Source organism: Bacteroides sp. OF03-11BH, from assembly GCF_003604005.1.
Taxonomy (GTDB): Bacteria; Bacteroidota; Bacteroidia; order Bacteroidales; family Bacteroidaceae; genus Bacteroides; species Bacteroides ovatus.
The window spans coordinates 56,458-114,128 of record NZ_QTMW01000006.1; the positions used below are offsets into that span (position 1 = coordinate 56,458).

Below are 57,671 nucleotides of genomic sequence, written 5' to 3' on the forward strand. Positions count from 1 at the left end.
TAGAACCAACTACCATCGGGATTGATTAAAGAATTATGTTGCCCCAAAAGGTGTTATGGCTCATCAATGCAAGGTTTTGCCGTCAAATACTACCTCTGCCACAATCAGAGCGTGGAGATTTCACGGACAAACCACAGGCACCGACCTTGCAGGATGAACGCCATGACAGGTACCTTTGCAACACAATTCTTATCAAAGCCCGATGGGGTGGTACATGGCAGACTGCATGGTACAGCAGTGTGAAGTGACGTTATAGGTGGAGATAAGGCTATAAGAGGTTTTTGCAGTCAAAGGAGAAAAGAGTCCACAAAGTGCAGTATCTACAGGACAAAAACACTTTAGTTTACCTTGGTTAGCTCTTATATATATGCTAACCTAAAGTAAACTGTATATATGTCCGTCTAAAACCCGAAAACCGTACGGGTCAGCTTACGTCAGAAACAGAAGTATAGAACCATAGAAGTGGTTCAAGAAGTCTTTCTTCCTTTGACTGCAAAATATTATCTTTGCACGAATCATAATTGCCCTGTAGGATTTAATATAATTTAACACTCTTTGTTGAATGCAAGGAAGAACAGCTTCAATATGCTGAATATCAGTAGTATAACATTGTGTTAACCCTTAATCTGTAGAAAAGGATGTTATCATACAAAGTAATGTCCATTTGTACTTTTTCTATATGGTTTTATACTTACATTTGCATATCATTTGTATCTTGATAACAGTAACTAACTGATTATCAATATACTTTATATTTGAGGAAGTCAAATGATTCCGATAAGGATACAGATAATAAACAATAAGCAAAAGCGTGCAGCTCAATGAGTTGCACGCTTTTTGCGTTTATGGAGTTCATGGTTGCTATGTGTTTTCTATGGGCTTTTTTATCTCTTATTTGCGACATGTTTGCGACAAGACAAAAAAGTAGATAATGTGGTACTTAATCACACTTATACATACTAATACATACTTAAAAGTAGATCACATGCCAACAATCGGATTTGAAATCAAACGGAAGTGTAAGGTCTGCGGCAAAGTGTTTGTCGCAAAAACACTTGACAGTCACTATTGTTCCCCTAAATGTGGTAAAGTGGCTTGGAAACGCAAAAAGGATGCAAAGGATAGAAACGCGAAGTTAGAAGCCATTGCTAAACAAGTATCAGACATCAGAGAGTACATTTCTGTAAAGGAAGCCGTCGCTATGTTCGGGGTGGAACGTAGCACTCTGTATCGCCTGATTAAATTGGGACGTATTCCAACTATCAATATGGGTACAAGGCTCACACGTATCAAACGCTCTGAAATGGAATGGCTTTTTCTAAACAGACCGGAAAGTATTGCGGAGAAAGAAAAGCCTGCTCCTAAAATATACAGCTTAGAGCCGGAGGATTGCTATACCATTACTGAGATTTGTGAGAAGTACCATATTAATGACAGTTCAGTATGGGCACATGTTAGAAAATACTCTATTCCCTCAAGACAAATAGGAAACTATGTGTATGTACCCAAGCAAGAAATTGATAATCTATATAAGTCAGAAGTAGAATGAAGAAAGCATTACCTAATACCAAAGTGACCGTCAAACTCAGAAGGTCGAATTATAAAGAAGAGTGGTATCTGATTATAGAATCATACCCAGTTTATAAGCGAGGTTCTAAACGGGCAAGCCGTGTGGTGGAATCCATTAACCGGACTATATCCACGCCTGTTTGGGACAAATCGTCCATTGCACGTATTTTGCCAGATGGAACATTCAACTATAAGCCTAAGCGTGATTTGAATGGGATTATCCAATGCCGTTCAACGATAGACCAAGAGGCTTGTATCTATGCTGACAATATCCGTAAGTTACGCCAACACGAATACGATAGTGCCATCCTTTACACTGATAAGGAAAACGAAATCGCTGCACAGAATGAGCGGAGCGAACAGGATTTTATCAAGTATTTCAATGGTATTATAAGCACACGTCATCCCAATAGTTCCGATTCGATTATAGTTAACTGGAGGCGTGTAGGCGAATTATTGAAAATGTATTCGCATGGGCAACCAATTCCATTCAAGGCGATTTCAGTTAAACTGCTTGAAGATATAAAGATGTTCCTTCTTCGTGCTCCAATGGGAGGGAATAAGAAAGGTACTATCTCACAAAATACGGCATCAACCTATTTCTCCATACTCAAAGCCGGACTGAAACAGGCATTTATTGATGAATATCTTACAGTTGATATAAGTGCAAAAGTAAAGGGAATAACAAACATTGAGAAACCCCGTGTTGCACTTACCATGAATGAGGTGCAAATGTTGGTTGATACCCCTTGCAAGGATGATGTTTTGAAACGTGCGTTCTTGTTCTCTATTCTCACAGGATTGCGCCATAGTGATATTCAATCTTTGAAATGGAAACAGATTCAACAAACAAATAAGGGAACATGGCAAGCGGTCGTTGTACAGCAAAAGACAAAAAGACCGGATTACAAGCCTGTCATCCAACAAGCACTTCAATTATGTGGCATACGTCCAAACGATGATGAAGCACTTGTTTTTGAAGGACTGACCGATGCCTCTTGGATTTCTCGTCCTCTGAAAGTCTGGATAGAAGCATCCGGTATCAAGAAGCACATCACCTTCCATTGTGGGCGACATAGCTACGCTTCGCTGTTGCTGGAAAATGGCGTTGACATATACACAATCAAGTCTTTGATGGGACATACAAACGTCAAAACTACGCAGATTTATACGCATCTTGTAAACGAACAAAAGGAGAAAGCCGCCAATACACTGTATATAGAAAATTTGGATTTATAGGTTGTGGTGGTTATATCCACCATTGAGCATCAACGACTTATGTAATACCAATCATATACTTACCACCATTTGCCCCTCATGAAGCATCGGCTTTTTGAGGGGTGTTTTGTAGCATTGAGACTTTCGGTGAGGAATGTGTTAGTCCCAATAATAGTTTATTTCCCTTTTATTATGTTTTCCAATAAATTCTCGTATTAATGAAACTTAAATCTGTCAGTGGTAAATGAGCGGTTGATTGGTGGCTTTCAAGCACCTATTTAGCACTCATAAACATCCCTATACTTTTGCGGCATCAACTTTAATACGAAGAAAATGGCTTATAAAGTAAATTCGTTGGAGGAAATGCCAAATGCGTTGTCCTACCTGATTGAGTCCGTAGAATCACTACAATCCAAAGTAAATGCCTTGCAACATAAGCAGGCAAGTGATTCACCCAAGTGGATGGATATAGATGAGCTATGCGCTTATCTGCCATCGCATCCAGCCAAGCAAACGGTTTATGGATGGGTATCAACTAAACAGATTCCCGTACATAAAATAAATAAGGCATTGGCTTTCTTGCAATCGGAAATAGATGACTGGTTGAAGAACAAATCGCATAAGACACAGAATGACTTGATGGAGGAAGCTAGACGATTTGTCGAATCCAAAAAGATTATCAGATGATGGGAACGACTGATTATTGTTTTTCATTCTTTCGCAAGCCTATCCAGAACATCGAACCGATAAGAGCTGTAGGTATTGTGGATGTGTACCGCTATATCACCGGGCATTATGCACAACCACAAACCGAAGCTCTACGTCTGATGTTAACTTCTCCTGAAGCCAAAAGGTACAAAACCACCCATTTTGACTATTGTACTTTCTCTGGATTATTCGGTAAGCGGAATGAGAAGGAACTGATAATGCACTCCGGATTGATGTGTCTGGACTTTGATCATGTGGAAGATATTATGGAACTAAAGCAAAAGTTACTCAACCATGAATATTTCGATACGGAACTGTTGTTTGTCAGTCCATCCGGTAATGGATTAAAATGGATCATACCTGTAGACTTGAAAGGCTGGGAACATTTCCGGTACTTTAAGGCTGTTGCCAACTGCATCAAAGCAACAGGCTTGCCGTTAGTAGATATGTCCGGAAGTGACGTTGCTCGTTCATGTTTTTTGCCACATGATCCACAAGCATATATTAACCCTAAATATAAAGATGATGTCGAAGAAAATATTTTTCGCCCAAGATTGGGAGAATGTCCCTTCTGAAATAAAGCAAACAGATATACCAAGTATCACTTCATTATATAATAAGGTAGAGGAAGATGTGGAACATGTTGTCTGGGAAATAGAGCAGCGTGCCATTGATATAGCACCCAATTATAAAGATTGGGTAGAATTGGGTTTTGCGCTTGTGGACGGATTGGGAGAAAACGGACGGGAGTATTATCACCGCATTAGTAGGTTTTATCTTCACTATCAAAGGGAAGAGACAGACAAACAATACACGCATTGTCTGCAATCCAAAGGACAAGGTATTACCATTCGTTCTTTCTTCCATCTGGCAAACCAAGCCGGAATCTCGCTGGCTCCATTCAGCAAAGAACATTTATCCATTTTTCCAAATATCCAAAATAGAAAAACGGGTAAATGGATAAAGTCAGAGGAAGAACTTCCAGCATTTCCTGAGTGTGTATTTGCGCATCTTCCCCCTTTCCTAAATGAGGTTGTTAACAATTCTATATCGCTGGATGACCGTGATACGATATTGATTGGAGCTATTGTGTGTTTGTCTGTCTGCTTTCACAATGTTTGCGGAGTTTACGATGAACGAATCGTTTATCCGAATCTTTATCTGTTTGTTGTTGCAGATGCCGGTATGGGGAAAGGTGCGTTGACTTTGTGCCGGGAACTTGTAGCCCCTATCAATCGTAATTTGCATGAACTTTCCAAACGATTGGAGCAGGAGTATAAGGAAGCAATAAACGCTTACATCAAAGGCAAGAAAGATGGTGGAATGACCATGCCAGCTGAACCGCCCATGCGAATGCTTGTCATTCCTGCCAATAGTAGTGCAAGTTCTTTCTTGAAGATATTGGGAGATAATGACGGTATCGGACTACTATTTGAATCGGAAGGTGACACATTAAGCCAGACTTTGAAGTCGGACTATGGTAATTATTCTGATGTATTGCGAAAAGCATTCCACCATGAGTTAGTCAGTTTAAGCCGCCGCAAGGACAGGGAATATTGCGAAGTCAGCAATCCAAGAGTGTCAGTCGCTTTGGCAGGAACTCCCGAACAAGTAAGAAAATTGATACCTGATGCAGAAAACGGTCTGATGAGCCGTTTTTGTTTCTATATCATTCGCTTCAAGAGAGGTATAAGAAACGTGTTTGCCACAAATGATATTTCCCAATCCAAGAATGCCATGTTCAAACTATTGGGGGATAAATTCTGCCATTTACATGAAGAATTTGTTAGGCAAGGTAATTATTCCTTTTCTCTTCCCTCTGATTTGCAGGAACATTTTATAGAATATCTCAGTCGGGTGAATGATGAATGTTGTGACGAAGTAGATAACAAAATGCAGGGTGTAGTCCGTCGGATGGGGCTGATTGCCTATCGTATAATGATGGTGTTGACTGCTGTCCGGCATTTGGAGAATATGCCTCACGAATCATATTCCTCTGACGAGACTATACAATTAATTTGCCATAAATATGACTATTCCATAGCCATGAGTATCTGTGAAACCTTGCTTTGCCATGCAGTGTTCATCTATCGAAACTTGTCAGGAAATCAGCCCAAACGTTTACAATCCCTTTCACAAGAAACGGGCATTTACGCACGAAGGAATACCCTTTATAATATGTTGCCCGAAACATTTACCAAAAAAGATTATGATGCAACTGTTTTAGCTTTAGGTGAGAATGGAAGTACGGCAAACAAATGGATAGAAGCCTTTATCAAAGATGGCAAACTAAGCCGAATAGAACAAGGTAAATATAGGAAGATTTTTTGAGTGGCAAGTTTGTGTTTTAGTGTCACTAAAACCTAGGCGGCAAGCGGATAGAACTGCCACTCTCAAAAAATCAATTTATGCACATCAAAGTTTAGATAAGTATGAAGAAAAAGAAACTTGGTGGTCGCCCAAAGTTAGCGAATTACCAGAAACGCACGAAATGTTTCCGGGTAATGTTTACCGAGAACGACTATATCTATATCCAATCCAAAGCCCAACAGGCTGGACTGTCTGTCAATGAATTTTGCCATCAGGCTGCAATGGGCTGTGAAGTTGGTCAGCGTATCAGTCCGGAAATGGTATCGGCAATCCGTGACCTTTCCGGTATAGCCAATAATGTCAACCAGATTGCCCATCAGATGCACATCTATGGTTTGGAAGCAGTGAAACAACAATGTTTTTCTATTATATCAGAAGTCAGTAGAATTATCACCCAAGTAAAGAATAACAATCATGATAGCGAAGATTAAAACAAGAGCCGATTTTGGAGGGATAGTAAATTACGCCAATGATCAAAAGAACAAGAAAAAGAGTGCCATACTTTTAGCATACGAAGGTGTCTGTGCCATCAGCAATAAGACCATAGCCGATTCTTTTCAGATACAAGCTTCTATGCGTCCGAAAGTAAAAAGTTCGGTGAAACACGTATCACTTGCTTTCTCTCCGCAAGATACCATCCGTTTTTCCGATGATGAAAAAGGAGATACACTTATGGTGGAGATTGCCAAGAAATGGATGGAGCAGATGGGGATTAGCAATACCCAATATATCATAGCCAGGCATCATGATACGGAACATCCACATTGCCATATAGTGTTCAATCGGATAGATAATGACGGTAATCTCATTTCTGATAGCAACGAACGGATACGAAATGCAAAAGTCTGTCGAGCTTTAACCAAAGAATATAAACTTTACTTTGCCCCTAAAAACAGCAAAGCCAGAAATAAGAGCCGTTTACGTCCTCATCAATTACGGAAGTATAATCTACGTTCTGCAGCTCTTGATGCACTGGCTGTATCTCGCTCATGGAATGATTTTCTTGGCATTCTCAAAGGTCAGGGCATAGATATGCGTTTTAATCATGTTGAGAACTCTGATAAAATTCGTGGTATATCCTTTTGTATGGATGAATTTAGCATTGCAGGTTCTAAACTTGACTGTGATTTGAGTTTTAACAGCCTTTGCGTTACGTTGGGCAATGTAACTACAGAATTGATTATTCAACCCCATCAGGCCATAACTTCCAGTGGAGGTGGAGGAACAAGCAATGAACAAGGATGGCGAGACGATAAAAACAAGGATAGCCAAAGAAACGAACCTTTCTATAAACCCTCAAAACGTAGAAGATAATGAAAGAAGATGTAGTAGCTGCGAATCTTGCAAATTTGCGTCAAAGTATCAGTGAGCTAAAAGAATGTATTGAAAAACAGAATGCCACTGTTTCTAAATCGGAACAATCTGTAAAAGTGGACTTTGACGAAAAGACCATTTATAATGGAGTCGCTAAAGGTTTCTGCACTTGTTGGAATGAAGCCTTGTCTGTGGTAAAGAAACATATTTGGAAACAACAGCCGAACACTTTACCATTTTCACTATGGTTCCCGAAACTCATTGAATTATTCAAGCAGAAGTCCAAACTTCTTGAATATCTTTATCGGCACGTTTGCGATTACAATCTCAATCGTATGACTATTGAAGCAAATACGGATTGCATATTAAAACGGCAGGATGAGATACTTGCAAAAATCAATGAATTGAAAAATCCAGTAACCATTATTCCACCCAATATTAATGGGATGTTTATACGTGGGCATCATATAAAACTCCAGTATGTTGTGGTCTTTATTGTCGCTATTGTTACATGGGCTATTACTGCTTCTGTTAGCAGTATGAAGTATAAGGAAGAAAGCTTTGCGTATTATTCGATGTATCGGGCTGTAAAGGAACAATCTGAACTTATATTAAAAAAATGGAGAAACTCAAAATAAAGAAATAGAATTTGTTGCATATAAAAAATACTGCTTATTAAGGATTTATTCTTTTATATTCTTATAGAATATGGCTAAAAGGATTTTTCTTGTTATTATGGGATATTCTATAAAGTATAAATAATAAAAAATAAAATTATGATTTACGGATACATTAGAGTAAGCAGCGATAAGCAGACAGTAGAGAATCAGCGTTTTGAAATTAATAATTTCTGTGAACGTTATAAACTTGTAATTGATGGTTGGATTGAGGAAACCATTAGTGGTATGAAATCATACAATAAACGTGAATTGGGTAGGCTTTTACTACAGATTCAGAAAGATGATCTCATTATCTGTGCAGAATTATCACGATTGGGAAGAAATCTATTCATGATTATGGAGATATTAAATATTTGTATGACCAAAGAATGTCGTGTGTGGACTATAAAAGACAACTATCGTCTTGGTGATGATATCCAAAGTAAGGTTCTTGCCTTTGCTTTTGGACTATCTGCTGAGATTGAACGTAATCTTATTAGCCAGCGCACGAAGGAGGCTTTGGCAAGAAAAAAAGCTGAAGGTGTGACATTGGGACGACCAAAGGGAAGAAAAAGTTCTGTAGAAAAATATAAACTTCATGGAAAAGAAAATCTTATTCATGAACTTTTAAAGGCAAAAGTTTCTAAGCGTAAAATTTCTAAATTATGTAAAGTTGATAGAAATACGCTTGACCGTTTTATAAAACAGTTTTTGACGGAATGAAACAGAGCGTTTTCGTGCAGCAACAAGGCGTGGAGTGCGACTTTACAGGCTCTACCCCGTGGGTGATATTGTCTCCCATTGAACAGAGTATCAAACAGAAGATTGAAGCGGTTGGAACTCCACTTAAAGATTGGGATATAAATATCTATCGAGGTGTGCTTACTGGTTATAATGATGCTTTTATCATTGATACGGAAAAACGTGAAGCGATATTGGCGAATTGCCAGACGGAAGAAGAACGCAAAAGAACGGCTGAACTTATACGACCGATTTTGCGTGGCAGAGATATTAGGAGATACGGGTATAAATGGGCTGAATTATGGATTATCAACATTCATAATGGTATAAAAGGTAAATTACCTCGCATCAAAATCGAAGATTATCCTGCCATAAAAGCTCATTTAGATTTATATTGGGATAAAATATCGAAAAGAACAGACAAAGGAGATACGCCATATAACCTTCGTAACTGTGCTTATATGGAGGATTTTAATAAGCCAAAAATTGTCTATCCCAACATGACAAAATATATGCCGTTCGTATATGATGACAATGCTTATTGTACAAATCAAAAGTGTTTCATTATAACAGGTCAAGCTATAGCATATCTTACAGCATTCTTCAATTCTTCTTTGTTCAAGTTCTGCTTCCGTGATTCATTTCCAGAACTACAAGGTGGAACTCGTGAAATGAGCAAAATTTTTTTTGACAAAATTCCAGTAATGCAGGTGACAGACGAAATGAATGCACGATTCAGGTCTGCTGTTAATGATATTCAGAATGTATATAGCAAGTCGAAAGCCATGGCAATAGATTCCATGATTTTCGACTTATATAATCTATCAGAGAAAGAACGACAAGTTATTGGCTTTGTTGAGATTGAGTAACAAAATCAGTGATGTAGTTGATTTCAGCAGGAGATAAATCGTATAGTTTGAAAGCTAAACGGTTTATTTCCTTTTCTGTTTCTTCCGAGCGATGTTCCAAGACCTCTTCCAGTAAATTTTCAAACAAGCATTCCATATCTTTATTCATCGGTATCAAAATAGGTTCAATGGCTTGTACGCTTACAAGCAAGTCTCCAGTACCAGTCTTGGGAGAATCTTTGAACATATAATGCCCCATAAGAGAATTTAATATGCAGCACAAATAAGCCATGTGTTGCCCTGTGGCAAAGCAGGTACTATCAAGACCCAAATTACCCGTAGTGTCATACGAGAAGCGAAGTATTGACCCTATACGCTTCCATATTATTTTTGGCCGCATAAAATCCTCCCAATAGCTGATGCTGTCTTGTGTTTCAAACCACTTATTGTGAGTCTTCTTGCGAGCCTTGATTTTTTCGCCGTTGATAGAATAGGTCTTGCCTGTCTGCTCCAGTCTTTCTTTGCCAAATGAAAGAAGATGTCGCTTTACGGCAGGGTACAGCTCTATGTCGTAGTGACGTGATGGAAATGTGGCTATGAGGTACTTGTCAGCCCACTCATATTCATACCTCCTAATATCTCTGCCACGCAAAATCGGTCGTATAAGTTCAGCCGTTCTTTTGCGTTCTTCTTCCGTCTGGCAATTCGCCAATATCGCTTCACGTTTTTCCGTATCAATGATAAAAGCTTCATTATAACCTGTCTTTATTCCATAGTTGATTTGAATATCCCAATCCTTCAAAGGTGTTCCTACGGCTTCTATCTTCCGCTTGATGCTTTGCTCGATAGGAGATAGGATAACCCATGAATCGGAAGAAGAAAAATCACACACCGCTCCGCTATGCTGCACGAAAACGCTCAAATTCTTAACGCCATCTTTATTTTGTTTATTGGTGACAGCGCATAAAGTTTTATGCTCGTTATCTTCTTTAGAAAAGAGTAAGATGTTTGTATCAACTGTAGCACTCTCAAATATTTTCACGCCTGCGAAGTCTATAAGCAATTGGGGATTTGTATTCTTAGCAAAGAATCCACGTGTTTTTTCTCCGTATCCGGCACGCATCCATTTGTTGGACGTGATATAACAAAGATGACCTTTGGGTTTCAGTAATTGCCATCCACGTTCGTAGAAAAGGCAATATATGTCTCCCGTTTTTGCGAATGTTTTATAGTCACATGGTTCATAGAGTTTAGCCAATTCACCACCATTATTTTGTAACTGGATGTATGGAGGGTTACCTATTACTATATCGAAGCCATCGCTGACTCCAAACATCCAAGCAGGATCGAAGAACTCTGCTACTGTATTTTGGTCATAAGGATTCCATGCTGCCAATTGTATAGCATCTTCAGGGGCAAAGTCTTTGTCATCCGCCAGTAATCTAGCTAATTTTTCACGTAATACCTTGTCCTTTTCTCGTAAGGTACTTTTGCGGTTAGCAGTTTTTGCAGAAAAATGTTCATGACGGACTTCTATCAATTTCTGTTTTGTTGGCTCAATATCCGGATTCTCAAATAAACAGTGTGAAGCTTGCTTCTTTTTAGCAATCAAAGAATTGGCAGCGACAAACTTTGTTTCGAGGTTTGGTAATGTCGGTATGCCAAAGTTTGGTTTAGAAGCATCTTTTTCACAATCGCAAATCAGTGAGATAAAAAAGCGTAGTTTTGTTATTTGGGCTGCGATACTCTGAATGTCGCTGCCATAGATGCAATTTTCTATGATTGCCAATTTCAAGTCATACACTTTCTCATTTGGAGAAATACGACAGAGCACATCTATCATGCGATTAAGCAATCCCATCGGGAATGCTCCAGAACCACAAGCCGGGTCAAGTATTTTGATAGCCTTTAATCTTTTAGCGACACGCTGATATTCTTCTGGTTTTTCTCTGTCAAGGGTGAAATCTGGATTGAATAAGGAACGTACAAATTGAGTATCTCCTAAATAGGCAATGAGACTTTCGTCTACCATGTAATTGACTATTTCACGGGGCGTATAGAACGAACCACTTTGATTTCGCGCTGTTTCCTTTGTTTCGGGGTTGTATGCGCCTAATAGATTCTCAAATACTTTACCCAACAATTCTGGGTCAAGGGCTACCTGCTGTTCTTCGGGTGAATTTTCCTCTATTGTAAAGTTGTAGCGGCTGAGGATTGAAATCAGTCCTTTCTCTGAATCGAAGAACAGATTGTTAGGGATAATGGCACGATTGCGATAGCGCCCATCAGCAAAACGTTTGTCGTTGCGACTGAAGCCATCATAATTGTAGGCCTGTTCAACACCGTCAATCGTCTTGGTCTTATCAAGGCATTCAAAGAGTCCACCATTAAGGAAGGGGACTTCTGAGAATAAGGTAACGACATCATTCTCGCTGATGTTAAACATTTCGGCATAGCGATAGAGGGTTTTGATATCTTTCTTTATATTGGTAGCGAACTTGCGTTTGTTTCCTTGTTCATCTTCAATAGCACGGTTAAGTGTTGCAAAGAACAAGTTCTGGAGAATTGCATTGTAATAGTTTCCAACAGTCTGACTATATGGGTCAAACTCTTTTAGGATAGTCTGCAAATAATCAATATCGAATATCCGTTGTGGTACCAAGTCCTTCTGCTTGATGAACCATACGAACATAATACGGGTAATAAGTCGAATTACTTTTGTTTCTAAATCCTCACGGTCATCATCTTCAGTTCCCGTATTATTGGGAAAAGAAACATTAGATGATGGTTCTATAGCCCATTGATACCATTCGAATAAATCCTTGTAGAACTGCTTTGTGAGTGTCTCGACAGAAAATGCATTCGTTATGTCACTGAGTGTCTGTTTGCTATTTTTCAATGTGCCAAACTGTTCTATGGCAGTACGGCATCCACGACCTTCGCCAAGCAAATATGTATAGCGTTTTGTATTAGTTGACATCTTTTCATATTCGCCTTGTTTGTTAAACCCCCAAGTTTCACTTACGTATGAGAATCTAAGAATGCTTTCATCCTTACGATAACAGAACATAAATGCTCCAGCATACCCCATATTACGCCAATCTGTAGTGAGCATATCACGAATGCCACGACGGTTACGCTCAATGTCAACTTTGTCACTCAATTCCACTTCGTATATGGCTATAGATTCTCCATCTACAAGAGATATTTTGCCAAGATTCAATGCTTCTTTAGCTAAGCGGCTACTTACGTGGACCGCAGAAGGAGTGTTCCAAAAACTAATTTTGTTTCGGAATATATCATAAAGCAATTTTTGCCAAGCCTCACGATTATATTTAGATTCGATGACTTCTTTGTAGTTCATATTGCTATTTTTAGAGTTTATTGAATGATTCTGATAAAATAATTTCTGCATTAGTCTCTTGCTCATTAAGCAGAGATTCTTGTGCCGTATAATATGGTGCATACTTTTTTGCCATATCAATGATTTCTGCAAGTGCTTCATCATGTGTCATTCTGGCTTTACCTCCTACGCGACGCAAGTTTTTCTGTATGCGTTGTAAGCGTTTAGCTATGTAGGTGATGACACCTCTTTCCGCTAATGTTTTGAGCTGAACTACTTTTATGTATAGTTCATTATCGTCTATTTCACGAATGAAATTATTTAACAAATTTACAGCGGTACTAACTTGCACTCCAACAGAACCTTGTTCCTCATGGGTAGTTTCTTGAGAACGTGCTTCTTCATCCTGCATCATGCGAAATTTTCGTAAAGCCATATTAATATGCTTATGGTGTTGCTCTATACGCTCTGCGGATTGTTCTTCTTTGGGAGCTTTGAAATATTTTAGAGCATCAAGCACAGAAAGTTCTTCTGCTGTTTCTGAGACCAAAAAGAATACCTTACGGAAATTCGTTTTCAGGAATACAAGAGTGTCATTTGCAAGTGTTACTCCATCTACTTTTTTCATTTCACGACCAGTACGGCTACGCAATGAGAGTTTTGCTATGCGATTATATTCTCTACGGTTGTTTTGATAGAGTGCACGGAGTTCCTCGTAATATGGCAATTCTTGATTACATTCTTCCTTTTGTTTCTTCATGCCTTCATCAAAGAGTTTACTTAAGTCGCGGTCAAGAATTTCTTCTTGTGAGTAAATTTGGTTGTCTTCACCGAAGGTGGAATGAAAGGTTTGAATCTTACTTAATGCGATTTGATTTAGATTGATTTCACGGTTTCCTTCACGGGATGGATAGAAAACGTAATTGTATATATGTTTGGATGAAGAACCGATACGATTGACGCGACCAATACGTTGCATCAGTCGGGTGCTATTCCAAGGAGTGTCATAATTTACAATCACATTTGCTCGATGCAAGTTTACACCTTCAGCAAGCACATCTGTGGTGAGGATGATATTGTAGTCATTGAGTTTTGTCTTATAGTTAGCATCAAAATTCTCACGGATAGTTTTGAACTGCTTACTACGATTATCAGCGGAGATTACCAATACGTCTTTACGATTAATACGGCGTGCCAAATACTCTACTGTGTCAACTGATTCTGAAAATACAACTAGTTTCTGTTCAGGATTGCGTTCCGATTTGAACAACTTATGCTTAAGCAGCTCATTGAACTTTGTGAACTTGGAATCATCTTCGTCTTTTATATCTGCCCATTCTGAACATAACATTTCAAGTGTATTCTGATCTCCTCTAAGCATTTCTATAAATTCAGGCTTAAAATCATCAGCTGTGAATACTGCATTTTTGGGATTATCTTCCGCTTTGGCATTTAGTTTCTCCTCAATTTCTTCATCACTCAACCCTGATTCTAATAGCATATTGATATCAAGATCCGGAGCAATGAATACTTTGTTGCGGTCAAACATATCTATCATATTTTGGTTTGCTTGACGGAAATTGTCTAATGAAACTTGGAAAGCATAAAAACTGCTTTCTAGCCGCTTCACCAATCCGTTTTTACGGATTCCAGCTAAGCTGCGGCTTATTAATTCCGCGTTATCATACAGTCCTTGTGCCGCTTCAGGCTTCAAGTAGGCTATAGCTTGATAACGAGCGTACGTCAAGTTCTTTTCAAGAGTAAGCATAGCATGTTCAAACAAATCAGCGAGATGCTCATTAAGCTCATATCGACTTTCTATAGGACGCTCTACTTTTGGAAAGCCATTCACATCCTTATTATATCGAGGCACGTTCTCGATGTCAGTACGTGTACGCCGAACCGTCAATGGCTTGATAACGCGGTCTCGAACTCGTTCTGCTAATTTCTTGAATCGACTTATGTCGAAATTTGGCTCTCTTTTTAGCTGTTTAAATTCTTTAATAAGAGGTGAAAAGAATGCCGTTAAATTTGATACACCATCAATCGTACATCGGCGTGGATCTTGGAATAATTGGATTTCTGTGTATATATCTGCAGGTGTATTATTCATAGGTGTTGCTGAAATAAGCATTACCTTTTTCTTAAAGCCGGGAATATTTCCATTTTCTATACGGGGCATTTTGCATATTTCCTGCAATTGCTCAAAGGCAGAGGTTGTATGCGAGCGGAATTTATGTGCTTCATCAACCAAAATAAGGTCAAATTCATCAGCATTCCAGTAGTTATAATTGTCTTCATCGAGAATCTTAGACAAACTGCCATTGGAAATAAAATTAACAAACTTGTCAATGCCAAAATCTTTAAATGTTGCTTTCCAGTTGTGTTCTACGGCAGGTGGATAGACGACGAGAATTTTTGTTTTGTCACGCCCATTCTCGATTAAGAATTTCTTAGCTATCATTGTAGCAATTACAGTCTTGCCAAGACCTACAACATCAGCAAGAAAAAAGCCATCGTAACGCAGTAGCTTTTGATAACCTTCTTCCACAGCATCCATTTGGTAATCATATTTCTTATACCCTTCCGGCATATCAAATGGATTGTTATCGTCTGTTGCCATGACTCTATCCGAAAAATACTCCATGAGCATTTTAATATAAAGGTCATAAGGTGAAGCATCACCTTTGAGGTATGTATGATCTATTGATGTTTTTACATCATCAGCCGTAATTTCGCATCCTTCGGCTTCTTTCCATAATAATTCAAATTCTTCTTTGGCAAATTTTACATCATCATATCTATCCATTTTTACATTAAACTCATACTGACGTTCCTCCGTGATGCCTAGTCCGTTTCCAGTAAGATTACTGGAACCAGTTATAGCCATTCCTTGGGTGTATTGATTAAAATCGTTTGGATAAAGTACGTATATTTTGGCATGTATTTTTTTTGAAGGATGCGCTCTTAGTTCCAATTTACCATCAATAAGGTCTTTCACCATTTGGAACATTCCATTTTCGACCTCTTTGCTATAATGCGAATGCTCTATATCTCGGCGAATTTCACGTAGACACTCTTCTTTTACTTCTTCTTCTGCTCCAAAAAATATCTTTCCTTGCCTTGTTGCTTGTGCAATGTATTTATCTACATTTATTCCTATTAAGACCCTAACCTTATTTATGTTGTCTAGGAAAGGACGTAAAGAAAAATATCCTGATGCTCTGAGAAAACCGACAACTGCATCAAGATTACAAATATGAGGATTATGGTGTAGTATGCCCTCAAATTCTTTTATGAGGGTATTGTTGTCTCTATTCGTGAAAAAGTTAGAATGAGTATATTTTTTAACATTATCCATGTTTTTGATAATTTAGATATTTATTTCTGAGTGTTTTCTTTTTCCCTTCTTTCTTTTACCTTTTCCAATCCCGGCATCTTTTTAGCCAATGCACTTTCTCCTGCTGGAAAATAGAGAGGAAAAACTTTATATAAGAAACCCACAACTTCACTACGACTTTTATCCATATTGTAAAAAGCAGAGCAGACAAAGTACATTAGTTCTTGCTGACTACATGTTTCTTTGGGCTGTATGCTTATTGAGGGAGCAACTATCAAGTCATGTTCAGCAAATGATAGAGCACTGGCAAGAATAGCTTCCTGTTCTTTTTCGGTAAACATCTTTATTTTCCCAGCTAACCATTCAAGCTCTCTTTGCTGAAGTGCTTGTTGTTTTTCGTTTTGATGCTCCAATAGGATTGCTACATTTTCTTGTTGCTTTTCTGTCAAGGCGTTTTCTAATGCTTGGTTCTTTCGTTTAAGAACATTGAACTTCAGTAAAGCGGCAATATACATACAGAAATATCCTACTGCAATATCGAATATTAGGACAAGCAGATAATTGTTACTTGAGTTTTGTATGCCACCAGCCATATATTCACTAATAGGGATAACAGCTAATAACATGATGATGGCTATTGCATAAAGTACTTTGTATCGCGTTTTATGGTTTACCTGTGGCAAAGAGGCAAACAAAAAGGCGATAATCAAAACGGCAATTATTACACTGAATGGTATGAAAGATGTCTCCATAGTTTTATTGCTCAGTTTGAGGGTTAACAATAATGCGCCAATAGCCACCATGATCTGCTCCTTCACGAGACAAAATTCCCATAGAACGAAGCTTTGAAATATGTTTTTCTACGGCTCGGGAGCTTATTCCTATTTTATAGGCCATTGCTTCTGCAGACATTGATGGGTCGGAAATGACGAAATCAATAATCTTTTGTGTGGTTTTCCCAATGCTTTTAGATTTGTTTTTCGAATCTCCGAACTTTTTCTCCGAACCTTTTGGGATTATCTCCGAACCTTTCTCCGAACTTTCTTGCGTATTACCAAAGGTTTTCACCGAACTTTTGCTGTTTCCACCGAACTTTTCCACCGAACTTTCTTCGTTTTCAGGGTACTTTTCGAGGGTACTGTTTACCCTGTTAGCCACTTCCTCAACAGGTATTCTTCCATTGTCACCCCAGTTCAGATTATAGAATGTGGTGTAGAAAGAAGTCGCTTCCGTTTGATATTGTGGTTCTTTGCCTTGTAGGAAATTGGGTAGCTTCTCTGTAAGCTCTCGCATTTTGCGTAAGCCGGAACCACGTTTCTCCATATAGTCCAATTGTGTGAACATATCTGCAATGACAGGGTTGCGGCGCATGGACGGCACTTTGTATATGTCACGGTCTTGAATCTGTGTGCCGTCAAGCATGGCACCAGGTGATACTAGTTCTACTCGGTCATCGTAAATGTCAATATGTACTTCACCGCCCATCATGGTGTAATCTCGATGGATAAGGTGGTTTACCAATCCTTCGAAGATGGCGCGGTCGGAATAGTCGGGGAGGTTAAGGCGATAGTTTGGCATCTTCACCCAGCCACTCATGGTATAGTTTTTGATGAAATCCATACCATATTTTAAGAGCAGCACAAGGTTAGCCCGATGTTCCACGGAACTGATGGCATCATCCTTATATAGTCCAGTCCAACGGGTGCAGAAAATACGCGATTGAAATACCGTGCAATTATCCACAAACAGCAATCCTGCATTGGTCAGTTTGTCGTCAGGAGTTACTAGTCCGAATGATTCCAGATACTTGTCGTTCCATTCTTGATGGGTTTGCTCACGGAAGGTATTGGCAAGGATGATGAAAGAATGTTTGCTGGCATCCACTTGGGTAGGAAGAGAATCCCATGTCATGTGCGTACCTTTCAATACCAATGAAAGAAGTTGTTGCGAATTACACTCCACACTTTCATTGCCAATTCGTATATATGCGGTACGTGTTCCATCCTGATAGTAATAATAAGGTGTAAGCGTTCCTGTCTTTACTTTCACTTCAAGCAGGGTATGCCCTTCGTGTTCTATCGGAATAAGTTGAACTTCCGGCACAGGGTCAAGTCGTGCCTTTATCATTTCACTGATAAAATCAGCATCGGCTTGTGGATTCTCCAACCCTACAATTACGCCGTCATCATTCACTCCATAAAACAAACTGCCACCGTCCGTATTGGCAAAAGCCGACACGGATTTAAGCCACGACTTCACTTTCTTACGCTCCAGCATTTCCTTGAAATCGTAAGCTGAGCATTCTGTTATCAATGTATTGTTATGTATCTGCATTATTCGTATAATATTTAATTCTTATCACAAAGGTAGTGATAATATGATAAATTCAAGTGTTTTAACTTACAAAGAAAGTCTCAAGTCTGCTAAGAGAACAGCCGTTTCCGTTTCATCTTTCGGTGCATCTTTGGGCTTCCATGCCACAACAAACCGTACAGATGCAGATTGCACCTTATAACCTCTTTGTTCCCATTCAGATAACGTGCCCTGCATTCTTGATGATAATTTTGCTATAGGTTTATCGGTCGATGAACTATACAAGAAGAAATCATTGTAAATTAAAGAATCTCCTCCTCTTAGTGCTAAAACCTCTTGTTTCCGTTCTTTGAAGAATCCCAAATTGACATCTTTGTGAGAGAGTTGCAGTACAATTTCTTCAGGCATGTCATATTGTCGCTGATCCATAAGATAGCGGTCTGCACTCAAATGATTGAAACAATCACTGTTTGTATGTATGAACAGCCTGTTTTTCGCACGGGTTATTCCTACGTAATATCGACGCATCAGATGGGCATCCTTTACATAATTGTCGGATATGAGCATATACACATCGTCAAACTCTCTGCCTTTGGCCTTGTGAATAGTTGATACCACAACGTCGGCTCTTGATGTGTCGCAAAAGTCTTCCACTGACGACTCAAATACAAACTCCTTGAAGTCACTGAAATATTTTGTTTTGTTGGTTTGTTCAAACAGTTCCACACACCGCTTCACATACATCAAGCTTAGACTCCTGTCATAAGTAGAGAAGGTGTTATGCTTGGCTTCTTCCCACAGCTCTTCCGTGATTAACGGTGTTTTTATCCGCTTGTTTATATACCTCAGGAAATATCTCATTTCGGCCATATTCCAAAAACGTAGGCCGTCCATTGATTGTATCAGTTTACTGTTTATGCCATGTTTCCGCAAAAGAGCCATCAGGATAACGGCCTCTTCATTTGTTTGGGTCAGTACACAAGAAGTTCCTTTATCCCTATGTTGAAGCAAGTTTTCGACGAGCGGCTGATACATATATTCCGATTGATAGCGTATCACTTCAACCCAACCCTTTTCTTTTCTCATGGAGATAATTGGTGTACTTTTTATCCTTTTATGTATATTTTTCAAGAATCCGTTGGCAAAATCCACCGGCTGGCGCGCACTGCGGTAATTTTCGGTCATTTCGACAAACGTGCTTCCGCTTTCTTGTGCCAGTCGGTACATATAACCGGAATCGGAACCGCGGAATTCATAGATGTTCTGGTCATCGTCTCCCACTGCTATCACACGCATCTCCTCATAATTAGCTATTAAAGCCTTTACAAGCGCATGCTCTTCAGCTCCCATATCCTGAGCCTCATCTATAACCAATACTGTCTTACCGATTTTGTTTGGTTCTACTTCTCCTTGGCATATCATCTCGGCTGCCTTTGAAACGACATTCTTTGAATCCTCAAGATTTCCTATCCGTCCCAGGAGGTCGAAGCAATAAGAGTGGAAGGTTTTTATTTCGACAAAGTGGGCGGCGTTGCCTATCAACTCCATGAGCCTTTGTTTGAATTCCGTAGCGGCTGCCCTTGAAAAGGTCAGCATCAGGAGCTGTTCGTGTTTCACATCTTCAAGTAGCAGAAGTGAGGCCAGTTTGTGGACCAATACACGTGTCTTTCCACTACCTGGGCCGGCTGCAACCACAATGCAACGTGAAACTTTATCTGAGATAATATCCAATTGCCGTTTGGATAACTGTCCGAATAATTGTTTGTACTTATGTGGTGTCAAGTTACGTTGTATCTCGTTTGCTCTGTCTCCTTTGAAATATTTTATGACAAACTTTCTGTAGTCCATTTGGAAATAGTCCTGAACATATTGCAAGGCCGCATGATAATCTTTTACCATCAGATTGGCATATTCGCCTACAATATGCACTTGCTGGATTTTCAACTTGTAGAATTCGTTGAGCATCCGATAGTCGTCTTGCTTGTATCTCGACTTGTTGTCCTTTATTCTTTGGATATTCATGGCATTATAAAGTACCAAAAATCCGCCTTCAAGTTTTAGTGAACCGATTTTCGACAAATACAGAAGTGCTTCTTCCACGTCTTCTAATTGAATGTCATCAAGTCTGCTGAAAAGGGATTGAGTGCTTGACTTTATTCGGTTCAGAAGTTCTACCACGGAGAACTGGATGGCTTTACCGGGCATGTTTTCCTTTTCTGCATAAGAAGCTGATTGATATAGCCATTCCACGGCAAAACGGCTTATCTCCAATCGCTTCTCAAAGCGTCTCATAGTAGACTCGAAGTCTGCCTGGCGACTTATTTCCATATTGCGGACCGCATCTTCTTTCTTACGGGTGTACCCCTTGATGGTGAGGAAATAGAGCAGCGTCCGGATATCTTTTTCTTTGGATGTGCTGATTCCGTCGTTCACGGCATTTTCATTCAGTTGCTTGCATGATATTCGTAAAGTTCCGTCGGGAATATGATTAAGGATGTATTGTTCAAGTTTTGCAAAGCGTTCGAGGAGGATTTGTGACTTTCGTTCCGAATCACCTGCATCCTGCAAATAGGCAGATATATCTTTACTGTCTGCCAATATACCTTCCTGTCGCATGCGCTCCACTACAGATATAACATCTCTTTTGCTTAGTCCCAAAATGTCTGCCAGATAATCGATTCGTGATTCTGCTTCCGAATCCTGAGCCTTGGCGATATGTTTTTGAGAAATCAATGACTTGATGATACGGACTGCCTTTTCTATTTCATCGCTGCCAAAAAGTAGTGATGCTGCTATGCGTTCTCTTGCTTCGTCCATATTCTTTACCGTTATTCCCGTGGCATATACATGAGGTACATTGTTTCCTCTTACCAAGTATCCGCTTTGTTCCAAAGCTGCTAATGCTGTCCGTACACGGGTCTCAATGTCAGATACCGAATCATCCCATCCTGCTTGCCGGGCAATTTCCAACGCAGAACAGTTGACTTTCATACGGTGTTTGGTAAGGTCTTTGACGGCTTTCCATACCTGTTGTATTTCACTAATGCTAAGTTTCGTTTGGTTTAGCAATATAAAATGCTTGTCCAAATCATTGTCACTGTAAAGCACATAACAACGTGCGCTAAGACCAGGATCACGACCTGCCCTGCCAGCTTCCTGTACATAATTCTCCAGCGAATCGGAAATATCATAATGCACTACAAGACCGACATCTTTCTTATCGACTCCCATACCAAATGCAGACGTGGCCACGATGATGTGTGCCTGATCGTTCATAAAAGCATCTTGGTTGGCAATTTTTTCATCGGCTTCCATTTTCCCATTGAAAGGGAGTGCCTTGTAACCGTCACGAGTCAGTTTTGCAGCCAGTTCCTTTGTCCGTTTGGTGCGTGACACGTAAACAATTGCCGGACAATCGGCTTCTGCTACAAGTTCTCTCAATTTTAAATATTTGTCATTGTCATTCTCTACATGTATGACGGAATAGTGTAGATTTGTTCTTGAGGCTGTTGATGCGAATAATTCCAAGTTCAAATCCAAAGTCTGCTTGAAATAGTCACAGATGTCTTGGATTACTTTCTGTTTTGCCGTGGCCGTGAAACAGGATACAGGTATCGGGGTTTTGCATTTTTTCTTTTGCTGGTATTTCTGGATGAATTTGCCAATGTAGAGGTAGTCAACTCTGAAATCCTGCCCCCATGAAGAAAAGCAGTGCGCTTCGTCTATCACAAACCTTACAACGTGGCGCGCCATCAATATTTTCTCGATTGTTTTTGAACGGAGCATTTCGGGAGAGATATACAACAACGAGGCTTCTCCGTCTTGTACTCTTTGTATTGACAGCGATCTTGTGATGGGGTCTAACATCCCATTTATGGTTACGGCATCCGTGATGCCTCTGTCGGCAAGGTTGTCTACCTGGTCTTTCATCAAAGACTGCAAGGGGGAGATGACAACCGTAAGCCCGTGCACGGAGTGTCCCGCCATGAGTGCAGGCAGTTGGAAGGTAAGTGATTTACCACCGCCGGTAGGAAATATTGCCAGCAGCGATTTCCCTTTTACCGCAGCTTGGGCAGCACGTTCTTGCAGTGGCTCGCCTTCGTATGTCCGGAAGCGCTCATATCCGAAAAATGTTTTTAGGTTATGGAGCACATCCAATTGCGTATGGCAGTAGTCGCAGCCTTCTTTGCAAGTAGTGTGTCGCAGAAGTTTTATGATAAATTCCACTTCCGGATAATTATAAAGTACCCATCCGGGAGTGATGGAGCGGTAATCGGTGGTGTCAATCAGAGCCAATGCGTATGCCAATCCACATGGATATTGGTTGATGAGCATGTCAAGATCGGCATGTTGGCAAATCTTTCCGGCATAAAGTTCTTTAATAAGTTCAGGTATTCCTTTATGGATATACTCCGCACTTACCATACTGAGAAATCCTTCAAATTCCTTCTTGTCCTTCAGCAGCGATGCAAATAGTATACGCTTTTCTTTCGGTAATGAATGCCAGCATGCTATTTCATCCAACAATAAGTCTTTTGCTTTCTTGCAATCGTTCACCGGATTGTTCATTTGTTCGCTCATCAGTTTGTCATCTTTCACAAGCCTGTGGTAAGGGTGTTCAGGGAACAGTAAAGGCGAAACATAAAGTGTATCAACTAAAATCCAGCGGCATATTTTGTCCGTAAACAGGTATTTAGCATCATGGTGAACGATATTGTGTCCGCAGATGTAGTCTACATCGTTTAAGAAAATGAATAGTTCTTCTTTTGAGGTTTTATGAAATGTCGTGTTATCATGCTTGAGGGCTCCTATATCATGGATTCTATGGTCTTTCAAGCCTATTTCAACATCTACTATGGCATAATTGTGGGCACTACATGGTACAGAGGTGGTTTTATTGCCGATGATATTGTTTCTATCCTCGGTTTTCTTGATTCCTATGAGTTTGCTCCATATTGACATATCTCAATATAATAAATAGTTTTACAACTTGAATTTGTTATGTATCTGCATCGTTTTCTTATTGTTGTTTGGGTATAACATCCCAATATCATATACAAAGGTAAGGATAAAACCGAAGAATCTGTTAAAAACATCGCTTTCTTTTGATTTTTATGCGTTTACATCTCTTTATTTATGAATAAAAATCGTACTTTTGCAGTCAAGAGCTGTGGTTGCTTATGGATGCTTATTTTCGGATTTGCGATATAATTGCAACACGTGTACGCAAGTTGCTCATACAGAGATACTGTTGATTTTGAGGAAGTGAAATAAAATCGCTGAATAAGACGATTGAAATAATAGAAAAGGGGTTGAAAGTCTATGACTTTCAACCCCTTTTTATTTTTGAATGACTATTATTCTATATCGGAAAGTTCAAAAAAAAGTCCGTACGTCTTTTTTTTAGGGCGATTTGTCGAATAAATTTTCTGGTAATGAAAATGTAGCTTATCTTTGGTATAACAAAATAACATGTAATGGGTATGAGAACAATTTATCTTCTATTATTTCCCTTGTTTTTGTTTTTTATAGTATCCTGTACTGAAGATGAAGTAGATCCTAACTTTTCGATAGAGAATGTCGGAGATGTCGTGATGGGTTCGGCTAAAGGTTCGCAGGTAACAATCAGTTTTACGAGTACCCGTGAATGGAAGGCGAGTACAGTTGCGGATTGGTTTACAATCGCTCCGGTTTCGGGAGAAGCGGGTACGTGCAATATTACGCTTACTGCTATCAGTGAGAATATAACAGGAAATGTACGTACAGCAACACTTACATTAACTTCTGGGACATTGACGCAAGACATTACCATAGAGCAGGAATCGGCAGAATTTGTGAATCTTGAGCAGAATATATATAATGTATCTGTTGAAGGTGGGGAATTGGATATTAGATTCTCTACGAATATAGCTGAAGATGAATTGTTGATTTATGGTTCTTTGGGTACTGGCACTTGGCTGACACAGGAGACAAAAACTCGTGCATCCTCTTCCTACATGCTTAACCTGACTGTATTGCCTAATACTGATGGTGTTTCCCGTACTGCCTATATCTACTTTGTGAAAGTAACTGATATGGAATCAATCGTAGTAGAGATGGTTACTATCATACAAAGGGGGGAAGTGGCTAGTGAATCTACTGATTATTCGTCAGATAAAAAAGTACGTGTTCTGCAAACAGCAAAGTTGGGAAAAGGGCTTCCTATTGTGCTTATGGGCGATGGATTTATAGATACTGAAATTAACGATGGAACTTATGATGCGGTTATGGACAAAGCTTTTGAGAATCTTTTTACGGAAGAACCCATCAAGTCACTTCGAGATTATTTTAATGTATATGCAGTAACTGCGGTTTCGAAACACAATATTTTTGGTACAGGATATGAAACAGCGCTTGGTTGTGAACTGGCGGGTGGAAACAGTACGGGGATTTCCGGTGAAGATAATGCTGTACAACGTTATGTACAATGCGTGGATAATATAGATATGAGTGAAACATTGGCTGTTGTAATTCTAAATTCTCCTGCGTATGCAGGAACTACTTATTTTGGTTATACTAATCAGACGAAAGTGGTTGAGTTTGCTATTGCTTATTGCCCGGTGATATACGATTTGCAAAGTGAAAGTTTCAGGCAGGTACTTGTACACGAGGCTGTTGGACATGGTTTTGCCAAATTGGAAGATGAGTATGCTTATCAGGAAAATGGAACTATTTCTTCTAAAGAAATAAAAAATGTACAGTATCTGCAGACATTAGGATGGGCGCAGAATGTTGATTTTACATCCGATCCATCTCAGGTACTTTGGTCTGCTTTCTTGAATGATAATCGGTATGTGTCAGAAAAACTGGGAGTATTTGAAGGGGCATGTACTTATATAAAAGGGGCGTATCGTCCTTCAGAAGAGAGTATGATGAATAGTAATACCGAGGGGTTTAATGCTCCTTCCCGTAAAGCGATATATGATAAAATAATGGAAAGAAGTTTGGGTAAACAAATGTCTTATGAGGAGTTTGCCGTATTTGATTTGCAGAATAAATCACAAACGCGCAGTGCTAAACCAACTATAGGACCAAGTAAGCCATTCACGCGTCCTCACTTTGTAAATAGAATGTTAGATAAGTAAAGCAGATGAGGCTGAACTTCAAGTTTAGTTTTGAGTTCAGCCTCATCTGGACTTTATATGTAACGTATTTATTTTGAATCAGAACTTTATTGCAGTATACAGCCTGTACAAAAACATTAAAGCTGTTGTATTGGGTGTACTTTACTTTTGTATTCCATTCTGGCTTAGATACAAATTACGTTAAGTACAGTATTTCTCTAATCTTTTCCCGGTTGCCTACAATCCAGACGAGATCTCCTAATTGGAAAGTTGTGTCTTTATCCAAGGTAATCAGTTCGTCATTTCGTTCAATAGCTACAACAATGCTATCATGCTTCTCTCCTAAATGAGACTGAGCGATGGTCTGATTTAAAAAGCGGAATTCTTCGTCTACCGTGAAAGAGTGGAGAGTTATCTTTTTATCCACTGCATCCATATCTGATGTATTTTTTACATCTTCTATTCTATTTCTGAATTCCTGCAATTGCGTATCTGTACCAACTACTGTCAATTTATCCTGCGGATAGATGTGTTCAGAGCTTTTCGGTATATATATGTTCAGATCGCCACGAGTGATCGCGACGACATTTACTCCAAAATTTTGCCTGAATGAAAGTTCTCCTAAAGACTTGCCGATGTAATCGGAATAAGGCGATACGAGGATAGATGTCAAGTCAAGGTCTTTATCATTGAATTCGCTATTGAAACTTGTTTTTAGCGGGTGCCGTTTTTTAGCTACCTCTTCCCGTCGGTTAAGATTGGCAAGGAATCTTATTTCCAATCGTGAATATTGCGTGAGGTCTTCCCTAAGAATAAGAATCAATGCTACTACGGCTATGGCAATAATCACACTTATTCCCCAGTTTAGTTTAAAGTAGCTGATGACTACACTAGTGATAAAGAAAAGAGCAACAGATACACGTCCCAGAACCAGGGAAACCAGGCGTCCGTGATTGTAATTCTCGTCTCTCCATAGCTTCAGGAATAATTCCGAAGAGTTGTATTTGTTGGAGATGAGCGCCCATAAAAAAGGAGTCATAAGCAGAAGAGTACCCAGACACATCACCAGTTTGATCCATATAGTGATAGGAGTAAACATTTCGCTGATGGCGGGATAAATGATTTGTATCGACAGCAGCCAAATAGCAGTGAGCAGTACGCTATAGATGACAACTCTCCCAATCATGTTTTTTAGTAATTTCTTCCAGTCACTATCGTGGTTCATGGTCTTCTTGCCGGAAGCATAACGATCTAATGTCTCCTGTACTTTAGTAGGCAATATTTTGTAAAGCCATTCGGCAAAAGGATTGGCTAAACGGATAAAGTAAGGAGTCGTGAAAGTGGTAATAACAGATACAGCCACAATGATAGGTGAAATAAACGGATCAAGCACTTTGAGCGAAACACCCAGTCCGGCAATAATGAAAGCAAACTCTCCGATTTGTGCCAGGCTGAATCCGGATTTGATGGAAGTGTTCAGTGGTTCTCCGGATAAGAGTACGCCAAACGAAGAGAAAATGGCTTTGCCGATAATGGTAACCAGTGTAATGATGATGACAGGCCAGGCGTATTCTACCAATACAGCCGGATTCACCAGCATACCGACCGAAACGAAAAAGATAGCTCCGAAGAGATCTTTTACCGGTTGTATGATATGTTCGATATGTTCGGCCTCGATGGTTTCGGCAAGGATAGATCCCATGATAAATGCTCCTAGCGCTGTTGAAAAACCTGTGTAAGTAGCCAATACCACCATTCCCAGACAAAGACCGAGAGAGACAATCAGAAGAGTTTCGTTATTCATCAACTTCTTTGCTTTTTTGAGAAAGGCCGGAATAACGAAGATACCTATGAGAAACCACAGGATTAAAAAGAAAACGACCTTGAGCACACTTATCAGCAAATCTTCACCCACAAAGTCTTGACTCACTGCCATTGTGGAAAGAAGCACCATCATTAAGATAGCAATCAGGTCTTCCACTACCAGAGTACCGAATACGATACCGGTAAAACGTTGGTTACGCAATTCCAGATCATTGAAGGCTTTGATAATGATTGTAGTGGACGACATAGACAACATTCCCCCCAGGAAAATGGAATTCATAGTGCCCCATCCTAATAATTGTCCCACCAAATATCCAATGAGCAACATGCTGATTACTTCGGTGATAGCCGTTATAAAAGCTGTGGAACCTACATTCATGAGCTTCTTAAAACTAAACTCCAGTCCGAGTGCAAAGAGCAGGAATATAACACCTATTTCTGCCCATATATTGATATTCTCAATATCTCCTACTGTAGGGAAAATATTAATATAAGGACCTGCCAGCAATCCGGCAATAATGTAACCTAAGACTAAAGGCTGTTTTAGCCATTTGAACAACAAGGTTATGATACTGGCCGATATTAATATCAGCGCAAGGTCGGCAATCAAAGTTGGCAAGTGTGACATTAGATGTGGGTTTATTTATTATAACATTCCTGATAGATAATATGTTTCCATCTATAAAAAGATGGAAACAATATAATAAATAGCTGCAGCTAAGAGTCCACTGACTGGAATTGTAAGAATCCAGGCAGTCATGAGGCTTTTGGTTACTCCCCAACGAACGGCAGAGAGGCGTTTAGTTGCACCTACTCCAATAATCGCTCCTGTGATAGTATGTGTAGTACTAACGGGGATTTTCAACATTTCCGTAATGTAGAGAGTGAAAGCACCTGCTGTTTCGGCAATCACTCCTTCCAATGGGGTTACCTTGGTAATTTTTGTTCCCATTGTTTTCACTATTTTCCAGCCACCGGACATCGTACCGAGTGAAATTGCTGTGAAGCACGAAAAAGCAACCCAGTCGGGAAGGTCATTGATGCTGTTGATACCCATGCCCAATCCCATTGAATGGCCGGCTATCATGGCAGCGGCAATAATACCCATTACTTTCTGTGAATCGTTCAAGCCATGTCCGACGCTGAAGAGGGCGGAGGATACGAGTTGCAACCTCTTGAACCATTGCTCGGCTGTGTGGGGATGTGCGCGTCGGCAGATGTAGAGGACAAACAGAGTGAAACCGAAAGCAATCACCATTCCGATAAAAGGAGCCAGAAAGATGAAAGCTGCAATTTTAAGAATGATATTAAGTTGAATTGCTTCAAACCCGTTTGCCATAATGGCAGCTCCTGCAAATCCTCCGATAAGCGTATGTGAGGATGAAGACGGGATACCTTTCCACCATGTTACCAGGTTCCAAGTGATGGCTGCTATCACTCCTGCCAATATAATAGGTAAAGTGATATATTGTTCTACCACCGTTTTGGATACTGTGTTGGCAATACCGAATCCGCCTATTATGTATTTGGCAATGAAAAAAGCAACGAAATTGAAGAAAGCAGCCCATAGTACAGCTTGAAAGGGGGTAAGCACCCTGGTAGATACGATTGTAGCTATTGAGTTTGCTGCATCGTGAAAGCCGTTGATATAATCGAATATCAGAGCCAGAATAATGATAGTCACTAATAATTCCATGTGTTCCGGCTTACTTTATGCGTACTTTACAATCAGGTTTTTCAGAATCTTGCCTACGTGCTCTGCGGCATCGGTCGTTTTCTCCAGTTCATGCATGATTTCTTTGATCTTTATCAGTTCAATGCAGTCTTTTTCTTCTTCAAATAGCCTGGTGATAAAGAATTCATATACGTCATCTGCCTGATTCTCGATTTCATGTAATTTTGAGCAATATTCCCGGAGAAGAGTCGGTTTCTTACGGAATGTTTCAAGTTCGTCCATGGCTTTACAGATGTAGGTCGCTTCTTCCTGAATCAAACGGCTCAATTCTTTGCCGTTCTCCGAGATAGGACGGGGATTGTAAATAGATATTCGTTTGGCACAACTATTTATTCCGTCGATGACATCATCCATGCAGGAAGCTAAGTCATGAATATCTTCACGGTCGAAAGGAGTGATGAATGTAGTGCCCAATTCATCAAAAATCCGATGCGTCAGTTTGTCCCCTTCACGTTCCAGCTCTTTGATTTTCTTGTAGTAGTCTGCACGTTCTGTAGGTGAGTCATGTTGCAAGCTTTCTGTTAAAACAACGGATGCTTCACAGAGCACTTCTGAAAGTTGTTTCAGCAATGGGAAAAATTTGGGCTCCTTTGGAGTAAACCGGCTAAAAAAAGAATTTTTCATAAGTGTAAAAACTTTAAATTGTTTTTTCTTCTCTATTTATATTAGTAACAAATGAATACAGATTATAGTTTGGTGTTTTAAGACTTTAGTTTGGCCCGTACTACCTCTATGATTGCAGGTAATATAGAGATGAATATGATGGCAACGATCAGCAGTTTCAAGTTCTCTTGTACAAACGGAAGGTCTCCGAAGAAATAACCGGCGTAGCAGAATATGCCAACCCAAGCCGCACCACCCGCTAAATTATACATCATAAAATAGTAATAGTTCATCTTTCCCATTCCTGCTACGAAGGGAGCAAACGTGCGTACTATCGGGACGAATCTGGCCAGAATAATTGTTTTCCCACCATATTTCTTATAAAACTCGTGTGTCTTCTCCAGATGGCTTTGTTTGAATATCCTGGAATTGGGATTATTAAAAAGCTTTCGACCGAAGAAGTGTCCGATCATGTAATTGCAGGAATCGCCTAATACGGCAGCGGCAAATAAAATGATAACGAGTATATGCACACTGATAGGCATGTCAGGTAAGGCAGAAATAGCTCCTGCAACGAAGAGCAGAGAATCACCTGGAAGAAAAGGAGTGACCACTAATCCGGTTTCACAGAAGATTATAAAAAACAAAATGGCATACGTCCAGGCATGATAATCACGCACAATCATAACCATATATTGATCGATATGAAGGATGAAATCCAATAAAAAGTTCATTTTATATACTTTGGTTGTTATGGTAAAAAAAGAATGTTATTGGCTTCCAGACCATAGTGAATACTCTTTTCACTTAAATGGAGGATGCAAACAGAAAGTGAGACATCAAAGACTGGAATAGTCTTATGCCGGAAAAAATATAAAATGGCTAAATGAGTATGTGACCTAATGAATAGATATGATATCTATCAGAATATTTAAAAAGATTGGTATAATATGAAAAACCTGTCCATTGGTTTTGAGGAAGCTGAATCTTCAGAGAGCTTAGTATACGGATAGTGACAGAAGGAATATTGAATCGTAGTATCTTTAAAGGAGAGAGGTGTCGGAAAGAAAATGGATTTAAAACACCATTATCGTTATTGTAATCTTGCTTTCCGGTGTATTCTTTTGTTTTGACTAGTTTCTGTTCTTTATCCAGCTGTATGATGCTGGTTTTGGAGGTGTATGAATTGGTATAGGTTTGTATGCTGGTACTACCGGCTTCTAACCGGTATGCCTCCTGTGCTTCATCGGAAATCAGATGGAATCCCCAATTCAGAAATACGCCTAATAGTATACAGAATATGTACTTCATCATAACGGTCGCAAAGGTAGAAACTATTTTTATATGAAATACATATTCACAAGCATAATTAACAATTATAATTGTAGCTCTATCGGGAGGGATTCATTATAGTTATGTTAACTTCTGTTGTTTACAGTGAATACAGTAGTCGTAATGCACAGTTCGCAGTTTTCCGCACTTGGGGCAGGTGTATTTATGATTTTGCCATATTAAGAAGTTTTCTTCTCCCTGTTCTTTTATGAATGTAAGATTCATAATCATACTCATTTTGTATTTGTTTTGGTATCTTGCATCTAGTGCTTTTAATCGTTTGCAAGGGAAATTTGTGCATTCAAAACAATAATACTTTTTCTTATCACATGAGAAAATAATACAGTTTTGGCAACTTTCCCGAATTTTTCCTGTTTGGGTTCTACAACCGGGGCAAGGCTTTTTTACATCTTGAAAAGCATAACATAATGCGCAGTCCATTCCACAAGGTGCGATGGAACTGATTCTGACTGTCCTCTTGAATATCATTGGCGTATAAGTTATCCCGTTGGTACATTGTTTCCCGGCAATCTTGTCGAAACCCAGACTTTGATAAAAAGGAATAGCGTACGTGGATGAATTAACAGTCATTTCATCTACCGGACAATCATTGATAGCGAAACAGAATAACTGTTTGCCGATACCTTTGCATTGGTACTTTTTTCGGATAAAGAATAAAGAAAGATGTTTCCCCTCATGCTTTGTCCCCATGATGCCGACCAGATTCTTATCCTCAAAAGCACCATAAATCACTAATTCATTCATCAGTTGCTCGTTGGAGATAAAGCTTTTAAATGAATTCAAACCTTCTTCATCGAAGTCTTCCGCTCCACATTGTATATATACCTCCAATGCTAACGATGTAGCCAGGGCGTATTCGGTCTTGTCTAATTTGCGTATCATAGTGATTGCTTTTATCATTAATTTGCCGGGAAAATTACTATTAATTTCCGGATATGGTATTGAAATCTGATTTCTTTTTCTTTTTTTTTGTAAAAGCTGTAGGGTATTTCCGGTTTGAGCGCTCTTATTAGTAGAAACGCAATTTATTTACCTTTAAAAAGCATCAGTATGAAGAATGTAGAAAAACACTTGGTTGGATGGCTATCAGTTTGGTTACTGCTTTGTAGCTATCCTGTGTGGGCGCAAGGAGATGCCGGAGATTATCTTACGATCGTTGGTATGGTGAAAGACAAGCAAAATAAAAAAGCTCTGGAGAACGTAAATGTATCGGTGCATGGTAGCAATATCGGTACTGTGACGAATGCGGAAGGAGAATTTGCTTTGAAGATAAAAAAAACGGAAACCCCGCGTGAACTGGACATTTCACATATCGGTTATGTAAATACTCATATCTCTTTGGAGAAAGAAACAGCCGCTATGTTGACAGTTTGGTTGACGCCTCATTCCAATCTATTGAATGAAGTGGTGGTATTTGCCGAAAATCCACGTATAATTGTAGAGAAAGCAATCAATAAGATTCCTTTAAATTATAGTGATAAGCGTGATATGCTGACGGGATTTTACCGGGAAACCGTACAGAAAGGGCGTCGATATATCGGTATATCGGAAGCTGTGCTCGATGTGTCCAAAACAGCCTATACCAATAGAAATATAAACTATGACAAAGTGCGAGTGGAGAAGGGACGTCGTCTGCTTAGTCAGAAAGCAAGTGACACATTAGCTGTCAAAGTTGTGGGTGGACCTAATCTGGGCGTCACTTTGGATGTCGTGAAGAACAAGGGAGCGTTACTCGATTTTGAAGAATTGAATAATTACGAATTCTGGATGGCAGAATCCATGCTTATAGATAATCGTATGCAGTATGTTATTAATTTCCGCCCGAAAGTCATTCTTATGTACGCTTTATTATACGGTAAATTGTATATCGATCGTGAACGGTTGTCATTCACCCGTATAGAAATGAGTCTGGATATGCAGAATAAATCGAAGGCGACTACCGCTATTCTGTATAAGAAACCTCTCGGTCTAAGATTCAAACCGCAAGAACTCTCTTACCTGGTCACTTATAAAGATGTAGATGGAAAAACGTATCTGAACTATATTCGTAACACGATCCGTTTTAAATGTGACTGGAAGCGGAAGTTGTTTTCCACAAGCTATACGGTAGCTTCCGAAATGGTAGTGACCGATAGAAAAGAAGGAGTATTGGAGAATATACCCAACAAAGAAGCTTTCAGCCTGAATCAAATATTTTATGATAAGGTAGACGAATACTGGAATCCGGATTTTTGGGGAAACTACAATATCATCGAACCTACGGAATCTTTAGAGCACGCAGTGGATAAATTGAAAAAGCAATCGAATTGAAATAGGGATAGTTTTCTTATATTTGAAGTCAATCATAAAGAAAAGCAAGTATGCTGGATGAACTGCTCATACTAAAAAAGATAAAGGAAGGTGATATAAAAGCGTTTGAGGAGCTCTTTCGCCGTTACTATTTTCCTCTTTGCTGTAATGCGGCAGGCATTACCGGGCAGATGGCGGTAGCGGAAGAGATTGTGGAAGAGCTTTTCTATGTACTTTGGAAAGAAAGGGAGCGCTTACAGATTTTCCAGTCCGTTAAGAGCTATCTGTACAGGGCGACTCGCAATCAATCTTTGCAGTATTGTGAACACGAAGAAGTTAGGAACAGATACCGTGAAGCAGTATTGAACACTTCCAATCCGGAGCAGTCGACAGATCCTCATCAACAGATGGAGTATGAGGAATTACAGAAATTCATAAATAGCACTCTTGAAAAGCTGCCAGTCCGCAGACGACAGATTTTTGAGATGCACCGTTTGGAGGGGCGGAAATATGTGGAGATAGCGACACAGCTTTCTCTTTCAGTAAAAACAGTAGAAGCTGAAATGACAAAAGCCCTCCGGACATTACGAGAAGAAGTTGAAACTTATATTCACATGAAGTGATGAAAACAGATATTTATAAAATAAAGACAGATCAGGCATGGAACCGATTGTATAATCGCCTGGACAATGACCGTTTACTTGCGAAAGTTGATGAAGGCCGTTCTATACGCAAACATTCACAATGGATCAGATACGGAGCAGTTGCCGCCGTTTTGATAGGCGTCGTCTGGGGAGCTTTGTATTGGATGACCGGTTCTGAAAGAGAACCGGCACAGAATTTTCTTACACAGGAAAATCAAGGCATTTCCACTTTGGCAACGACTCTTGAAGACGGTTCTGTGGTACTTTTGGCAAAGGAAACCTCCTTATTATATCCGAAGCATTTTATTGCTGATAAACGGGAAGTGAGTTTGCAGGGAAATGCTTTCTTCGACGTAGCAAAGAAGCAGGGACAACCCTTTTGGATTGATACGGAACAAGCTAAAATTGAAGTTTTGGGAACCGCTTTCAGTGTACAGAGCGATGAACATGCTCCGTTCCGCTTATCTGTACAAAGAGGGATTGTGAAAGTTACTCTAAAAAAAGGAAATCAGGAATGTTATGTAAAAGCGGGAGAGGCAGTAGTGGTGCAATCGCAACGATTAGTCGTTCTCGATGCGGATAAAGAGAATGAAGAGTGGGGGAGTTTCTTTAAACACATACGTTTTAAAGATGAATCTTTGGCGAACATTCTGAAAGTGATGAATTTGAATTCGGATAGTTTGCAGATTCAAGTGGCTTCACCTACATTGGAGGAACGCAGGCTGACGGTTGAATTTTCTGATGAGTCTTCTGAAGTCGTAGCTACTCTGATAGCTAGCGCACTCGGTCTGCAATGTGTCCGGCAAGGGGATATTCTTTTGTTATCAGAATAAAACTCATTTAAACTTGAGAAAATGAAACAGGCTTATCGCTATCTATCCATTCTATTCATACTCTTTTTCGTAGTCGATACGATGAGAGCGGATGGGGGCGATGTATTGGAACGGATAGTTCGGCTTCCCAAGACAAAAGGCACTGTTTATTCATTATTAGGTAATGTCTCCCAACAGTCGGGATATATGTTTATTTATGACAGTAAAGTTATTGATAATGATGTTGTCGTGAAGATAAAGGGAGGAGAACGATCTATTCGCCAAGCAGTGTATGATATAGTAGGAGATACCGGTTTGGAGTTTCAGGTGATTGGTACTCATATTCTGATTACTCTCCCTTCGGAGAAAAAGATTCATATACAACAGGATTCCATTCCGGAGCAGCCTATTAACTTTTCCATTACCGGCACTTTGCTGGATAAGGAGACGGGTGTGCCCATCTCTTCAGCTACTGTTGGAGTGAGGGGGACATCTATCGGCAGCATAACAAATCAGAATGGAGATTTTAAACTGTCCTTACCCGATTCTTTAAAAAACGATTCGATTACCTTTTCTCATATAGGTTATCTTTCACAAGATATAGAGTTTGCTTTGTTGATTGGACGGCACAATATACTTAGTCTCGAACCTAAAGTGGTTCCTTTGCAGGAAGTAGTGATTCGTCGAAGTGAACCAAAGAAACTTTTGAGGGAAATGATTGAACGGAGGGAACAGAACTATTCGCATACTCCCGTGTATCTGACTACCTTTTATCGTGAAGGAGTTCAGTTGAAAAACAAATTTCAAAACTTGTCGGAAGCAGTGTTCAAGGTTTATAAGACATCTTCACATTCAGCAGTGCCAGATCAAGTGAAGCTGTTGAAAATGAGTCGGCTAAGCAATGTGGAAGCGAAAGATAGCTTATTGGTAAAAGTGAAGTCGGGAATTCAGGCTTGTATTCAGATGGATATCATAAAAGATATGCCCGAATTCCTGATTCCCAGTATCGAGAATAGCATTTATACCTATACTTCGGAGGGCGTGACATTTTTAGAAGACCGGTTTGTAAATGTGGTGCATTTTGAACAGAAAAAAGGAATCAGTGAACCTCTTTTTTGCGGAGAACTATTCCTTGATTCTGAAACGAGCGCCTTATTGCAAGCCCGTCTGGAAGTTCATCCTGTATATGTGAAAAATGCGGCGGGTATGTTCGTCGAAAGGCGCGCACGCAACATACGCATGATTCCTCAAAAAGTGGTATATACCATTTCTTATAAACCGTGGCAAGGAACTTATTACATACATCATATCCGGGGCGATCTTCATTTCAAAGTGAAACGTACAAAAATGCTGTTTGGCAGTCGTGATCTTCATATCTGGTTTGAGATGATTACTTGCAAGGTGGAAACCGGACAGGTAGTCGCGTTTCCCCGTACAGAAAGATTGCCTACTCGTACAATCTTCTCCGACACATATTTCAAATATGATGAGAACTTTTGGAAAGACTTCAATGTGATCCCATTGGAAGAAGAAATCAGCAAACTAATAGAAAAAATCTCTTTGAAGATAGAAGAAATAGGAGATTGATTTGTTTTGTCATTCAATGAGATTGCTGTACCTTTGCATCCGGTTTAAAAGATTGTATGTTATGGAATTACCAAAAGATCCGATGATGTTGTTCAGCGTCATCAATATGAAGTTACGTGATTGTTATTCTTCACTTGACGAACTTTGTGAAGATATGAATGTGGATAAGGATGAATTAGTGAATCAGTTGAAAGCCGTGGGCTTTGAATATAGTGTGGAACACAATAAGTTCTGGTAATCATTTTCTTGTTTACAACTTATAGATAAACTACTAAAAGTGCCTTCATCGCCTTTACAAAGGATATGGAGGCACTTTTTATATCTTATGCGCAGCTTCTCTCTTACTCTTTCTTGTTAATAAAAGCAAAATGCGGATTCCCGTATTTAACTTCCCCGCTCTTCTTCGTTCTAACTAATAAAGCTCAGAAAAAGAATTGATGATAAACGAGAATAAAATTCGTGAAGCTTGTGCCTCGAATCGCGAACGGGGATTCAAGATGTTGATGGACTCTTTTCAGGTACCGATATATAATTATATCCGTAGACTGGTCGTATCTCATGAAGATGCGGAGGATGTGCTTCAGGAAGTCTTTATCCGGGTGTTCCGGCATATCGATCAGTTTCGCGAAGAAAGTTCACTGTCAACCTGGATTTACCGGATTGCCACGAATGAGAGTTTACGTTTGCTGAACGGTCGTAAAGATGAGGGAGTTGTTTCTGCAGAAGATGTTCAGGAAGAGTTGATGGGCAAGTTGAAGGCTTCCGATTATATTGATTATGAAAATGAGCTGGCAGTGAAGTTTCAGGAGGCCATTCTAAGTTTGCCTGAAAAGCAACGGCTTGTATTCAACTTACGTTATTACGATGAACTTGAATATGAAGAGATTGCCCGTGTACTGGATAGCAAAGTGGATACACTAAAAGTGAATTACCACTATGCGAAAGAGAAGATTAAGGAATATATATTAAACAGATAGAATGATGAAAAAGGATTTTGATTTTGACGATATTGGTAAACGGACACCTTACCGTACCCCCGATGGATTCTTCGAGGATGTGCAACGAAAGGTGATGGAACGCACCGGAGTGAAGCAACAGCGGAAATCTCACATGAAGCTGATTATTTCTACGGTGATTACCATGGCGGCAGTATTGATCGGATTTTTGTTTGTTCCATCTTTGAGACAGGCAGATGAGGTGAAAACGTCTTCTTCGAAAGTATTAGCTAATGGTACAGAATCTGTAGATAAATGGATTAAAGAACTATCGGATGAGGAGTTGGAAGAGCTCGTCAGCTTCTCTGAAAATGATATATTTTTGAATTAAGTAACTCAATCAATTATTTTAAACGTGAAGATTATGAAGACTAAATTTATTTATGTAATTATGGCCGTCCTCCTGATGGGAAGCCAGATGACTTTGTCTGCACAGAATACGGATAACAAACAAAAAAAACAGCGTCCTACACCAGAACAAATGGTGCAGATGCAGACTAAACAAATAGTAAAAACATTGATGTTGGATGATGCAACGGCAGCTAAGTTTACTCCGGTATACGAGAAGTATCTGAAAGAATTGCGTGAATGTCGTATGATGACTCATAAGGCGAGAACAGAGAAAACTAAAGGACAAGGCACAGACGCTAAGAAAGAACGTCCGTCCATGACTGATGACGAGATTGCGACCATGTTACGGAACCAGTTTACTCAAAGCCGTAAAATGCTGGATGTTCGTGAAAAGTATTACAATGAATTCAGCAAGATACTTTCGCAGAAGCAGATTTTGAAGATTTATCAGCAGGAGAAGATGAATGCTAATAAGTTTAAGAAAGAGTTTGACCGAAGAAAAGGACAGAAACCGGGACAGGGACATCACCAGGGGCAAAGATCTCGCGCTCCACGTCCGGACCAGAAATAAATATTAGGTTTATTTTATTATAGTTTTATTTTACTAAATCAACACAATTTGAACATAGACAGCCATATTTATTCTTTTCAGTACCGTTTGATTACTTGTTATGTCTTGTTACTGATTAGTTTGACTGTTTTTGCTCAGTCCGGCAAAGAGCGTTTTTCCGGTCGTGTGATTGATACTGAAACCTATCAGCCGGTACCGTTTGCTACGGTCCGGCTTTTAGCTTTACCGGATAGTACATTGTTGGGCGGCGGCGCTACGGATGCTATCGGTAAATTTCAACTTTCCGTTTCCATTCCTAATCATGCAATTAAAGCGAAGTCTTTATTATTACAGGTGTCATATGTCGGATATAAGCAGGTTTTTCATCCCATTTCCATTTCCAGCAAAAGCTCTTCTTACGAATTGGGGGATATAAATCTGACTCAGGAAAGTTATGCTTTGGATGAAGCAGTGGTAGTAGGGCAGGCTCCAATGGCGGTGACAGAGGGGGATACAACGGTATTCAACGCTTCTGGCTATCGTACTCCCGAAGGCTCAATGCTTGAAGAATTGGTAAAACAGCTTCCGGGAGGTGAAATAGATGCAGACGGTAAGTTGCTAATACATGGCAAGGAAGTAAAAAAGATTTTGGTGGACGGTAAAGAGTTTTTCTCTGATGATCCGAAAGCTGCTCTTAAAAATCTTCCTGTGGAGATGGTGGAGAAGTTAAAAGCGTATGAACGTCAATCGGATTTGGCACGTCTTACGGGAATAGATGACGGAGAGGAAGAGATGATTCTGGACTTGTCTGTGAAAAAAAATATGAAACGGGGCTGGATGGAGAATTTTATGGGAGGATATGGAAGTAAAGACCGTTATGAATTAGCCAATACCTTGAACCGTTTTCGTGAAAACTCTCAATTAACCATTATCGGGAATCTGAATAATACCAATAACCAGGGATTCTCGGAATTACAGAATGAATCTTCCAGTTCAACAGGCAATATCCGTAGCCGGATGGGACTGACTACCTCCCGCTCATTGGGGCTTAATGCGACTTATGATTGGAAGCGCGTTAAATTACGTTCAAATATTCAATATGTCGGCACCGATCGTTTGGAAGATAGCCGTACCACAGTCGACAACTTTCTCCGGGAAGATAAATCAATCAATCTGGGCACGAGTCATAGCCGACAACAGAATCACGAACTGGTAGCCAATGCTTCTCTTGAATGGAAAATGGATTCTGTTACTACATTGATTTTCCGTCCTCAATATCGTTTCTCAGCCAATGACAGAGAGAATAGTGGCTTTCAGGAAGGGTGGGGGAATGATGTCTTGTTGAATGAAAGAGAGTCCTCCGGCACCAATCATAATTCCCGGTATAATCTGACGATGATGTTGCAACTTAGCCGGAAATTGAGTCGTTTGGGGAGAAATGTTGCTTTGAAGGTAGACTATGGTACTAATGCTTCAGCTACAGACCGAAAGAGCCTTTCCACCACCCGGTACTTCAAAAATAATACGAAGAAGATTCAGAATCAGAAAATAGAGGATGATGTTGACGGCTATAATTACCGGGTGCAACTGGTGTATGTAGAACCATTGCCGTGGCGGCATTTCCTGCAACTTCGTTACAGCTATCAGTATAGAGTGAACAATTCGGATCGTTTTGTCTATGACTGGGATAAGGAACTGGAAGAGTTTGCTCCTGACTTTGATGAAGACTCTAGTAACCGTTTTGAAAATCAATACAGTAATCACTTAGTGAACCTTGCCATACGTACTTCACAAAAGAAGTATAATTATAATATTGGTGTTGATTTTGAACCTCAAAAGTCTGTTAGCCATTCATTGTTGAGTGATGCTCCCGAAGATCAGTTGGAAAGATCGGTCATGAATTTTTCGCCTACTGTCAATTTCCGCTATAAGTTTTCAAAACGCACCCGTTTGCAAATTGTGTATAGGGGAAAAGGGAAACAGCCTAATATACGTGATCTCCAACCTGTGACCGACCGTACCAACCCTTTGAATATCCGTGTCGGAAACCCTTCGTTGAAGCCTTCATATATGAATACTTTTACGCTGAATTTCAATTCTTATAATACCAAATATCAGCGAAATATGGTAGCTACCGCTTTATTCGAGAATACCATTAACAATATAACTAATCAGGTGACTTATGATAGTGAAACCGGTGTACGAACTACATCTCCGGTCAATATGAATGGTAATTGGCGGGGCATGGGTTCTTTTTCTCTCAATACCCCTTTTAAGAATCGTAACTGGATATTTCGTACTTACTCCTATCTGCAATACCGGAATCAGAATGGCTATACAACCTTGAACAAAGAAGAACCGGTGAAAACTTCTGTACAGCATTTAACGGGACGTGAACGTCTACGGATTACTTATCGTACCCGCCAAATGGAACTTACAGGGCTTGTTGGCCTGACTTATAACAATTCTTATAATGACGTACGGGAGAAACGTACTGAAACTTTTGATTATCAGGCAGGAACTGAATTGCAGCTTTATCTTCCCTGGGGGATGGAGTTATATAATGACCTGACTTATTTCCTTCGTACCGGATATGGTTATGAGGGTTATGCCAAAGCAAATTTCATGTGGAACTGTCAGCTGTCAAAAGCCTTTTTGAAGAGGAAACAGTTACTAATCCGCTTCAAAATATATGATATTCTTCATCAGGACATTTCTATGATTCGCACGATAACCGCTACTGCCATTCGTGACACTGATTATAATGCACTGGGTTCTTACTTTATGGTGCATGCTATCTTTCGTTTGAATATGATGGGAAAATAATTAGAAATTAAATCTTCATTAGTTTGAAAACCACAGCAGGGTTTTGATTGTTGTATGTCCTACGTATAAAAACAATGTAAGGCTGGCTGAATGTTTCGACTGATAAAAATGATAAAAGATAAAGGTCGTTGGCGCATTTTTAAACTGAAGTTGATTGATGCCCGACTGTATTTTGTCAGTATCTTCGTAGGATTACTGACAGGACTTGTGGCTGTGCCTTATCATTACCTATTACAGTTTTTCTTTAATCTCCGTCACGATTTCTTTGATTCTCGTCCCAAATGGTATTGGTACATACCTCTTTTTCTTTTGATGTGGGGAATACTTGTATTCGTATCCTGGTTGGTAAAGAAAATGCCGCTTATTACCGGTGGGGGTATTCCGCAAACACGTGGAGTTATCAATGGCAGGGTTGATTATAAACATCCTTTTCTGGAATTGGTGGCAAAGTTTGTAGGTGGAATACTTGCATTAAGTACTGGATTGTCTTTGGGGCGTGAAGGTCCCTCCGTGCAAATAGGTTCGTATGTTGGATATTTGGTATCCAAATGGGGGAGGGTGCTTAGTGGTGAACGGAAACAACTATTGTCTGCCGGCGCCGGTGCCGGGTTAGCTGCTGCTTTTGCTGCCCCATTGGCTTCATCATTGTTGGTGATCGAATCTATCGAGCGGTTCGATGCACCTAAAACAGCTATTACCACTCTTTTGGCAGGAGTAGTGGCAGGTGGAGTTGCCAGTTGGATTTTCCCGATCAATCCTTATTTTCATATTGATGCTATTGTACCGGAGATGACTTTCTGGGGGCAAGTGAAATTGTTTCTTTTGCTGGCAGCAGTGGTTTCTGTCTTTGGAAAGTTCTTTTCTGTCACCACTCTTCAGGTGAAACGTATTTACCCTGCTATTAAGCATCCGGAATACGTGAAGATGTTGTATTTGCTTTTTATCGCTTTTCTGATTTCTATGGCTGAGTTTAATCTGACCGGAGGAGGGGAACAGTTCTTGTTATCACAAGCTATGCATCCGGACACGCATATTCTCTGGATTGTCGGCATGATGTTGTTGCATTTTGTTTTTAGCACTTTTTCTTTTTCTTCGGGTTTACCGGGAGGAAGTTTTATCCCGACGCTGGTGACGGGAGGACTTCTTGGACAAATAGTGGGATTAATTATGGTTCAACAGGGGGTTATTGCTTATGAGAATATTAGTTATATCATGTTGATTTGTATGTCTGCATTCCTTGTTGCAGTAATCCGTACCCCTTTGACAGCTATTGTACTAATAACCGAGATTACGGGGCATTTGGAAGTCTTTTATCCTTCTATTGTTGTAGGAGGATTAACTTATTATTTTACGGAAATGCTTCAAATCAAACCGTTCAATGTTATTTTGTATGACGATATGATTCATTCGCCTGCATTTAAGGAAGAACCGCGTTACACATTGTCTGTAGAAATAATGAGCGGCTCTTATTTAGACGGGAAAATAGTAGATGAACTTCGTTTACCGGAGCGTTGTGTGATAATTAATGTTCATCGTGACCGGAAGAATTTGCCTTCTAAAGGGCAGACATTAATGCCCGGCGATCAGGTGCAAATAGAGATGGATTCGCAGGATATAGAGAAACTGTATGAACCTTTAGTCAGTATGGCGAATATTTATTAAGTGTCTGGCTCTTATCCTTTGATATATACAAAAATAGCTGAAAGAGAGATTCTTCCAGCTATTCTTGTTTCAGTATATTAAGTACTTATTTTTTCTTATACCAATCGGCGTTTGTACCATATTTAGCCCAGTCTATAAATTTAGGATAGATTTCGCTGATAGACTTCTTCTCGTTTTTATCGAAGTTCTTTAGTTCTGCAATATCATTAGCATTGGCATTTGACAAATAGAATGCAAAAGGATAAATATTCTCTTGATTCGATACATAGTAAATGCCTTCATTAGGTTTAGAACAGTCTTCATATTGTCCGAAGAGAGAAGTATCGACTTTAGAAGTTGGTTTCTTCATAGGACAATGAACTTCCAAGCGATTACCTTCTTTGCTAGGACGGTATATGAATGCATCGATTGATGTTTCCTGCTTTTTATTCGAGTTTTTATCTCCGTATTTGAATGTTACTTTATATTCGGCATTTGGGCTTGTTTTAACATTATCTGTCAATATGATTGCATTGCTTTCACGAGTAAATTTGTCAGCTCCCGAAGCTACAGTAAAGTCCTTTTCATTTTCTTTTCTAATAAAGTATTCAGTTGACTGTGCATTTCCCTCATTTGAAAGAATGAAACCTAATCCGTTAGTGAATACAGTCGATTTATTATATAAAGTTTTAAATGTAAATGACTCGCTTAAGATTTCATTGAATATATTGAATACTTTTTGATAAGTATACTGAACCAATACGTCATTCATATCGTAATCACCAGCTTTAGGCCATTCATCTTCAAATGCGTATACACCTGTCTTTTCAATAGTTGTATTTAAGTCTTCATCTACAGGAGGAACATTAGTGATTTCAGGATTGGCTTTTAATGAGAATACAACATCTGTAAAATTCTGATCATCCATGAAATCTTCAAAGGCGATAGCAATGTTACTGTTTTTATCTTTAAACATAGCTGTACGTACATCTATACCGCTATTAACTTTAGTACTAAATCCTTTTGTGGAACTAGCATAAAATCCTTTGGTTAGAGTATAACTGTTGAAACCTGTAAAATAGGTGTTCCATGCGTTGCAAGCGAGAATAAAACCAATGTAGTATCCTTTGGGGAAGTTCTTGCCTTTTGGATATTCCGGATCATCAAAATATTTTAGTTGTACAGCTGTACCTTCTTTTATACCTTGGGGAGAGGCTTGAAGGCTTCCATTATTCCAGGTCATTTGAGTATTGGGGAATACAGCATATACTTTTACGTCTTTCAGACTGGCAGGAGCTTGATCGTATCTGTAATAGTAGTAGCCTAATGAACTGTTCCAACAGGTCCATCCTCTTAATGCAGTTAGTACTACGGCTGTTTCATCTTCCTCTACATATAAGTCGGCTTGAGTACGATATTCCTCTGGACAACTTCCTAATGTATTCAACACCTTGCTTACAGTAGTACGTAATTCGTTCATTTCAGATTTACTTAAAGTGAGCTTAGGATCATTACCTTTATAAGCATAATCAATAACTCCACTGCGATCGTCGAATGAACCGAGATTAGTATTCCAACCTAGATTATTAAACCGATTTCTATCAAACCGGGTTGACTCTCTGTAGGATGCTCTGGTAGTAAGTTGTTCATCTGTGTCTGATACTTTCAAAACACCGTTAACTATTTTTCCAGGGATTGCCTGTCTGGCAAAAGGTGATGTAGAAACGATATACACATTAGATACATAAGCCGGCAATTCAACCGTTGCGGTGAATTTACCTTGTTCATCTGTCCATGCACCATCTAATGCCTGAACGTTTTCTTTTAGAATGGTGGTGTTTTCACCTTCAATCAATGGATTTCCATCATAAATGGAAAAAGGAACTCTTGATTCGGAATTGGAATAATCAATTTCTACTTGTACTTTTTGTATAGTAGAAAAATTAGAGGTGTTAATTTCTGCCCCTGGAGCTTCTTGGTATAAGTCTTTATCACTATCCACACAACTGCTTATACCCACTACAATTACCATTGTGCATGCTAACCAAAATCTTCTCATATCTAATAGTTTTTGTTTATGCGATACTTTAGTTCGTTTTGTTTTTAAAAGAAACCCGTAAGTTCTTTGAAGTTCAAAGGCTTACGGGTACAAAGATATATATAATATTCAACACAACCATAAAATAGTTGAATATTTTTTCAAAATATGTTCTATAACTTGTATTTTCTAATCTTTTATTCCATACTTCTTAACCATGCAATTTCTTCTTTCCATTTACTTTCATCCGGAGTTTCGAGTATTAACGGTATATTATCAAATCTGGAATCTTGCATTAATCTTTCAAAAAAAGCTTTGCCAATCAATCCTTTACCAATGCTGTCGTGGCGGTCAACATGGGTGCCTAATGCTTTTTTAGAATCATTCAAGTGCATACCACGGAGGTAGTTGAATCCGACTTCTTTATCAAATTCATCAAATACTTTATCATATTCATTGACAATATCGTAACCAGCGGTATAGGTATGGCAGGTATCGAGACAAACACCTACCCGGTTCTTATCGTTTACCCGATCAATGATATATTTCAATTGCCAGAATTCGCTTCCTAAATTACTGCCTTGCCCGGCTGTGTTTTCAATAACAGCTGTTACTCCTTTTGTTTTTTCTAAAGCGAGATTAATGCTTTCTGCAATAAGCGACAGGCAATCTTCTGTTGATATTTTATTGAGAGAGCTACCGGGGTGGAAATTTAAAAGCTTCAATCCAAGTTGCTCACAACGTTGCATTTCATCCAGAAAAGCGGCACGACTTTTTTGAAGTCCCTCTTCCTCCGGATGCCCCAGATTGATAAGGTAACTGTCATGTGGAAGGATATATTCCGGTTGGAAAACATATTTCTCACAATTCTCTTTGAAGAGACTGATACTTTCTTCTGTTAGAGGTTTACTTACCCATTGACGTTGATTCTTGGTGAATAATGCAAAAGCATTTGCTCCTATTTCGTGCGCATTAATGGGTGCGAACTCTACGCCACCAGAGGCGCTAACATGTGCTCCGATATATTTCATTGTTCTTTCTTAATTTATTTTACTCTGCAAATATAACGTTTTTAAAGGAGTATATGTTTGTAGAGAGAACTCTTCTTGGTTACAATTCATAGGATCATGTACTTTATACTCTGTTCTTTATCTTTTATTCTCTATAAAAAATATCCCGTTATTCAATTTTCTATAAATTGAATAACGGGATATTTTTTGGGGGGAGAGATTAAATCTCAAAATCCGGTAAATAGTCTGTCAGGACTTTATTAACCTGTTTCCCTTTTACCTGATCTGTTACCGTCGTTGCACCTTCCTTTTTACCGGCATCGTAGTTTAAGGAAACTTTCTCCACTTTATTACTAACGTGAATAGCGGCTTTTCCTTTTTCCGTAAGGTTGCAAGTGATAGTCCAGTCACCTACTTGAATGATATTGCCTTTGCGAACTACCTGCATATCCGGACGGTTGTCTCCATGTGTATCCATCACAGTCAGGAAACGGGCGGTTTTGCAAGGAACAGTTGTAGAAGAGAAATGCCAGTGATTAGGATATTTCACTGCTTTTCCTTGTGCATTCGTCACATTTTTCCAGTTGGTCGGAGCACAGAAGAAAGTATCTACCATTGCCTGTTCCGTTTTTGCCGAACTGAAAAGATGGGCAACAGAGATACCGCCAGCTTTATTCCTTCCGGTTACTTTCACCTCATCGGTCAGTTCCTGTATTTCCATCGGTAATTCTACAGTATGTAAAAGGTAACTCCATGTAACAGCCTCCTTTCCTTCCAGTTCATCATAAATCACGAAAACTCCGGTACTTCCCAGTTGGATGATATGACGGCGGAACATATTCAGTTTGTTCTCATCCCATCCTTTTTCAGGCGTATATTGCGTACCGGATAGTTCTCCACGTTTCAGCCATAGGGGAGAAGTCACTTTACCATAAGCATTGGAAGCATCTCCTACCATATAAGCGATTTTTTCTCCTTCATACCAACGCGGAATCCAGCCATATCCTTCCGTTCCAATCTTTTGAGTCATTCCATTTACCAAAATGCTGTTGTGTGCACGGGTGTTACGGTAAGAATACATACAATGATCGTCCGTAAAACCTGTACGATGTCCGCTGCTGTAAAAAATGGCTTTACCTCCATAGAATGTATTAAAAGCATTCTGATTGGCCAGTGCATGGGAAGTGGAACCATAAGAACTGGAGCGGAACGATAACATGGCATTCTTATCTATATCTCCCAAAGAGGTATTCATCGTACCGATTCCCGTTTCATTGAATACTTTTGCCATGGGTAGTTCGGCAAGAGTATGTCCTTCTTTGGGGAGAGCTTTTTTGGTTGTACAACGATACCAGGTCAAGTCTCCAGATTTTCCGAGGAAAGTTTTTTCCATGATATCCGGTTCCTTTTGCAGAATGGTACGTACATAAGCAGCCGCCCACGGATTATTACATTCACGTGCCAAGGCATCCGCATAACCTACTCGTGTACCGTTCGGCTTCATTTTGCTTTCATGTGAATTGCCTTGTCCGGCTGATTTTGAGAATGGAGGCTGCTGGTAGATGACGTAAAATGCATTGTTGTTATACCACGGATCAGCGAAGAAATCGAATCCGCTGATACGGGAGTAGAAAGCGGGAACTTCAATCAATGTGCGGAGATTGACCTGGAAATAAGAATCACCATTGTGCCATCCTCCATCCGCGTTGAGGCCCGGCAGACGGGATACCCATTCATTGTAGCAATAATCCACCCAGGTGGAAGCCATCGGGAGTTCGCCATACGTAGCAAATGCCGCCATATTCAAGATACGGAAAGTCATTTGCCAGACATGATTATCAGCAATGCGGTTTTCCAAGTGATTGACATATTCATGATAGAACTTCTTTCCATTGTCACGAATCGTTCTTAGGAGTAGTTTTCTCTCATTCGGAGTCAACAGATTGTACCATGCATCATACGCTGAAGTGCTCATGGACAGAATAGTAGAACGATTGAAATCTCCAGCAAAGTACTTACTTTTTTTCCAGGAAAGAATTTCGGAAAGACGCTTAATGCCTTCTTTGTAGTATACCTCATCTTTCGTTAACAGGTAAGCGCGTACCATGGCTTCGATATTTGCTTCTTCACGGTCTACAATCTTACGACTTTCCCGAATCAGGGCAGAACGATATTGAACAATATTTGTCAACTTGACAACCTGGGTTGTATCAATTTCTTCTTCCAGATGTTTCAGCGGGTGGTTCAGGCATTTATCGGCTTTTCGGATATAAGCCTGTGCCTCCGGATTGTTTTTATTCCGTTCGATGATATTATCCCAATCTTCGGCATCAAGCAAGATGCGGGGATGAGTCTTAGGCAATTTGGTTAATACTTCCTGTAGAGAAGGAGGGTTGAATGTACGTATGTGTTCGTCTATATAAAAATGATAAACAGGTGACCATTCTTCTTTTCCTTCTTTGTTAACGTAGGCATGTTGCCAATACCATTTCCCTTTTTCAAAGAGTTTGAATGGGTTGAAAAATGCCCATTTTCTTTCGGCGGTAATCACTTCCGATTTAAATTCGGGGTCGCGTGCAATACGGATGCGGTAGGTTACTTCGGGTTTGTAGTCCTCTTCTTCAACTCCGTCCAATACAGCACCGAGGTGCGGGAACTTATCCGGCCACATAAAACGTGGGGGATTGACAGTAATATGCTGTCCGTCCAGAGGCGAAGGCGTTTCGCGGACTTCATGCATCAAGGTCTGTTGAGTCAGACGCATGATTCCTTTTTGTGCATATCCATTGGCGAATAGCAGAAGGGTGAACAAGAGAAAAATAGATATTCGTTGTTTCATCATATAACTTTGCTTTTATTATTCATCGCTTTGTTATTCAGCGTTGTTTGAACAAATCTTTCAGACGAACAGTCTTGTTATTAATCAGTGGACATGCCCAGAAACCGATAAAGGTGATATATCCTACAAAAACAAGGATAAAGAGCATACCCGTACGGAGTGATGTTGCATCTGCCAGTGTACTTACAATCATCGGACCACCGGCACCACCTACAATTGCCGAGCATAGTATACCTGCGAATGAACCGTGGTGCTGTGACGCAGAGTTCAGTGCCAATGAGAATACGATGGAATACATCATGGAGATGCTGAATCCAACAGCAGGGAAAGCAAGCATGGATACTTCCTTACTTCCGAATAATGCTGATAATAATAGGATGATCGTCAGAATTCCGGAAATTTGCAACAATTGTTTACTGTCAATTAACTTGAGCAGAATCATACCTACCAGACAACCGGCTGTCATCAATCCCCAGAAATAGCTTACGGCCTGTGCACCGTCTGTTTGTGGGTTAACTCCATGATATTGTTCCAAGAAGGTACTCATGAAGATTGAAGTTCCCTGTTCCGTACTTACATAGCAGAAAATTCCCAGGAAAAACAGCCATACATATTTCTGTTTGAATAAAGCCAGATATGAATCTTTAGACCCGCTTTTCTCGTCTTCTTTCAACTCGATCTTGGGAAAACGGGATACACCGACAGCTATCAGCATGACCAATAGCAGGATTGTAAATACCCAATAAAGAGATACCCACGGCATTTCCCGTGGAGTGACATCGGCCAACAGGTCGATAAAGAAACCTTTACCTGCTGTATATGTTGCCGGATCAAGTTCACGAATTAGATAAGTATATACCAGAGGACTTAGGAAAGAAGCAATGCCAAACATGAACTGTGCCAGTTCGGCGATAAATGCATAGTTTTCTTCTCCTCCTACGGTACGTTGGAGTGGATTCAATACCGTTTGTAACATGGCCATTCCCAGTCCGATGATGAAAGAAGAAGCCAATAACATCGGATACGTGTGCATGCAGGCAAATAGGATGGTGCCGATAAACGGCATCAGAAATCCACCGAATAATATCGGCTTTTCACCGAAACGGTCGATGAGCAATCCGGCAGGGATAGACATGATGGCATAGGCCAGGAAGAAAGAAGTCGGGATAAATCCCGCCATTGCCAGGTCACTTAGATTGAAGTTGTGGATAATATCCGGAATGAGTGGGCCTAGAATATTGGTGATAAACGAGATGGTAAACCAGAACGCCATAATCAGCGCCAGCATCCCTAAATTTTTTCTCATAATCTTAAATAGTTGATAGTTGATAAATGATAACTGATAGATGGAAGTTGATAATTAATTGATGATTGAGTATTTGTATGTTGGGATAACTTTCATTTACTAACTATCATTTATCAGCTATCAACTATCATTTATTTTTGTTTTCATTTGAAAAAGAGTGAAGCGGCTCCAATACTTCCGGCCTTGTTTCCAAGAGCGGCAGCTATGATTTGAGTATTCACGGCACAGTCGGGGATGGCGTAACTGCGGGCTTTTTCGCTTACTTTCTGAATATAAAAGTCTCCGGCTTCGGAAAGTCCTCCACCGATCACAATCTTTTGAGGGCTGAAGATATTAATGAATCCTGCAATTCCATGTCCCAGAAAATCACAGTGTTCTTCCAGCGATAGTTGTGCAATCTTATCTCCTTGTTTGTAAAGGCGGACGATCAGTTCTCCATTAATCTCCTCATTCGGGTAGGAGATACCTGCGTCTATTATCCGTTGACTGAAACGGTGTACCAAGGCGGAAGTGGAAGCATAATGTTCCAGACAGCCGACGGAACCACAGGCACAAGGTTCGCCATTGGCAATGAGAGGCACGTGCCCCAGTTCTGTCCCCCGGTTGGCATAACCGTTGAACAATTTGCCATCGATGACTACTGCACCGCCAATGCCTGTTCCTACTGTTAGGAAAACAACATGAGTGGCTCCCTGTCCGGCTCCATACATTGTTTCTCCTAATCCCATCAGATTGGCATCATTTCCTAATAAAGCCGGGAGTCCGGTTTCCTTTTCAATGCGGTCCGCCAGATGTATGTTTTCCCAACCGTTGATGTTTTCCGCACCTCCCAGAACTATGCGGTTTGTAGAATCTACGATGCCCGGTGTACCGATTCCTATACCATTGATTTTGTAGCCTTGTTCCTGTGCAAAGGCTTTCACTTCATTGATAGCAGTAACCAACTGTCCGATGACAGCTTCTGCTGATACATCGGCTTTCGACGGTAACTTCCCTTGAAAGTAAAATACGCCTTCATTATCAATTAGGGCGTATTTTACAGAAGTTCCGCCAAGGTCAATTCCTATAGCGTATTCTTTTTCCATATCACCAAGTAATACTTAATACATAATACTTAATACTTAAAAAAATCACACTCTTTCTGCCCAAATCGGTGAACTCCAAGCCCATTGTCCGTCACGTTGGCGAACGCGTACATAGTAGTAGTCCGTATCACGTTGCGGGTCTTTATCTTCCATGTAGTGTTCCAGAGTGAAACAGCTTTCCGGCATAGCACGATTGAAAAGGATCGCCTCGCTCAACCAACCGATCATGAAGTGTGAACGTGAACCTTCGAGCAGCTCGCCCAACGTATGTTCAAACTTCTTGCCATTGAATTCGGCAATGATCTTACCGTCTTTGGGCATTTCCACATCCAGAATGACGGCTTGCATGGCTGCTGTAGTCGTATTCGGATTTTTGCTGCTATACATATCTAGTTCGGTTTCCTTGTTGCCAACGGATACGATACGGTTGACATGCGTGTGGAATTCAGTTTCACCTTCTTGCGGAGAAGTGAACGCTGCGCCACGGAAACAAGGAGTTACACTATGGATCTGTCCTTTGTCCACGGACAGTTTACCCTGCCAATGTACGTATTTCTCTTCACGATTCCAACCAAAATCAACTTTAACTTTGCAACGTACCGTATCACCTTCCGGGGCAATCGGAGTCAACGGGCCATTCATGCGAGCTAAAATCTGTCCGTTCTTGACAATATCTACATAGTCGATACAGCTTTCACCTGTAACGTTCAGATAGATACGGCGGCTGTTACCGCGAACCACGTCACCCATGAAAGCGTCGTTGAGGCGGAAGTCGATAATAATTTTATCACCGGTTGCGGCACATACATGGCGGGTGCGGAGAGCTTCCCAAATAGCGTCGCGAGTCAATGACGGAGCCATGACACCGATACGACCGTCGCCATAGCTTCCCGGATAACCGGAATGTTGATCGGTAGAAGCCATGATACCGAATTTGTTGCCTAATTCAAGACCATATTGAATGGTTCCTTCCCATTGGCGCGGACCCATATCGTGTAGATAAGGATAATCTCCCTGATCGCTTTCTGCCAGACCATGACGGGAATACATTTCTACGAATGGGGTAATATCTCCTTCGGTAAAGCATTTCCAGTTGTAACCGCGATAGCCGCCCTGGTAACCCATGTGATGTGGAGTAATAAATACTTTGTGTCCTTTTGCCTTCTGTTTCCAGTCTTCGATAGAAGTACATTCCACAAGCGGTGCGTCGAGATCATAATTCAATGCAACATGGTCACCATGTTCCATGCTGTGGGCCTCGTATCCGACAAAAGTAAGGAATTCACCTTCTTTATTATATTCATTCGTCATTTTTACGTACTTCTCATAACCGCCTTCACGCAAACGTTTGAAAGCTCCTGTGTGATAATCAATCACCCATTTCAGGCGGGGATCATCTGCTCCGGGAATATCCGGCCACATAGCATGAGGAGTGACACTGACAAAATCCAATTGTCCTTTCGCTGCTTCAAAAGCGTCGCGCATGTCGCCGTGTCCGTATGTGATGTTGCAATGGTTATGTAAGTCGCCCCAGTACATTTTGAGGTTACTGGCTGACGGCATAATCTTTTTTGCTTCTTTGCTTCCAGCTGCGCAAGAACCCAGCAAACTGCCTGAAGCTGCCAATCCGAGGAAAGACCAGCCTGTGTTTTTTAAAAACTTTCTTCTATCCATGGTTTTATCTAATTTATTCGGTAAACTAATAATGAAGCATATTAATTCTTATTTATATGTCCTCCTCTTAGCGGTTTTGCATTTGTCGGCGATCACCTTTAAAGAGGACTTTTTCCTTTTCATCCGGGTCAGTATCTTTGTACTGTTTTTGAGTGTCCTGAAGTAGCTCCATCAGCTCTTTTTGTACTTTAGCATACTCCGGTTTGCCGAAGACGTTGTTCATTTCTCTCGGATCAGCTTTCATGTCATACATTTCCCATTCGTCAATATCGTTGTAGAAATGAATTAGTTTGAAATCTTGTGTACGGATGCCATAGTGACGTTTTACAGAGTGTTCTGCAGGGTATTCGTAATAATGGTAATAAGCAGCTTTACGCCAGTCGGCCGGGGTTTTGCCTTCGTTGACCAATATCGGTTTCAAAGAAGCTCCTTGAATATCTGACGGAATATCTACTCCGGCAAAGTCGAGGAAGGTAGGAGCAAAGTCTACATTCATGCTGATTGCATTACTGGTACTTCCTGCTTTGATTGCTTTCGGGTAACGGATGATAAGAGGCATGCGCTGACATTCTTCATACATGAAGCGTTTGTCAAACCAGCCATGTTCGCCAAGAAAGAAACCCTGGTCGGAGGTGTAGACAATGATTGTATTGTCTAGTTCACCAATCTTTTCGAGATAATTCAGTAGTCGGCCGATATTTTCGTCTACTGCCAGAACCGTAGCCAGATAATCGCGCATATATTGTTGATATTTCCAGCTGATTAAAGATTTGCCTTTCAAGTCACCTTTGCGATATTCGGCAATGCGCCCGGCGTATACAGAATCCCATTTATCCTGAACTTCAATTGGCATACGTTTATATACACTATAAAGACGGTTGGTTGTATCTTTCAGCATTTCTTCACGAGTCATCAATTTGAGATCCCAGTCGTTTGTCAACGTGTGCTCGATAGACATATCCTGCTCGCGAGCAGCTCTTCCACGACCTTCGTAGTCGTCGAACAGATTAGCCGGTTCCGGAAAAGTTGTATTGTTGAATATGCCCAAATGGCGGGGAGCGGGCATCCAGTTACGGTGTGGGGCTTTCTGGTGATACATCATGCAGAACGGTTTGTTCTTGTCACGTCCTTCAAGGAATTTAATTGCTTTGTCGGTAATAATATCCGTAGCATATCCTTTTTCTACGATATGTTTTCCGTCTTCCCAGAAATCAGGATCGTAATAGTCACCTTGCTCATGTTGGCCGCTAAGGATACTCCAATGGTCGAAACCTTGCGGTTCGCTGATGAGATGCCATTTGCCAATCATGGCAGTCTGGTATCCGGCTTGCTGAAGAAGTTTGGGGAATGTCTGCTGATCGCCGTTGAATGTACTTGCATTATCGGTAAAACCATTTTCGTGACTGAACTTGCCGGTGAGGATGCAAGCGCGCGAAGGTCCCGAAAGAGCATTGACAGCGTAACAATTATCAAAGCGAATACCTTCATTGGCAATCCGGTCCATATTAGGAGTTTGAATCAAATTTCCTCCATAACAGGACATCGCTTGAGTGGTGTGATCATCCGTCATCATGAAGATAATGTTCGGCTGTCTGACTTCTTCTTTCTTTTGGCTGCTGCAAGAAACGAGACTTAGTGCTGCCAATGGGAGGAGTAGGGTAGAGGAGGTGTAATAGTTTTCCATAATGATAAGAAGCCTCTCCCAAGAAAAGGGGCAGGGAGAGGCTTTGAGGCTTTTTATAGTTTGTATTTTAATGACTGTTTCTTTCCGTTTACTTTCACTTCTACTTCCAGACCGTTTTCATCGAACGCTTTGTTCTTGAATTTAGCGTCAAATTTAGGGGCATCTGCGCTTTTCTTAACCGGGTAGATAACAGTGATGTAACGTACAGCTTCTTCGCCGTCTTTTCTCACGTTGAACGATACATTCATACGTTTGTAGCGTTTGCGATAAGCTGTTGAACACCATCCTGGTTCTTTCTTCATACTCATGCCAGCAGGGCCAAAGCATTGCAGTTTCATATTGCTTCCATCCTCAAACTGTGTCAGGAACGTCATGTCTTCGCGGCTGTTGGCAATTTCTCCTTTCGGCATCTGATAGTGAAGATTGATAGAACCTTTACCGCTACCTGCCATTTCATCTACAATGACAAAGTAAGTGTTATTAACGAAGAAAACAGAACGACGGTGTTTCAGATTCTTGTAACTCGGATTTTCAGTCACTAAAGTCTGGATAGCACCTTCCGGTTGCCATAACTTAGTAACAGATTCTGTTGTCTCGAGATTTTTGTTGTCCAAGGTTACTGTGTTGTGAACACAAGTCTGACGGTGCCAGTTGCGTTGTTCCATTACTTCGCCTTCACCGGCGTATACATACGAACCTGAATCCGGGAACAAATTCTTGCCGTTGAACCAAAGTTCAAATGTACCATTATCCGGCTGACAGTGCCAAAAAGCTTTCGGACCTGCCTTTACTACCATTTGGGTAGCATCCATTCCCCATGAATTACGGAATACAAAGAAGCCTGATTTCAGGAAACCTTTAGACATATAATCCGGCAATGCACCTTCTTTTCCTTCTGTAGCAAAGTATTTGATTGCCTGGTTCTTCGGGAACAGTTTGCTCCATGACTTGTAGTTTTTCACCATTTCTTTCTTTGTTGTCAACTTGGCGTCGCTGAAACATGGATTGGTGTAATCAGGGAAAGAAATGTTTGCATAGAACATAATCATGTTTTCAATGGTATCCAAATAATCTTGAGGGAATTCCTTACGGAATCCGTTGGCATCTGCGATACCTAAAGCTTTACAGAAAATGTTAATAGCTGCCAGATGATAATGTGGATCAAGTTCGAACTGTCCGCCATCTTCGTATACCTGTACGTGAATTTCACGGTTCAGAATGTCGATACCACTTTTTCTCCAAGCCGGAGCATCTTTGAATTCAGGGAAAAAGGCACCTGCATAAATCATGCGTTGAGCTTCAAACAGTAAATGGTTGCCTTGATCCGAGTAATTAGCAAGGATATGTACAGCATGTTTGTAATAGTTCACCAGGAATTCTGTCAGGAAGTCTGGAGTGAAAGAAGGGGAGGGGAGGAATAACTGGAACTGTGAAGTCTGGTCTTGCAGACGATTACTCACTTCCAGAGGACGCCATGCAAAACGTACGTTTTCTACTTCACCTTTGATTTTTCCATCACTTACCAGCTCATATTCTTTCTTGTCCATCTTCACCAACGGATTCTTTTTAATCCAATCGATATACTGGTGTGCCCATTCTTTAGCATATTTTTCATCACCGGATATGCGGTAAGCTTTTCCCATCGGAGTGAACCATTTGTGACGATGCAACTGCCAGCGCAGCTCATTATCTTTCACCGGCCAGTATTGCCAGTTGATATCTTCTCCATAATTGTAAGAAGGTTGATAACCTTTATGTACGAAGAATGTATGTTTCAATCCATCATCTGCCCATTGCTGTTCTTCTTTGCTGATGGTCACTTTGTTCAGATTAATATCCGGAGTTTTTACGTTGGTACGTGCACGGTAATAGTCCAGTAATGCTTTGGCAGCATCCTCATCTTTACCCTCCTGATGCAAAGCTTTTACTTTCTCCAGTCCCGGATAATCCAGGTTAAGGAGAGAAAAGACTTCACTTTTCAGTTCTTGGGCGTAACCCTTGCTTACGAAACATGCGATTGCAAGCAAAATGATGTACTTTAAAGTTTTATTCATGATATAATAGGTGTTATAATTTTATGTATTAGATATCTTTGTAGTTGATACCTTTCAGATTCATGAATCTCTTCAATGCTTCCAGATAATAGTAGTCAGCATAGTTCAGTGGAGTGTCGATTTCAGAACCATTGGGTAGTGAACCTACGGAGTGCATCAAAATGAATCCTTGATTGTCACCCACTTTTGCGAGATACGCATCACTTGACAAACTCTTCAGAATCTTTTCCGCATAATCCAGATATTTCTGTCCATCGGGAACCATTGTGCTTAGTTCGATCATTGCAGAAGCAGTGACAGAAGCAGCAGATACATCACGTGGAGTTTCTTTGGTTACAGGAGCATCATAATCCCAATAAGGAATAGCGTCGTCTGTTTTTACGCGATCCATAATCATATCGGCTATGTCCTTTGCAAAGTTCAGGAAGATACTATCATTTGTTTCGCGGAAACAAGCGGTGTATCCGTATACAGCCCATGCCTGTCCGCGTGCCCATGAAGAATCATCGTTCTTGCCTTGGTGGGTTTGTTTTCGTTCTACTGTACCATCGCTATTATAGCTTACTACATGCCAGCAAGTATAATCCGGGCGGAAGTGATTATGCATGGTTGTCATGGCATGCTTGATAGCGATGTCTTTATATCTATTGTCACCTGTCGCCTTTGCTACATTGAACAGAAGATCAAGGTTCATCATATTGTCGATAATAACCGGGAAGTTCCATGTTCCGAAATCCCATGAACGGATAGCGCCGATAGAGTCGCTGAAACGACCGCAGAGGTTATCGGCAGTTTCTCTCATCACAGCGGCAATGGTGTCGTTGGGTGAAAGACGCTCTGCATTGCCATAGCTGCAGTTGACCATGAATCCCAAATCATGCGTACCTTTATAATAGCGTACCGGATTCAGTAGATTTGTATATTGGATGGCTTGAGTTTTCAGTGTATCGTTTCCTGTCAATTCGTATGCATACCACAGTGAACCGGGGAAGAAACCGCTCGTCCAGTCATAAACGTTGCAGAGGCGACGTTTGCCTAATTGCTCGGCAGTAGGTTGTGCACGTAGTGAATCTTTAAATGTTAATGAATCTCTTTCCAACTGACGGCAAAGGAAATCCATGTCATAGCCGGTACGGATGGAGCGTGGCAACATCCCTGTACCACTAACCTCTTCAGCAGAAAGTTGTAATTGGGCAGAAGCTACATCCAGTCCTTTTTTTATCCAACTGTAGTCTTCCTTTGGGG

General features: G+C 40.3%; 42 protein-coding genes (1 of these 42 running past the window's edge). 22 read left to right on the forward strand and 20 right to left on the reverse strand.

The features are described 5' to 3' along the window. The first annotated feature begins 35 nt into the window (after window positions 1-35). The 11 genes from DXA54_RS06460 to DXA54_RS06510 all read left to right on the forward strand — a co-directional run bounded on the left by DXA54_RS06460 (window position 36) and on the right by DXA54_RS06510 (window position 9,448). The gene (locus DXA54_RS06460; protein WP_007837487.1) at window positions 36-248 is read left to right on the forward strand and encodes a hypothetical protein; all 213 of its coding nucleotides are present in this window, start codon (window positions 36-38) and stop codon (window positions 246-248) included. A gap of 737 nt (window positions 249-985) precedes the next feature. Beyond that, on the forward strand, window positions 986-1,549 hold the full coding sequence (locus tag DXA54_RS06465) for a helix-turn-helix domain-containing protein (RefSeq protein ID WP_005809801.1): 564 nt from the start codon (window positions 986-988) through the stop codon (window positions 1,547-1,549). Then, window positions 1,546-2,808, forward strand: coding sequence for a site-specific integrase (locus DXA54_RS06470; RefSeq protein ID WP_005809799.1), 1,263 nt, complete (start codon window positions 1,546-1,548; stop codon window positions 2,806-2,808). The genes DXA54_RS06465 and DXA54_RS06470 overlap by 4 nt, the downstream gene beginning before the upstream one ends. Window positions 2,809-3,120: 312 nt before the next feature. Continuing rightward, the gene (mads1, locus tag DXA54_RS06475; RefSeq protein WP_005809798.1) at window positions 3,121-3,474 is read left to right on the forward strand and encodes a methylation-associated defense system helix-turn-helix domain-containing protein MAD1; all 354 of its coding nucleotides are present in this window, start codon (window positions 3,121-3,123) and stop codon (window positions 3,472-3,474) included. After that, window positions 3,471-4,070, forward strand: coding sequence for a BT4734/BF3469 family protein (locus DXA54_RS06480; RefSeq protein ID WP_015532580.1), 600 nt, complete (start codon window positions 3,471-3,473; stop codon window positions 4,068-4,070). Before mads1 ends, DXA54_RS06480 begins: the two co-directional genes overlap by 4 nt. Continuing rightward, window positions 4,021-5,826 (forward strand): DUF3987 domain-containing protein, encoded by a 1,806-nt coding sequence (locus DXA54_RS06485; protein WP_103877985.1) that lies wholly within the window; start codon window positions 4,021-4,023, stop codon window positions 5,824-5,826. Before DXA54_RS06480 ends, DXA54_RS06485 begins: the two co-directional genes overlap by 50 nt. A gap of 101 nt (window positions 5,827-5,927) precedes the next feature. Then, on the forward strand, window positions 5,928-6,296 hold the full coding sequence (locus tag DXA54_RS06490) for a MobC family plasmid mobilization relaxosome protein (protein ID WP_004302091.1): 369 nt from the start codon (window positions 5,928-5,930) through the stop codon (window positions 6,294-6,296). Further along, window positions 6,280-7,179: a relaxase/mobilization nuclease domain-containing protein gene (locus tag DXA54_RS06495; RefSeq protein WP_005809792.1), complete on the forward strand. Its 900-nt coding sequence runs from the start codon at window positions 6,280-6,282 to the stop codon at window positions 7,177-7,179. Before DXA54_RS06490 ends, DXA54_RS06495 begins: the two co-directional genes overlap by 17 nt. Next, window positions 7,179-7,817 (forward strand): hypothetical protein, encoded by a 639-nt coding sequence (locus DXA54_RS06500; protein ID WP_005809789.1) that lies wholly within the window; start codon window positions 7,179-7,181, stop codon window positions 7,815-7,817. Before DXA54_RS06495 ends, DXA54_RS06500 begins: the two co-directional genes overlap by 1 nt. Before the next feature lie 138 nt (window positions 7,818-7,955). After that, window positions 7,956-8,561, forward strand: a complete 606-nt coding sequence (locus DXA54_RS06505; protein WP_004302103.1) for a master DNA invertase Mpi family serine-type recombinase — start codon at window positions 7,956-7,958, stop codon at window positions 8,559-8,561. After that, window positions 8,558-9,448, forward strand: coding sequence for a TaqI-like C-terminal specificity domain-containing protein (locus tag DXA54_RS06510; protein ID WP_081342079.1), 891 nt, complete (start codon window positions 8,558-8,560; stop codon window positions 9,446-9,448). The genes DXA54_RS06505 and DXA54_RS06510 overlap by 4 nt, the downstream gene beginning before the upstream one ends. Here DXA54_RS06510 and DXA54_RS06515 read toward each other — a convergent pair. The 5 genes from DXA54_RS06515 to DXA54_RS06535 form a co-directional block, all read right to left on the reverse strand. After that, on the reverse strand, window positions 9,423-12,791 hold the full coding sequence (locus DXA54_RS06515; RefSeq protein WP_120079135.1) for an Eco57I restriction-modification methylase domain-containing protein: 3,369 nt from the start codon (window positions 12,789-12,791) through the stop codon (window positions 9,423-9,425). The two genes, DXA54_RS06510 and DXA54_RS06515, sit on opposite strands and share 26 nt — an antisense overlap. A 10-nt stretch (window positions 12,792-12,801) precedes the next feature. After that, complete coding sequence (locus DXA54_RS06520) at window positions 12,802-16,131, reverse strand: helicase-related protein (RefSeq protein ID WP_005809783.1); 3,330 nt, start codon at window positions 16,129-16,131, stop codon at window positions 12,802-12,804. A gap of 20 nt (window positions 16,132-16,151) precedes the next feature. Continuing rightward, the gene (locus DXA54_RS06525; RefSeq protein WP_005809780.1) at window positions 16,152-16,862 is read right to left on the reverse strand and encodes a hypothetical protein; all 711 of its coding nucleotides are present in this window, start codon (window positions 16,860-16,862) and stop codon (window positions 16,152-16,154) included. A gap of 4 nt (window positions 16,863-16,866) precedes the next feature. Next, a complete protein-coding gene (locus DXA54_RS06530; RefSeq protein ID WP_005809778.1) occupies window positions 16,867-18,444 on the reverse strand; it encodes an ATP-binding protein in 1,578 nt (525 codons plus the stop codon). Window positions 18,445-18,510: 66 nt separating this feature from the next. After that, window positions 18,511-23,385 (reverse strand): RecQ family ATP-dependent DNA helicase, encoded by a 4,875-nt coding sequence (locus DXA54_RS06535; RefSeq protein ID WP_005809776.1) that lies wholly within the window; start codon window positions 23,383-23,385, stop codon window positions 18,511-18,513. 515 nt (window positions 23,386-23,900) lie between these two features. Here DXA54_RS06535 and DXA54_RS06540 point away from each other — a divergent pair. Next, window positions 23,901-25,547: a M64 family metallopeptidase gene (locus DXA54_RS06540; RefSeq protein WP_117514395.1), complete on the forward strand. Its 1,647-nt coding sequence runs from the start codon at window positions 23,901-23,903 to the stop codon at window positions 25,545-25,547. Window positions 25,548-25,722: 175 nt separating this feature from the next. Here the strand turns inward: DXA54_RS06540 and DXA54_RS06545 are convergent, their stop codons facing one another. The 6 genes from DXA54_RS06545 to DXA54_RS06570 form a co-directional block, all read right to left on the reverse strand. Further along, entirely contained in the window at window positions 25,723-27,978 is a 2,256-nt protein-coding gene (locus tag DXA54_RS06545) for a cation:proton antiporter (protein ID WP_120079108.1), read from the reverse strand. Between the two features lie 51 nt (window positions 27,979-28,029). Beyond that, window positions 28,030-29,046 carry an inorganic phosphate transporter gene (locus DXA54_RS06550; RefSeq protein ID WP_120079109.1) on the reverse strand — a complete coding sequence of 339 codons (1,017 nt, stop codon included), beginning with the start codon at window positions 29,044-29,046 and terminating at the stop codon, window positions 28,030-28,032. A 15-nt stretch (window positions 29,047-29,061) separates the two neighbouring features. Next, a complete protein-coding gene (locus DXA54_RS06555; RefSeq protein WP_049703164.1) occupies window positions 29,062-29,709 on the reverse strand; it encodes a DUF47 domain-containing protein in 648 nt (215 codons plus the stop codon). 77 nt (window positions 29,710-29,786) lie between these two features. Continuing rightward, a complete protein-coding gene (locus DXA54_RS06560; protein WP_074635573.1) occupies window positions 29,787-30,422 on the reverse strand; it encodes a DedA family protein in 636 nt (211 codons plus the stop codon). Window positions 30,423-30,570: 148 nt separating this feature from the next. Next, window positions 30,571-31,002: a hypothetical protein gene (locus DXA54_RS06565; RefSeq protein WP_074635570.1), complete on the reverse strand. Its 432-nt coding sequence runs from the start codon at window positions 31,000-31,002 to the stop codon at window positions 30,571-30,573. A gap of 99 nt (window positions 31,003-31,101) precedes the next feature. Further along, the gene (locus DXA54_RS06570) at window positions 31,102-31,923 is read right to left on the reverse strand and encodes a GNAT family N-acetyltransferase (protein ID WP_074635568.1); all 822 of its coding nucleotides are present in this window, start codon (window positions 31,921-31,923) and stop codon (window positions 31,102-31,104) included. Window positions 31,924-32,091: 168 nt separating this feature from the next. Here DXA54_RS06570 and DXA54_RS06575 point away from each other — a divergent pair, with 168 nt between their 5' ends. The 10 genes from DXA54_RS06575 to DXA54_RS06620 all read left to right on the forward strand — a co-directional run bounded on the left by DXA54_RS06575 (window position 32,092) and on the right by DXA54_RS06620 (window position 42,757). Beyond that, window positions 32,092-33,351 (forward strand): carboxypeptidase-like regulatory domain-containing protein, encoded by a 1,260-nt coding sequence (locus tag DXA54_RS06575; RefSeq protein WP_120079110.1) that lies wholly within the window; start codon window positions 32,092-32,094, stop codon window positions 33,349-33,351. Between the two features lie 50 nt (window positions 33,352-33,401). Further along, window positions 33,402-33,953: an RNA polymerase sigma-70 factor gene (locus tag DXA54_RS06580; RefSeq protein WP_120079111.1), complete on the forward strand. Its 552-nt coding sequence runs from the start codon at window positions 33,402-33,404 to the stop codon at window positions 33,951-33,953. Then, entirely contained in the window at window positions 33,953-34,807 is an 855-nt protein-coding gene (locus DXA54_RS06585; RefSeq protein WP_120079112.1) for a FecR family protein, read from the forward strand. Before DXA54_RS06580 ends, DXA54_RS06585 begins: the two co-directional genes overlap by 1 nt. Before the next feature lie 21 nt (window positions 34,808-34,828). Next, the gene (locus tag DXA54_RS06590; RefSeq protein WP_120079113.1) at window positions 34,829-36,373 is read left to right on the forward strand and encodes a carboxypeptidase-like regulatory domain-containing protein; all 1,545 of its coding nucleotides are present in this window, start codon (window positions 34,829-34,831) and stop codon (window positions 36,371-36,373) included. Window positions 36,374-36,434: 61 nt separating this feature from the next. Then, complete coding sequence (locus DXA54_RS06595) at window positions 36,435-36,611, forward strand: DUF4250 domain-containing protein (protein ID WP_004302174.1); 177 nt, start codon at window positions 36,435-36,437, stop codon at window positions 36,609-36,611. A gap of 199 nt (window positions 36,612-36,810) precedes the next feature. After that, window positions 36,811-37,350: an RNA polymerase sigma factor gene (locus tag DXA54_RS06600; protein ID WP_004302175.1), complete on the forward strand. Its 540-nt coding sequence runs from the start codon at window positions 36,811-36,813 to the stop codon at window positions 37,348-37,350. A gap of 4 nt (window positions 37,351-37,354) precedes the next feature. Continuing rightward, a complete protein-coding gene (locus DXA54_RS06605) occupies window positions 37,355-37,699 on the forward strand; it encodes a hypothetical protein (protein WP_120079136.1) in 345 nt (114 codons plus the stop codon). A 33-nt stretch (window positions 37,700-37,732) separates the two neighbouring features. Continuing rightward, window positions 37,733-38,290, forward strand: a complete 558-nt coding sequence (locus tag DXA54_RS06610; protein WP_004305707.1) for a hypothetical protein — start codon at window positions 37,733-37,735, stop codon at window positions 38,288-38,290. Window positions 38,291-38,338: 48 nt separating this feature from the next. Beyond that, window positions 38,339-41,095 carry an outer membrane beta-barrel protein gene (locus DXA54_RS06615; RefSeq protein WP_120079114.1) on the forward strand — a complete coding sequence of 919 codons (2,757 nt, stop codon included), beginning with the start codon at window positions 38,339-38,341 and terminating at the stop codon, window positions 41,093-41,095. Between the two features lie 90 nt (window positions 41,096-41,185). After that, on the forward strand, window positions 41,186-42,757 hold the full coding sequence (locus DXA54_RS06620; protein WP_120079115.1) for a ClC family H(+)/Cl(-) exchange transporter: 1,572 nt from the start codon (window positions 41,186-41,188) through the stop codon (window positions 42,755-42,757). An 85-nt stretch (window positions 42,758-42,842) separates the two neighbouring features. On the opposite strand, the gene DXA54_RS06625 is transcribed toward DXA54_RS06620, so the two are convergent. From DXA54_RS06625 to DXA54_RS06665, 9 genes are all read right to left on the reverse strand, one after another. Continuing rightward, window positions 42,843-44,795 carry an LruC domain-containing protein gene (locus DXA54_RS06625; RefSeq protein WP_165863227.1) on the reverse strand — a complete coding sequence of 651 codons (1,953 nt, stop codon included), beginning with the start codon at window positions 44,793-44,795 and terminating at the stop codon, window positions 42,843-42,845. A 176-nt stretch (window positions 44,796-44,971) separates the two neighbouring features. Then, window positions 44,972-45,805 (reverse strand): deoxyribonuclease IV, encoded by an 834-nt coding sequence (nfo, locus tag DXA54_RS06630; protein WP_008651372.1) that lies wholly within the window; start codon window positions 45,803-45,805, stop codon window positions 44,972-44,974. A 199-nt stretch (window positions 45,806-46,004) separates the two neighbouring features. Then, a complete protein-coding gene (locus DXA54_RS06635) occupies window positions 46,005-48,626 on the reverse strand; it encodes a DUF4962 domain-containing protein (RefSeq protein WP_083792385.1) in 2,622 nt (873 codons plus the stop codon). A 34-nt stretch (window positions 48,627-48,660) separates the two neighbouring features. After that, window positions 48,661-49,929, reverse strand: coding sequence for a sugar MFS transporter (locus DXA54_RS06640; protein WP_032852921.1), 1,269 nt, complete (start codon window positions 49,927-49,929; stop codon window positions 48,661-48,663). A gap of 143 nt (window positions 49,930-50,072) precedes the next feature. Further along, window positions 50,073-51,014, reverse strand: a complete 942-nt coding sequence (locus tag DXA54_RS06645; RefSeq protein WP_004305716.1) for an ROK family protein — start codon at window positions 51,012-51,014, stop codon at window positions 50,073-50,075. 45 nt (window positions 51,015-51,059) lie between these two features. Beyond that, window positions 51,060-52,688, reverse strand: a complete 1,629-nt coding sequence (locus DXA54_RS06650) for a Tat pathway signal sequence (protein WP_004312479.1) — start codon at window positions 52,686-52,688, stop codon at window positions 51,060-51,062. A 67-nt stretch (window positions 52,689-52,755) separates the two neighbouring features. Beyond that, entirely contained in the window at window positions 52,756-54,372 is a 1,617-nt protein-coding gene (locus tag DXA54_RS06655; protein ID WP_008651375.1) for a sulfatase, read from the reverse strand. Between the two features lie 53 nt (window positions 54,373-54,425). Further along, complete coding sequence (hepC, locus tag DXA54_RS06660) at window positions 54,426-56,426, reverse strand: heparin-sulfate lyase HepC (protein ID WP_008651377.1); 2,001 nt, start codon at window positions 56,424-56,426, stop codon at window positions 54,426-54,428. Between the two features lie 28 nt (window positions 56,427-56,454). After that, window positions 56,455-57,671, reverse strand: partial view of a DUF4995 domain-containing protein gene (locus DXA54_RS06665; protein ID WP_008651379.1) — the 3' portion only. Its footprint extends 70 nt past the window's final position; the window shows 1,217 of its 1,287 coding nt (coding positions 71-1,287); its start codon lies off the right edge, out of view; it ends in the stop codon at window positions 56,455-56,457.

Excerpts from the sequence above, each read along its gene's own strand:
- DXA54_RS06560 (WP_074635573.1), bottom strand. The coding sequence starts at position 30,422 with ATGAACTTTTTATTGGATTTCATCCTTCATATCGATCAATATATGGTT.
- DXA54_RS06510 (WP_081342079.1), top strand. The coding sequence starts at position 8,558 with ATGAAACAGAGCGTTTTCGTGCAGCAACAAGGCGTGGAGTGCGACTTT.
- DXA54_RS06525 (WP_005809780.1), bottom strand. The coding sequence starts at position 16,862 with ATGGAGACATCTTTCATACCATTCAGTGTAATAATTGCCGTTTTGATT.
- mads1 (WP_005809798.1), top strand. The coding sequence starts at position 3,121 with ATGGCTTATAAAGTAAATTCGTTGGAGGAAATGCCAAATGCGTTGTCC.
- DXA54_RS06470 (WP_005809799.1), top strand. The coding sequence starts at position 1,546 with ATGAAGAAAGCATTACCTAATACCAAAGTGACCGTCAAACTCAGAAGG.
- DXA54_RS06625 (WP_165863227.1), bottom strand. The coding sequence starts at position 44,795 with ATGAGAAGATTTTGGTTAGCATGCACAATGGTAATTGTAGTGGGTATA.
- DXA54_RS06505 (WP_004302103.1), top strand. The coding sequence starts at position 7,956 with ATGATTTACGGATACATTAGAGTAAGCAGCGATAAGCAGACAGTAGAG.
- DXA54_RS06555 (WP_049703164.1), bottom strand. The coding sequence starts at position 29,709 with ATGAAAAATTCTTTTTTTAGCCGGTTTACTCCAAAGGAGCCCAAATTT.
- DXA54_RS06570 (WP_074635568.1), bottom strand. The coding sequence starts at position 31,923 with ATGATACGCAAATTAGACAAGACCGAATACGCCCTGGCTACATCGTTA.
- DXA54_RS06575 (WP_120079110.1), top strand. The coding sequence starts at position 32,092 with ATGAAGAATGTAGAAAAACACTTGGTTGGATGGCTATCAGTTTGGTTA.
- DXA54_RS06520 (WP_005809783.1), bottom strand. The coding sequence starts at position 16,131 with ATGGATAATGTTAAAAAATATACTCATTCTAACTTTTTCACGAATAGA.
- DXA54_RS06600 (WP_004302175.1), top strand. The coding sequence starts at position 36,811 with ATGATAAACGAGAATAAAATTCGTGAAGCTTGTGCCTCGAATCGCGAA.
- DXA54_RS06580 (WP_120079111.1), top strand. The coding sequence starts at position 33,402 with ATGCTGGATGAACTGCTCATACTAAAAAAGATAAAGGAAGGTGATATA.
- DXA54_RS06535 (WP_005809776.1), bottom strand. The coding sequence starts at position 23,385 with ATGTCAATATGGAGCAAACTCATAGGAATCAAGAAAACCGAGGATAGA.
- DXA54_RS06610 (WP_004305707.1), top strand. The coding sequence starts at position 37,733 with ATGAAGACTAAATTTATTTATGTAATTATGGCCGTCCTCCTGATGGGA.
- DXA54_RS06645 (WP_004305716.1), bottom strand. The coding sequence starts at position 51,014 with ATGGAAAAAGAATACGCTATAGGAATTGACCTTGGCGGAACTTCTGTA.
- DXA54_RS06530 (WP_005809778.1), bottom strand. The coding sequence starts at position 18,444 with ATGCAGATACATAACAATACATTGATAACAGAATGCTCAGCTTACGAT.
- DXA54_RS06550 (WP_120079109.1), bottom strand. The coding sequence starts at position 29,046 with ATGGAATTATTAGTGACTATCATTATTCTGGCTCTGATATTCGATTAT.
- DXA54_RS06585 (WP_120079112.1), top strand. The coding sequence starts at position 33,953 with ATGAAAACAGATATTTATAAAATAAAGACAGATCAGGCATGGAACCGA.
- DXA54_RS06495 (WP_005809792.1), top strand. The coding sequence starts at position 6,280 with ATGATAGCGAAGATTAAAACAAGAGCCGATTTTGGAGGGATAGTAAAT.
- DXA54_RS06480 (WP_015532580.1), top strand. The coding sequence starts at position 3,471 with ATGATGGGAACGACTGATTATTGTTTTTCATTCTTTCGCAAGCCTATC.
- DXA54_RS06500 (WP_005809789.1), top strand. The coding sequence starts at position 7,179 with ATGAAAGAAGATGTAGTAGCTGCGAATCTTGCAAATTTGCGTCAAAGT.
- DXA54_RS06545 (WP_120079108.1), bottom strand. The coding sequence starts at position 27,978 with ATGTCACACTTGCCAACTTTGATTGCCGACCTTGCGCTGATATTAATA.
- DXA54_RS06655 (WP_008651375.1), bottom strand. The coding sequence starts at position 54,372 with ATGGAAAACTATTACACCTCCTCTACCCTACTCCTCCCATTGGCAGCA.
- hepC (WP_008651377.1), bottom strand. The coding sequence starts at position 56,426 with ATGAATAAAACTTTAAAGTACATCATTTTGCTTGCAATCGCATGTTTC.
- DXA54_RS06590 (WP_120079113.1), top strand. The coding sequence starts at position 34,829 with ATGAAACAGGCTTATCGCTATCTATCCATTCTATTCATACTCTTTTTC.
- DXA54_RS06465 (WP_005809801.1), top strand. The coding sequence starts at position 986 with ATGCCAACAATCGGATTTGAAATCAAACGGAAGTGTAAGGTCTGCGGC.
- DXA54_RS06485 (WP_103877985.1), top strand. The coding sequence starts at position 4,021 with ATGTCGAAGAAAATATTTTTCGCCCAAGATTGGGAGAATGTCCCTTCT.
- DXA54_RS06540 (WP_117514395.1), top strand. The coding sequence starts at position 23,901 with ATGGGTATGAGAACAATTTATCTTCTATTATTTCCCTTGTTTTTGTTT.
- DXA54_RS06635 (WP_083792385.1), bottom strand. The coding sequence starts at position 48,626 with ATGATGAAACAACGAATATCTATTTTTCTCTTGTTCACCCTTCTGCTA.
- DXA54_RS06460 (WP_007837487.1), top strand. The coding sequence starts at position 36 with ATGTTGCCCCAAAAGGTGTTATGGCTCATCAATGCAAGGTTTTGCCGT.
- DXA54_RS06490 (WP_004302091.1), top strand. The coding sequence starts at position 5,928 with ATGAAGAAAAAGAAACTTGGTGGTCGCCCAAAGTTAGCGAATTACCAG.
- DXA54_RS06565 (WP_074635570.1), bottom strand. The coding sequence starts at position 31,002 with ATGATGAAGTACATATTCTGTATACTATTAGGCGTATTTCTGAATTGG.
- DXA54_RS06515 (WP_120079135.1), bottom strand. The coding sequence starts at position 12,791 with ATGAACTACAAAGAAGTCATCGAATCTAAATATAATCGTGAGGCTTGG.
- DXA54_RS06605 (WP_120079136.1), top strand. The coding sequence starts at position 37,355 with ATGAAAAAGGATTTTGATTTTGACGATATTGGTAAACGGACACCTTAC.
- DXA54_RS06640 (WP_032852921.1), bottom strand. The coding sequence starts at position 49,929 with ATGAGAAAAAATTTAGGGATGCTGGCGCTGATTATGGCGTTCTGGTTT.
- DXA54_RS06650 (WP_004312479.1), bottom strand. The coding sequence starts at position 52,688 with ATGGATAGAAGAAAGTTTTTAAAAAACACAGGCTGGTCTTTCCTCGGA.
- nfo (WP_008651372.1), bottom strand. The coding sequence starts at position 45,805 with ATGAAATATATCGGAGCACATGTTAGCGCCTCTGGTGGCGTAGAGTTC.
- DXA54_RS06620 (WP_120079115.1), top strand. The coding sequence starts at position 41,186 with ATGTTTCGACTGATAAAAATGATAAAAGATAAAGGTCGTTGGCGCATT.
- DXA54_RS06595 (WP_004302174.1), top strand. The coding sequence starts at position 36,435 with ATGGAATTACCAAAAGATCCGATGATGTTGTTCAGCGTCATCAATATG.